General features: G+C 63.9%; 50 protein-coding genes and 1 tRNA gene (2 of these 51 cut by a window edge). 27 read left to right on the forward strand and 24 right to left on the reverse strand.

Annotated elements, in window-relative coordinates; translation table 11 throughout:
- On the forward strand, positions 1-78 hold the final stretch of the coding sequence (uriH, locus tag D2E22_RS04385; RefSeq protein WP_126031908.1) for a uridine-preferring nucleoside hydrolase UriH. The gene continues 864 nt to the left of window position 1, outside the view; 78 of the gene's 942 nt are visible here — the last part of the coding sequence; the start codon falls outside the window, past its left edge; its stop codon occupies positions 76-78.
- A gap of 69 nt (positions 79-147) precedes the next feature.
- A complete protein-coding gene (gene uriT / locus D2E22_RS04390) occupies positions 148-1,575 on the forward strand; it encodes a uridine transporter UriT (RefSeq protein WP_126031909.1) in 1,428 nt (475 codons plus the stop codon).
- 72 nt (positions 1,576-1,647) lie between these two features.
- On the opposite strand, the gene D2E22_RS04395 is transcribed toward uriT, so the two are convergent.
- The 12 genes from D2E22_RS04395 to D2E22_RS04450 all read right to left on the reverse strand — a co-directional run bounded on the left by D2E22_RS04395 (position 1,648) and on the right by D2E22_RS04450 (position 12,789).
- Positions 1,648-2,799, reverse strand: coding sequence for a hypothetical protein (locus tag D2E22_RS04395; protein WP_126031910.1), 1,152 nt, complete (start codon positions 2,797-2,799; stop codon positions 1,648-1,650).
- Entirely contained in the window at positions 2,796-3,443 is a 648-nt protein-coding gene (locus D2E22_RS04400) for an ATP-binding cassette domain-containing protein (protein WP_126031911.1), read from the reverse strand. Before D2E22_RS04400 ends, D2E22_RS04395 begins: the two co-directional genes overlap by 4 nt.
- Entirely contained in the window at positions 3,440-4,594 is a 1,155-nt protein-coding gene (locus D2E22_RS04405) for a hypothetical protein (protein ID WP_126031912.1), read from the reverse strand. Before D2E22_RS04405 ends, D2E22_RS04400 begins: the two co-directional genes overlap by 4 nt.
- A 36-nt stretch (positions 4,595-4,630) precedes the next feature.
- Positions 4,631-5,257, reverse strand: coding sequence for an LPS-assembly lipoprotein LptE (locus tag D2E22_RS04410; RefSeq protein WP_126031913.1), 627 nt, complete (start codon positions 5,255-5,257; stop codon positions 4,631-4,633).
- Positions 5,258-5,349: 92 nt separating this feature from the next.
- Positions 5,350-5,634 (reverse strand): hypothetical protein, encoded by a 285-nt coding sequence (locus D2E22_RS04415; protein ID WP_126031914.1) that lies wholly within the window; start codon positions 5,632-5,634, stop codon positions 5,350-5,352.
- A 172-nt stretch (positions 5,635-5,806) separates the two neighbouring features.
- Positions 5,807-6,133, reverse strand: coding sequence for a helix-turn-helix transcriptional regulator (locus D2E22_RS10975; protein WP_420897239.1), 327 nt, complete (start codon positions 6,131-6,133; stop codon positions 5,807-5,809).
- On the reverse strand, positions 6,030-6,509 hold the full coding sequence (locus tag D2E22_RS10980) for a response regulator (protein ID WP_126031916.1): 480 nt from the start codon (positions 6,507-6,509) through the stop codon (positions 6,030-6,032). Before D2E22_RS10980 ends, D2E22_RS10975 begins: the two co-directional genes overlap by 104 nt.
- 246 nt (positions 6,510-6,755) lie before the next feature.
- Positions 6,756-7,340 (reverse strand): hypothetical protein, encoded by a 585-nt coding sequence (locus tag D2E22_RS04430; RefSeq protein WP_126031917.1) that lies wholly within the window; start codon positions 7,338-7,340, stop codon positions 6,756-6,758.
- 291 nt (positions 7,341-7,631) lie between these two features.
- Positions 7,632-8,897 (reverse strand): phosphoribosylamine--glycine ligase, encoded by a 1,266-nt coding sequence (purD, locus tag D2E22_RS04435; RefSeq protein WP_126031918.1) that lies wholly within the window; start codon positions 8,895-8,897, stop codon positions 7,632-7,634.
- Between the two features lie 112 nt (positions 8,898-9,009).
- The gene (gene purM, locus D2E22_RS04440) at positions 9,010-10,044 is read right to left on the reverse strand and encodes a phosphoribosylformylglycinamidine cyclo-ligase (protein ID WP_126031919.1); all 1,035 of its coding nucleotides are present in this window, start codon (positions 10,042-10,044) and stop codon (positions 9,010-9,012) included.
- 92 nt (positions 10,045-10,136) lie between these two features.
- A complete protein-coding gene (gene purF, locus D2E22_RS04445) occupies positions 10,137-11,693 on the reverse strand; it encodes an amidophosphoribosyltransferase (RefSeq protein WP_126031920.1) in 1,557 nt (518 codons plus the stop codon).
- Between the two features lie 265 nt (positions 11,694-11,958).
- Entirely contained in the window at positions 11,959-12,789 is an 831-nt protein-coding gene (locus D2E22_RS04450) for an alpha/beta fold hydrolase (protein WP_164518416.1), read from the reverse strand.
- Between the two features lie 285 nt (positions 12,790-13,074).
- On the opposite strand from D2E22_RS04450, the gene D2E22_RS04455 reads away from it, so the two are divergent.
- From D2E22_RS04455 to D2E22_RS04475, 5 genes are all read left to right on the forward strand, one after another.
- On the forward strand, positions 13,075-14,649 hold the full coding sequence (locus D2E22_RS04455) for a Y-family DNA polymerase (RefSeq protein WP_126031922.1): 1,575 nt from the start codon (positions 13,075-13,077) through the stop codon (positions 14,647-14,649).
- Entirely contained in the window at positions 14,646-15,080 is a 435-nt protein-coding gene (locus D2E22_RS04460; protein WP_126031923.1) for a YolD-like family protein, read from the forward strand. Before D2E22_RS04455 ends, D2E22_RS04460 begins: the two co-directional genes overlap by 4 nt.
- Before the next feature lie 207 nt (positions 15,081-15,287).
- Entirely contained in the window at positions 15,288-15,896 is a 609-nt protein-coding gene (locus tag D2E22_RS04465) for a DUF6591 domain-containing protein (protein ID WP_126031924.1), read from the forward strand.
- 267 nt (positions 15,897-16,163) lie between these two features.
- A complete protein-coding gene (locus D2E22_RS04470) occupies positions 16,164-17,384 on the forward strand; it encodes a GTPase (protein WP_126031925.1) in 1,221 nt (406 codons plus the stop codon).
- Between the two features lie 357 nt (positions 17,385-17,741).
- A complete protein-coding gene (locus D2E22_RS04475; protein ID WP_126031926.1) occupies positions 17,742-18,419 on the forward strand; it encodes a hypothetical protein in 678 nt (225 codons plus the stop codon).
- Between the two features lie 169 nt (positions 18,420-18,588).
- Here D2E22_RS04475 and D2E22_RS04480 read toward each other — a convergent pair whose 3' ends face one another.
- Together D2E22_RS04480 and D2E22_RS04485 are read right to left on the reverse strand one after the other, a co-directional pair.
- The gene (locus tag D2E22_RS04480; RefSeq protein ID WP_126031927.1) at positions 18,589-19,833 is read right to left on the reverse strand and encodes a hypothetical protein; all 1,245 of its coding nucleotides are present in this window, start codon (positions 19,831-19,833) and stop codon (positions 18,589-18,591) included.
- A gap of 180 nt (positions 19,834-20,013) precedes the next feature.
- A complete protein-coding gene (locus D2E22_RS04485; protein WP_241218183.1) occupies positions 20,014-20,766 on the reverse strand; it encodes a helix-turn-helix domain-containing protein in 753 nt (250 codons plus the stop codon).
- Between the two features lie 483 nt (positions 20,767-21,249).
- Between D2E22_RS04485 and D2E22_RS04490 the strand changes: the two genes are divergently transcribed.
- From D2E22_RS04490 to D2E22_RS04505, 4 genes are all read left to right on the forward strand, one after another.
- A complete protein-coding gene (locus tag D2E22_RS04490) occupies positions 21,250-22,848 on the forward strand; it encodes a hypothetical protein (RefSeq protein ID WP_126031928.1) in 1,599 nt (532 codons plus the stop codon).
- A 91-nt stretch (positions 22,849-22,939) separates the two neighbouring features.
- The gene (locus D2E22_RS04495; protein ID WP_126031929.1) at positions 22,940-23,521 is read left to right on the forward strand and encodes a PH domain-containing protein; all 582 of its coding nucleotides are present in this window, start codon (positions 22,940-22,942) and stop codon (positions 23,519-23,521) included.
- 34 nt (positions 23,522-23,555) lie between these two features.
- Complete coding sequence (locus tag D2E22_RS04500; protein ID WP_126031930.1) at positions 23,556-24,782, forward strand: SPFH domain-containing protein; 1,227 nt, start codon at positions 23,556-23,558, stop codon at positions 24,780-24,782.
- Positions 24,783-24,829: 47 nt separating this feature from the next.
- Positions 24,830-25,351 carry a hypothetical protein gene (locus D2E22_RS04505; RefSeq protein ID WP_126031931.1) on the forward strand — a complete coding sequence of 174 codons (522 nt, stop codon included), beginning with the start codon at positions 24,830-24,832 and terminating at the stop codon, positions 25,349-25,351.
- A gap of 607 nt (positions 25,352-25,958) precedes the next feature.
- Here D2E22_RS04505 and D2E22_RS04510 read toward each other — a convergent pair.
- From D2E22_RS04510 to purT, 5 genes are all read right to left on the reverse strand, one after another.
- Positions 25,959-26,408: a pyridoxamine 5'-phosphate oxidase family protein gene (locus D2E22_RS04510; RefSeq protein WP_338142152.1), complete on the reverse strand. Its 450-nt coding sequence runs from the start codon at positions 26,406-26,408 to the stop codon at positions 25,959-25,961.
- Positions 26,369-26,497, reverse strand: coding sequence for a hypothetical protein (locus D2E22_RS10855; protein ID WP_277600006.1), 129 nt, complete (start codon positions 26,495-26,497; stop codon positions 26,369-26,371). The genes D2E22_RS04510 and D2E22_RS10855 overlap by 40 nt, the downstream gene beginning before the upstream one ends.
- 112 nt (positions 26,498-26,609) lie before the next feature.
- Positions 26,610-30,341 carry a phosphoribosylformylglycinamidine synthase gene (locus D2E22_RS04515; RefSeq protein ID WP_126031932.1) on the reverse strand — a complete coding sequence of 1,244 codons (3,732 nt, stop codon included), beginning with the start codon at positions 30,339-30,341 and terminating at the stop codon, positions 26,610-26,612.
- 143 nt (positions 30,342-30,484) lie between these two features.
- Complete coding sequence (gene purC / locus D2E22_RS04520; RefSeq protein ID WP_126031933.1) at positions 30,485-31,237, reverse strand: phosphoribosylaminoimidazolesuccinocarboxamide synthase; 753 nt, start codon at positions 31,235-31,237, stop codon at positions 30,485-30,487.
- A 137-nt stretch (positions 31,238-31,374) separates the two neighbouring features.
- The gene (purT, locus tag D2E22_RS04525; RefSeq protein ID WP_126031934.1) at positions 31,375-32,622 is read right to left on the reverse strand and encodes a formate-dependent phosphoribosylglycinamide formyltransferase; all 1,248 of its coding nucleotides are present in this window, start codon (positions 32,620-32,622) and stop codon (positions 31,375-31,377) included.
- 96 nt (positions 32,623-32,718) lie between these two features.
- Here purT and D2E22_RS04530 point away from each other — a divergent pair, with 96 nt between their 5' ends.
- Entirely contained in the window at positions 32,719-33,942 is a 1,224-nt protein-coding gene (locus D2E22_RS04530) for a glycosyltransferase (protein ID WP_126031935.1), read from the forward strand.
- A gap of 83 nt (positions 33,943-34,025) precedes the next feature.
- Here the strand turns inward: D2E22_RS04530 and D2E22_RS04535 are convergent, their stop codons facing one another.
- The gene (locus tag D2E22_RS04535; RefSeq protein ID WP_126031936.1) at positions 34,026-35,051 is read right to left on the reverse strand and encodes a threonine aldolase family protein; all 1,026 of its coding nucleotides are present in this window, start codon (positions 35,049-35,051) and stop codon (positions 34,026-34,028) included.
- A gap of 48 nt (positions 35,052-35,099) precedes the next feature.
- Complete coding sequence (locus D2E22_RS04540) at positions 35,100-35,978, reverse strand: hypothetical protein (protein ID WP_206431354.1); 879 nt, start codon at positions 35,976-35,978, stop codon at positions 35,100-35,102.
- Between the two features lie 697 nt (positions 35,979-36,675).
- Here D2E22_RS04540 and D2E22_RS04545 point away from each other — a divergent pair.
- The 5 genes from D2E22_RS04545 to tuf all read left to right on the forward strand — a co-directional run bounded on the left by D2E22_RS04545 (position 36,676) and on the right by tuf (position 41,729).
- Positions 36,676-36,751, forward strand: a tRNA-His gene (locus D2E22_RS04545).
- A gap of 601 nt (positions 36,752-37,352) precedes the next feature.
- A complete protein-coding gene (rpsL, locus tag D2E22_RS04550; protein ID WP_006294990.1) occupies positions 37,353-37,724 on the forward strand; it encodes a 30S ribosomal protein S12 in 372 nt (123 codons plus the stop codon).
- Positions 37,725-37,729: 5 nt separating this feature from the next.
- Positions 37,730-38,200: a 30S ribosomal protein S7 gene (rpsG, locus tag D2E22_RS04555; RefSeq protein ID WP_003813834.1), complete on the forward strand. Its 471-nt coding sequence runs from the start codon at positions 37,730-37,732 to the stop codon at positions 38,198-38,200.
- A gap of 33 nt (positions 38,201-38,233) precedes the next feature.
- The gene (gene fusA / locus D2E22_RS04560) at positions 38,234-40,363 is read left to right on the forward strand and encodes an elongation factor G (RefSeq protein WP_126031937.1); all 2,130 of its coding nucleotides are present in this window, start codon (positions 38,234-38,236) and stop codon (positions 40,361-40,363) included.
- Between the two features lie 166 nt (positions 40,364-40,529).
- Entirely contained in the window at positions 40,530-41,729 is a 1,200-nt protein-coding gene (tuf, locus tag D2E22_RS04565; RefSeq protein WP_126031938.1) for an elongation factor Tu, read from the forward strand.
- Positions 41,730-41,883: 154 nt separating this feature from the next.
- On the opposite strand, the gene D2E22_RS04570 is transcribed toward tuf, so the two are convergent.
- Entirely contained in the window at positions 41,884-42,573 is a 690-nt protein-coding gene (locus D2E22_RS04570) for a Pr6Pr family membrane protein (protein WP_126031939.1), read from the reverse strand.
- 229 nt (positions 42,574-42,802) lie between these two features.
- A complete protein-coding gene (locus D2E22_RS04575) occupies positions 42,803-43,354 on the reverse strand; it encodes a hypothetical protein (RefSeq protein WP_126031940.1) in 552 nt (183 codons plus the stop codon).
- A 174-nt stretch (positions 43,355-43,528) separates the two neighbouring features.
- Between D2E22_RS04575 and efp the strand changes: the two genes are divergently transcribed.
- The 6 genes from efp to gmk all read left to right on the forward strand — a co-directional run bounded on the left by efp (position 43,529) and on the right by gmk (position 50,922).
- Positions 43,529-44,092 (forward strand): elongation factor P, encoded by a 564-nt coding sequence (efp, locus tag D2E22_RS04580; protein WP_126031941.1) that lies wholly within the window; start codon positions 43,529-43,531, stop codon positions 44,090-44,092.
- Positions 44,093-44,125: 33 nt separating this feature from the next.
- The gene (nusB, locus tag D2E22_RS04585) at positions 44,126-44,563 is read left to right on the forward strand and encodes a transcription antitermination factor NusB (RefSeq protein WP_126031942.1); all 438 of its coding nucleotides are present in this window, start codon (positions 44,126-44,128) and stop codon (positions 44,561-44,563) included.
- A 69-nt stretch (positions 44,564-44,632) separates the two neighbouring features.
- Positions 44,633-45,880 (forward strand): glutamine-hydrolyzing carbamoyl-phosphate synthase small subunit, encoded by a 1,248-nt coding sequence (gene carA, locus D2E22_RS04590; RefSeq protein WP_164518417.1) that lies wholly within the window; start codon positions 44,633-44,635, stop codon positions 45,878-45,880.
- A complete protein-coding gene (gene carB / locus D2E22_RS04595; protein WP_126031944.1) occupies positions 45,867-49,259 on the forward strand; it encodes a carbamoyl-phosphate synthase large subunit in 3,393 nt (1,130 codons plus the stop codon). Before carA ends, carB begins: the two co-directional genes overlap by 14 nt.
- A 31-nt stretch (positions 49,260-49,290) precedes the next feature.
- A complete protein-coding gene (gene pyrF, locus D2E22_RS04600; RefSeq protein WP_126031945.1) occupies positions 49,291-50,196 on the forward strand; it encodes an orotidine-5'-phosphate decarboxylase in 906 nt (301 codons plus the stop codon).
- A gap of 162 nt (positions 50,197-50,358) precedes the next feature.
- Positions 50,359-50,922: a guanylate kinase gene (gene gmk / locus D2E22_RS04605; RefSeq protein ID WP_241218207.1), complete on the forward strand. Its 564-nt coding sequence runs from the start codon at positions 50,359-50,361 to the stop codon at positions 50,920-50,922.
- Between the two features lie 84 nt (positions 50,923-51,006).
- Here gmk and ilvD read toward each other — a convergent pair whose 3' ends face one another.
- Positions 51,007-52,866 (reverse strand): dihydroxy-acid dehydratase, encoded by a 1,860-nt coding sequence (ilvD, locus tag D2E22_RS04610; protein WP_126031947.1) that lies wholly within the window; start codon positions 52,864-52,866, stop codon positions 51,007-51,009.
- A 205-nt stretch (positions 52,867-53,071) separates the two neighbouring features.
- Here ilvD and rpoZ point away from each other — a divergent pair, with 205 nt between their 5' ends.
- The 4 genes from rpoZ to D2E22_RS04630 all read left to right on the forward strand — a co-directional run.
- The gene (rpoZ, locus tag D2E22_RS04615; protein WP_095612715.1) at positions 53,072-53,356 is read left to right on the forward strand and encodes a DNA-directed RNA polymerase subunit omega; all 285 of its coding nucleotides are present in this window, start codon (positions 53,072-53,074) and stop codon (positions 53,354-53,356) included.
- Between the two features lie 178 nt (positions 53,357-53,534).
- Positions 53,535-54,767: a methionine adenosyltransferase gene (gene metK / locus D2E22_RS04620; protein WP_126031948.1), complete on the forward strand. Its 1,233-nt coding sequence runs from the start codon at positions 53,535-53,537 to the stop codon at positions 54,765-54,767.
- Between the two features lie 181 nt (positions 54,768-54,948).
- On the forward strand, positions 54,949-56,232 hold the full coding sequence (locus D2E22_RS04625; protein WP_126031949.1) for a class I SAM-dependent methyltransferase: 1,284 nt from the start codon (positions 54,949-54,951) through the stop codon (positions 56,230-56,232).
- 49 nt (positions 56,233-56,281) lie between these two features.
- On the forward strand, positions 56,282-57,671 hold the 5' portion of the coding sequence (locus D2E22_RS04630) for a primosomal protein N' (RefSeq protein ID WP_126031950.1). 815 nt of this gene lie beyond the right edge of the window; 1,390 of the gene's 2,205 nt are visible here — the first part of the coding sequence; the start codon lies at positions 56,282-56,284; its stop codon lies beyond the right edge, outside the window.

The following is a 57,671-nucleotide window of genomic DNA, read 5'->3' on the forward strand; positions in this document are numbered from 1 at the left end:
CATACGCAGGTGGCCGTCCACCTGGACGTCGAGAGATTCTGGGATCTCGTCATCGACGCCATCAGGACGCTCGGCTGAACGGCCGCGCAGGACCAGAGGAATCAACACAGAGGAATCAACGAGGATTCAGCGAAGGAAGCATCCATCATGACTACCGCATCGACGAAGCCCGTCGTACCCGCCAGGAACGGCGGCGACGGCAAATCCATCATCGCGCTCATGGTCGCGCTCATGGCGGCCATCTTCGCGTTCCAGCTCAACGCGTCCATGCTCTCCCCGGCGCTCACCACGATGGCCGACCAGCTGCACAGCGACGACGCCCAGATAGGCCTGACGCAGACCGTGTTCTTCACCGCATGCGCCGTGTTCTCGCTGTTCCTGCCGCGATTGGGTGATCTGGCCGGGCGCAAGAAGGTGCTTATCGGAATGCTCGCGCTCACCGGCGTGGGCTGCTGCATCTCGGCGCTCGCCGTCAACGTGCCGATGCTGATGGTGGGACGCGTCATCCAGGGCGTCGCCGGACCGGTCGTGCCGATGACGCTGCTCATGCTGCATGCGCGCGTCACCGACGACGCGCGCTATGCACGGCTCATGGCCATCCTGACCGCCGTCAACGGCGGCATCGGCGGCGTCGACGCGCTGCTCGGTGGCTGGCTCGCCGGCCACTTCGGCTTCCGTTCGATCTTCTGGGTGATGGCGGGCGTCGCGCTCGTCGCGATCATCCTCGTGTGGCTCTTCGCCAGCGAAAGCCATGCCGAGGAGAGCCAGAAGATGGATTGGCTCGGCGTGGTGCTGCTGTCCGCGGCCTTCCTGTCCATCTACCTCGCCATCGACCAGATCCAGAAGCTCGCCGGGGCCAACTGGTGGCTCGTGGCCGTCGAGCTCATCGTCGGCGCCGCGCTGTTCATCGGCTTCTGGCATGTCGAGAACCACAAGAAGAATCCGATGGTCGCCACCAAGTACCTCAAGCAGCGCCGCACCTGGGGCCTGCTGCTCACCACGCTGCTGACGATGACCGGCGTCTTCGCGATCATGAACGGCATCGTCCCGGCGCTCGCGCAGGACACGCGTTTCGGCGCGGGCATCTCCACCGACACCGTCTCGCTGTTCACGCTCACCCCGTACGCGCTCGTCGGTCTGGCCTTCGGCCCCGTCGCCGGCGTGCTCGCGTCCAAGCGCGGATACCGATTCGTGCTGCGTGCGGGCCTCGTCGTCTCCGCGATCGCGATGGTCTTCGGCGTCTTCGTCTGCCACGGCCCGGCGATCTGGAACCTCATCGTCCTGTCGGTCGTGCTCGGCGTCTCGTATGCGGGCACCGCGAACATCATGCTCAACGGATTGGGCATCGTGCTGTCCCCGGAGGACAATCCGGGCTACCTGCCCGGCCTGAACGCCGGCGCGTTCAATCTGGGATCCGGATTGAGCTACGCGATCCTGTACGGGCTGCAGAAGGCGTTCACGGCATCCGGCGGGGCCACCTTCGGATACATGGCGTCGATGGTCGGCGGCATCGTCCTGCTCGTCCTCGCCCTCGCCTGCTCGTTCCTGATCCCCAAGCCGCAGCAGGAGCGCTGACCCGGCTTCGTCCATGACGCGGTCGCCGGCGGACATCCCGCCGGCGACCGCGTCTGTGCTGTAGGGCCGATGTCATATGAGGCGCTTGAAATAGGCGAAGAGATCGCGCTCGCGCACGCACAGCGACGCGGCCACGGCCCCGGCAAGCGCACCCAAAGCGGCGGCGAGCATCGGGCGCAGCGTCAGCACGACGATCTGCTGCGGCGCGGAACCCGCCCACAGATGCATGACGGCCAACGGCAACGGCAGGCACAGCACGGCGGCCGCGAACGTCCAGCTGACCGTCTCCAGCATCATCTGGAGCACAAGCGCCGGTTTCGGCACACCGCAATGCAACGCGGAAGCCAATTCGAGACGCCGCGTCCACACGGCGACGAAGCCCAGCGCCAATGCGACGCCACCGGCCAGCGCAGGCATCCATGCCGTTGCGCGCGATGAGAACAACGCGGAGGAATCAAGCCGGGATCCGAACCTCGTGTTGAGCTGGCGTACGGTGGGGCGGTTGTCCCCGTCGGCGGACACGGTGCCGACGCTGAGCAGCGCCAACGATTCGATCGAATCGGGCACGGGCCATGTCTTGATCAGGCATTCATCGAATACGCCGTCCCCGGGCACCGGCTGCACGACGGCATAGGTCGCATTGGAGCTGCGTCCGTCCTCGGGGGAGGGGTAGACCCCGGCGATCGTCGCCGGCGTGTCGTCGGCGAGCCTCGCCGTCTGTCCGCTTGTCAGGCCGAGCGTCTCGGCGGCCTGTCCGGACAGCCAGACACCGCTCGATTCGGAGCCGGTAAGCGCGCGTGTGTCGCGGCTGTTCGCCGAGGCCAGCGCCTGCACCGCGCCCGGCGTCGCCTCCAGCAGCGGCAGCGACGTGGAGGGAAGCACGGCGAACGATATGCGCGAATCGGCGGTCCGGATCGCACCGGCGGCATGCACTCCCGGTGCGTCGGCGAGCGATTCGCAGGATCGCGCGTCGATACGGCCGGGGTATTCCACGACGTAGGTCGAGGCCCCTGAGGAGACGTAGTCGTCGATGCGTTCGCCGATCGAGCGCAGCTGGAGCAGCTCGGCGCCCGCGGCGGCGAACATGATGGCCATAAGCGCCGCCGCGTACAGCAGCGCATGCGTCGTGCCGGAGAGGATGTCTCGCATGGCTTCGCCGGTCACGCCGCGCAGTCGCATCTGCGCTCGCTGTGCGCGACCGTGCCCGTTTCGTACGGCGCTCATTGGTAGTCCCTCAGATCGATCACGTCGGTGCATGCGTCGCGGGTATCCGGATCGTGGGTGGCGATGACGACGATGACGCCGGACCGGCTCAACGCATGAAGATGGTCGTTCACTTCCCTCGCGGTGTGCCGGTCGAGCTGCGCTGTCGGCTCGTCCACAAGCAGCAGCTGCGGTGAGGTGGCGACGCCGCGGGCGAGCATCAGACGCTGCGCTTCGCCGCCGGACAGGTCGCAGAACCTGCGCATGGCAAGGGATCCAAGTCCAAAAGCGGCGAGCAGCGCAAGCGCGTGGCGGTTCGCCGCCTCGCGACGCTCACCTCGTGCGATGAACGGCAGCGCCACATGGTCAAGGGCGCTGCGGTGGGCGACGCCATGCGGGTTCTGCTGCACCCAATGCAGCTGTTCGCAATGCACGCGCTCGACGCTTCCCTCCAACGGCGCGATCCATCCGGCGATGATCGAGAGCAACGTGGACTTGCCCGAGCCGGACGGTCCGATCAATGCATAGACGTGGCCTGCGTCCAATCGCCGCGTGAGTCCGTGGAACAGCATGTCCGTACCGTCATGGCCCCCCTGGTTCGCATGGAAGGCGTGGCCCACATCATGCAGCAGGACCATTGCGTCCGTCTTGTCCGCCGCGTTCATCGGCAACTCACCGTCTTGTCGGCGGGTACGTCAACATGCTCCAATGTGCCTGATTGCGGGGAGACCATCGATCTTCCCAACTGCGAGGCCACGATCGTCACCTGCTGCGGTTTGCCGTCGACGGTCACGCAGCCCTTCCCGCTGCTTACACCGGTCAGTGCGGACGGAGGGATGATCGATACTGCGCGCGGTTCCGCCAGCGACCACTGATAGATGACGTCGACGGGCGAGCCGTCTGCGACGGCGGATTGCTGTGATGATGCGCCCGAGGACGACGATGCCGAAACGCCCGATCCGCTGCCGGAGAGCATCGACTGGTATTCGTGGCTGGCCGCGATTGCGTTGAGGAAAGCCGGATCGTTCATCTGTGTGACATCGTCGTCTATTTCGAAGGTCTTGTCGGCTATCGTCACCGTGCGTTTACCCGCGGCCGGCTGGCCGTCCGCATTCTCGGAAGTGCGGATGATGATGGCGTTGGTGATGATCGGCGCAGTCTGCGCGATGCCGTCTCCTGCATGGACCTGCGCGCCGACTCGCACCGGGCATTGACGGATCGTCATCGCCTTGGCGGGTTGCCATAGAACCTGAGCTGGATCGAGGTTCCATCCGTTGTCCGCCGTGATGAGGGGAGCTCCGGTCTTCTCGGCGAGCGCGTTGAACGCGGCGATGGAGTCGGAGGAGAATGTATCCGTATCGGGGGCCGCATATCCAAGGTCACGCAGCGCGTCATGCAACGAGCGCACATCGTTCCCCTGTGTGCCGATGGCGAGCGGCCGATACAACGGGATGCTGGTATGCAGCGACAGCACGGCATGATCGTTGATGGAGAACATCGACGTTCCCGATTGCAATGCGGCGCCGGCGGTGCAGGTGGAGGATGTGAGCGTCCCGTCCTGCGGCATCTGCAATGTCGAGGCGTCGCTTTGGGCGAGACGGAAGGTCACGGCGCGCCGATCGTCGAAGACGCCGTCCTCGACGGTCATCGTGCCGGCTGTCGTCTTCGAATCAAGGTCCGAGGGAGGGACGGGCCGTATCAGGAGCAATGCAAGTCCCATGCCGATGGCGAGCATGACCGCGCAAAGCAACACGATGACTGACATGCTGATGCGCGGCGTGTGGCGCATGATCCTTGGGCGCGTGTGATTGCTCATGGGGGTGGCTTCTCTCGTGACGTTGCGGATTAGGCCTTATGCGTTGGGGTTGGCGTTGCAGGCCCAGTAGGCTGGTGATTTCTCGGCGTCGTAGTCGGAACGTTGTTCATTGAAGTACTTGCCGAAGTACTCGTCGTCGAGGTCGGGGTCGGTGACGATGCGTTTGTAGTCGTCGGCGGTCATTGTCTGGTCGGCGATATCATGACGCTTGAGGCAGGCGACAAGCGCCTCCACGGAATCGGAGTCGGGATCTTGCCCATCGAGCTGATGCAGCTGCTCCACATAAGGCAACGCAGTGTCTGCGACACACTCTTGTATATATTCATCTATTTGATCGACGCTGACTCCGGGAGGAAAACGTTCGCTTCTTCTACCGTCCGTTCCCTCGTATTCCACGGTGGCGCCCTTTTCCCCGAGGCAGTCGGCATACATCTGTCTTACCTGATCGAATTCCGCATCGGTAATATGCTCATCGATGAGTATCCTTCGTACAACGTCGGATTGTGTGAAGTTGTAGGCTTTTTCATAGGTGATTGAGTTCGGGCCGGAGAATGTGACATGGTTCTTATCGAAATCGACTGGTGACGATGTTGACGTCCGGCCGCAACCAGTCAGAGTGAGGACACTGCATAATAGAGGAATAATGATGCTTAATCGTTTCATGCTATGCTCCTTTACTAAAACAAATAAGTAAACATGAAGTTTGGTCTGGTCGGCTGTAGCCGACCAGACCATCGGAAGCGAGGGTTCGCTGTTCAGGAGAAGTTGGCTCCGAAATCGATGACGGGAAGTCCGCGGGAATATGCCGATGACTTATGGTATGTGGCAGCATTCGCGCCCCAGAATGTCTGGGTCGAACCATCCGGGTATTGAGCCTTCTGGTAGTGTTGTGAACTGTACGGTACAGAGGTGGCCATGGAATAATCCAGATAGACCACGCCTTTTCCGTAAACTTCGTACGCTTGTGCGATACCGGTGAATCCGAACAGCGATCCCAGTATCGCAGCGACAGCCAGTAGCTTGCGTGTCTTTGACTTCATCGTCAATCTTCTCCTTTCTTTGATAATCGAGGAACACGTCGTTATATTCCTTGTTTCTTAGTATTACATGATTACGATTTACTTTTTGATGTTTGTAGCAGTTTTACGACATTGTAGGATGGTGTCTGACATGCCGTATCCATAAAGACATAAGTTGAGATATATATCGTCGCTAAATATTGTTATTTCGAGTATCGTTCTTAAAGTAATGTATAGCTTCGGTTAGTGTATTTACTTTCATTTTTTCTATCGCTCGATTTTTAAAGGTGTAAACAGTGCTTAATGAAACACCAAGGTGGCTCGCGTTTTGTCGCGTCGTTTTGTGTTGAGAGTAGAGGTGCAGAACCTGTGCTTCCCGTGCGCTGAGTGGCTTGCGCCGTGTGGGCGCAGTGCTTTCAAGGTCCGCATGTGCGGTCTTTGTGTCCTTGAAATGTTGGGGGTCGATAGGCTTTCCGTTGGCTAAAAAGGATAAGGCTTGCGGAAAGTTGCCTGGCGAGATGTCTCTTTGACACGATGCCTTGCGCGCCGGCCTGTGCCAACGCTTCGATATGGGGCTCACACATCCCGGATGACATACCGAGAATGCTTATGGAGTCCGTCGCCGATCGGATCTGATGGCAGATCTCCGGAGCGTTTGCCGTGTCAAGTGACGTGTCGAGAAGAAGTATCTGAGGCTGCTGTTCCTTTTGCTTATTGAGACAACGCAGCAATGCTTCGTCCGATGATGATGTCTGCCGGAGAAGCGTGCATAGCTGAGGTTGCCCGCGCAGCCAAGCACCAAGCGATTGAAGGCACCAGATATCATCATCCATGATAGCGATGGTCGTTTTCCCCATGCCGTCCCCCTGTTTTTCGTCTTCAAAACCTGAAATCATTGTAGGAGAACGCCAAATATTCTGTCCATCGGTCTACCCATTTCGGGTATGTGATTAGATATGTTGCCATTCTGCGCTCTCTGCCCCTTCATCGAACTGCTCAACACTGTGCGATACGTTTAATGAAGAACACAACCACAACGAAGCGTTGCAACGATTACTGCCACCCTCTAGATTGCGCGCCGAACTCCTGGTGCAGCGCCATGAGTATCTGCCGGTGGCCGCATCCGTTGAGGAGTATGGCAATCAGGAGTTGGGGTTGGCGTTGCAGGCCCAGTAGGCTGGTGATTTCTCGGCGTCGTAGTCGGGACGTTGCTCGTTGAAGTACTTGCCGAAATACTCGTCGTCGAGGTCGGGGTCGGTGACGATGCGCTTGTAGTCTTCCGCCGTCATCGTTTCGTCGGCGATCCCGTGGCGCTTGAGACAGTCGACAAGCGGTGTGACAGTGTCTTCGCCAGAGGCATAGCCCTCGACGCTATGAAGGATTTCGATGTATGGCAAGGCGGTTCGTGTTTCACATTGTTTGGCGTCCTTGAGCGCCTGCTCGCCGCTTACGCCTACGGGGGCATGTTCGCTGCGAGCACCGGCATCCCCCTCAAATTCGACTTCGTATCCTTCTTCAAGACAGTTTGAATACATTTCTCTTATCTGATCGAATTCGGCATCGGTGATATGTTCATCGATGAGTATCTTTCGTACGACATCGGATTGTGTCATATCGTATGCTTTTTGAAAAGTAATCGAATTCGGTCCCGTGAACGTGACATCGTTCTTGTCGAAATCGACCGGTTGTGCGGATTGTGACTGCCCGCACCCTGCCAGCATGGCCACGATGCACAATGCCGATAGTGAGGTGAATGTCTTTCTCGTCGTTATCCCCGTTTCTTCATCGTTGAAGCTTTGGGGTCATCATAAATGAAGTGTTGATGTCCTGTCCCTCACTCTACGCATTTCGGGTATGGGCCTGTATTGTGAAGCCATTGAGATATGCGGTTGAATGACATGGATGCCGAGATCATGTCGGATGACGGGACCGAGCATGACATGCGCATCCGGCTCGAACGAATAGCGGGGCGGCATCATCGATGCCGCCCCGCGCTATGGGGATGGGGTTAGGTGCCGTCAGCCCTTGAGCGCCTTCGCGCCGATGTCGTGACGGTAGAACATGCCGGTCGTGTCGGCGTCGTCGAGAATCGCGTAGACCTTGCGCTGCGCCTCGGCGAGCGTCGGCGCCGAGGACTCGACGAGCAGCACGCGGCCGGAGTTCGCGACGAGGTCGTCTCCGTCGCGCGCGACACCCGCGTAGTAGACGTGCGAGTCGTCGTCGACGTGCAGCTCGGGGATGCGCGCGCCCTTGACGACGTCGTTCGGATAGCCGTCGGAGGCGAGCACGACGCCGAGCGTCGCGTTGTCCTCGTCCCATGTGAACTCGGGCGTCTCGCCGTTGAGGATCGCGTCGATCGCGGCGCCGAGGTCGCTCGTGAGCTTCGGCAACACGACCTCGGTCTCCGGGTCGCCGAAGCGCGCGTTGAACTCGATGACCTTCGGGCCGTCGGCGGTCGCGATGAGGCCGGCGTAGAGGATGCCGGTGAACGGCGTGCCGTCCTGCGCCATCGCCTCGACGGTCGGCTTGACGATCGTAGCGATCGCCTCGTCGACGACGTCCTGGCCGATTTGCGGAACCGGGCTGTAGGCGCCCATGCCGCCGGTGTTCGGACCCCGATCGTCGTCGTAGGCGCGCTTGTGGTCCTGGCTGATCGGCATCGGCCAGAAGTCGGTGCCGTTGACGAAGCTCATCAGCGAGAACTCCTGACCCTCGAGGAAGTCCTCGATGACGACCTTCGCTCCGGCGGAGCCGAAACGATGGTCGACGAAGATGTCGTTGAGCGCGGCGACGGCCGTCTCCTCGTCCATCGCGACGGTCACGCCCTTGCCGGCGGCCAGGCCGTCCGCCTTGATGACGATCGGCGCGCCGTGCCCGTGCACGTACTCGACGGCCGGGGCGAGCTCGTCGAAGGTCCTGTAGGCGGCCGTCGGAATGCCGTAGCGTTCCATGAGCTGCTTGGCGAAGTCCTTCGAGCCCTCGATCTGCGCGGCGGCCTTGCGCGGGCCGAAGGCCTTGATGCCGGCCTCGGCGAAAGCATCGACGATGCCGTCGATGAGCGGGACCTCGGGGCCGACGAAGACCCAGTCGTAGTCGTTGTTGCGCACGAAGTCGATGAGCGCGGCCTGATTTGAAGGCGCGAGCTGCAACGTGCGGATGCCGTCCTCGAGCTCCATGCCCGGGTTGCCCGGAGCGACGGTGACCTCTTCGACGCTGCCGCCGCGCAGCAGCGCGTCGGCGATCGCGTGCTCGCGCGCGCCGGAACCGATGACCAAAACCTTCATGTCTCTTCTTTCTTCGGGGGAGTGGTTGGGAAAATCGTTGGAAACAACGCAAAATCGTCGGGGGAGACAACGTGGAAGGCCGCACGCGTGACGCGCGCGGCCTTCGGAGGGCTCAGACGAGCTCCACGTCCCGGTCGGACCTCTCGACGACGGAGCCGATGCGGTACGCCGCCTCGTTCGCATGATCGAGCAGGTTCATGACCTCGTCGACGCGGTCGGCGGGCACGGCGACGACCATACCGACGCCCATGTTGAAGATGTTGTACATCTCCATATGGTCGACGTCTCCGGCCTTCTCGATGACGTCGAAGATCGGCGGCACCGGCCAGGCGTCCAGATCGATGCGCGCGGCGAGGCCGTCGGGCAGCATGCGCGGCACGTTCTCGATGAAGCCGCCGCCGGTGATGTGGGCGACGCCGTGCACGAGGCCGGCCTCGAACAGCGGCATGAGCGCGTTCACGTAGATCTTCGTCGGCGTGAGCAGCACGTCGCCGAGCTCGCGGTCTCCCAGCTCGGGCAGACGCGTGCGCACCGTGTAGCCGGCCTGCTCGAAGAGCGCCTTGCGCACGAGCGAGAAGCCGTTCGAATGCACGCCGGTGGACGGCAGGCCGATGAGGACGTCGCCGGAGCGGATCGCGGAGCCGTCGACGATCTTCGCGCGTTCGACGCAGCCGACCGTGAATCCGGCCAGATCGTACTCGTCGGCGTCGTACATGCCCGGCATCTCGGCGGTCTCGCCGCCGATGAGCGCGGCGCCGGCCTGCACGCAGCCGTCGGCGACGCCGGAGACGACCTGTTCGAGCATGGCCGGATCGTTCTTGCCACAGGCGATGTAGTCGAGGAAGAACAGCGGCTGCGCGCCCTGGGCGACGACGTCGTTGACGCACATCGCGACGCAGTCGACGCCGATCGTGTCGTGCTTGTCCATGAGCTTGGCGATGACGAGCTTCGTGCCGACGCCGTCGGTGCCGGAGATGAGCACCGGCTCCTTGTAGTTGAGCGAGGCGAGGTCGAAGAGGCCTCCGAAGCCGCCGATGCCGCTGACGACGCCCGGGCGGTCCGTGCGTGCGACGTGCGATTTGATGCGCTTGACCACTTCGTAGCCGGCTTCGACGCTCACACCCGCGTCTTCATATGCTTGTGGCATGGTGACCTTCCTGTCCGCCGCGTAGATCGGCGAGTCGTTTCATTGGTGTTCGGATGGTTGGTGGGGCGGTCCGCGGACGCAAGGGGGACGTCCTAGATGTTCGGGACCATGTATTCGGTGGGCGCGTCGGAGGCGTGCTCGCCGAAGGGCTTCTGGTGCATCGTGTACTCGGTGCCCTCGTACATCGTCTTCTTGCCGTTGTATCCGGGCAGCGTGACGCGGTCCTCCGGCGTGAGCGAGGCGAGGAAGTCGGCCTCGTAGTCGTCGAGCGCGGTCGGATAGTCGCCGTTGAAGTAGGCGACGCACAGGCCGCCGTACGGCGCGTCCGCGTTCAGGCCGATCGATTCGATCAGGCCGTCGAGGGAGAGGAAGGCGAGGGAGTCCGCGCCGATGAACTCGCGGATCTCATCGACCGATTTCTTCGCGGCGATGAGCTCCTGCGTCGTCGAGATGTCGATGCCGTAGAAGCACGGGTACTTGAGCGGCGGCGAGCTGATGCGCATGTGCACCTCGGCGGCGCCGGCCTCCTTGAGCAGCTGCACGATGCGCTTCGACGTCGTGCCGCGCACGATCGAATCGTCGATGACGACGATGCGCTTGCCCTTGACGACCGATTTGACGGCGGAGAGCTTCATGCGCACTCCCTGCTCGCGCAGCGCCTGCGTCGGCTGGATGAAGGTGCGCGCGACGTACTGGTTCTTGATCAGGCCCATCTCGTTAGGCAGTCCGGCCTCTTCTGAATAGCCGGAGGCCGCCGACAGCGACGAGTTCGGCACGCCGATGACCATGTCCGCCTCGACCGGCGACTCCTGCGCGAGGCGCGCGCCCATGCGCTTGCGCGCCGAATGCACGTTGACGCCGTAGATGTCGGAGTCGGGGCGCGCGAAGTAGATGTACTCCATCGAGCAGATCGACAGCTGCGTGCGGCTCGTGTACTTGACGGTGCGGTAGCCGGAATCGTTGATGATGATCATCTCGCCGGGCTGGATGTCGCGGATGCGCTCGGCGCCGACGACGTCGAGCGCGCAGGTCTCGGAGGCGAGCACGTAGGCGCCGTTCGTCATGCGGCCGAGCGAAAGCGGGCGGAAGCCGTTGGGGTCGAGCGCGCCGATCATCTCGTGCTCGGTCATGATCAGGTAGGCGAAGCCGCCGTGCACGGTGTTGAGCGCCTCCTGCAGCTTGTCGACGACGGTGCTGCGCACCGAGCGGCGCACCAGATGCATGAGCACCTCGGTGTCCGAGTTGGAGTGGAAGATCGCGCCCTCGTTCTCGAGCGCGCGGCGCAGCGAGAAGCAGTTCGTCAGGTTGCCGTTGTGGCACAGCGCCATGTCCCCGTCATGGAAGCGGAAGACGAAGGGCTGGATGTTGTCGATGCCGCCGGAGCCGGCGGTCGCGTACCGGACATGGCCGATCGCGGCGTCCCCCTGCAGCCGCTGGATGTCCTTCTCGTCCTGGAACACCTGGGTGAGCAGGCCGAGGCCGCGGTGTCCGATGAGATGGCCGTGGTCGTTGGAGACGATGCCCGCCCCCTCCTGGCCACGATGTTGCAATGCGTGTAATCCGAAGTAGGTGAGGCGCGCGGCATCGGGGTGTCCCCATACGCCGAAAATGCCACATTCCTCATGGATCTCTTCGAGTTCAGCCGACAAGCCAAAACTCCTTCCACAACTGGAGACAAGGGATTCGCTACGGGATAAACCCTAGCAAGTGTCGGCTACATCGGGAAACGCGGATTTTGCGAAAACGGCGAAATCGCAAGGAGGCGGGGCATCGGTGCTTTCGCATTGTGGACGGATGGTCCGCCGGTGTGCGGAGGCGTATGGAATCGCCCCGCGCATCCGGCTGGGCGTCATGTGGTCGCGGCGCTCGATGACTCGATGGGTGACGTGCCGCGACCGCAGATGGGTTACGGGTTCAATGGGCGTAATGCTCGAGGCGATCGAGCCAGTCCGCGGCCAATGCGTCGAAGGGGTCGCTGCGCTCGATCTGGGCATTGTGCCCGGCGGCATCGAGCACCGCGAACGTCGCACGCGGATACGACGGGAGCAGCCGCATGAGGTCGCGATACCCCACGACGTCGTCCTGCCTGCCGGTAACGAACAGCGAGGGTCGGTCGAACCCCAGCTGCGCGATACGCGCGTCCACATCGAATGAATACGCATATGACTGGGAAAGCGCGTGCAGGAACGGCGGGTCGGCGGCGTCCATCCCGTCGCGCAATGCGGTAACGTACCGGTCGTGCGTGCGTTTGTCCGCGATGACGAAGGAGTCCATGAACCTGCTGCGGTCCTTGGCATCAAGGGAACGCAGATAGTCGTCATCCGTGAAATGCGTCACATCATCGGGCAGATCGCGCATGCCGTGCGGAGCGTTGACCACCGGGCAGACGAGCATCAGGCCGGTCACATCCGATGGCCGGCGGGACAGCACGCCCCGGGCGAGATAGCCGCCGTATGATTCACCGACGAGCGCGAACCGGTCTCCCGCGACATCGTCCGCGAATGCGACGATCGCCTCGAGGATGCGGTCGGAGGAGGCGAAGCCGAGCGGCGCCGTCGAGGAGCCCATGCCCGGCAGGTCCAGATACAGACGTCGGTACGCATGGGCCCCATGCTTGCGAAAGACGGGCTCCATGCAATCGGTCATGATTCGCATGTCGCAACCCATGCCATGGATGAGCAGCATCGGGTCGCCGGTGCCGATATCCTCGTAATGCAGTCGCACATCGCCGTAAGTGTAGAACATGATGGGCTGCACACCTCCATTGCTGTCGCGGCACGGGTGTCGCGCCGCTCCCGTCATTATAATCCACTGGGTCATGCGGTCTTTCGGTATCGGGTGCAATCCTTCCCGGTCGACGCATCGTGTGTGCATGACCGGCTGCGCTCGGGGCGGTTATTCAGAGAGGATTGGCACCCCTGTGCCGATCGTGTTGACAGAGGTGAACAACGTACGGCTCTCGCGTACGAGCATCGCCACGTCGGCGCGCCGGAGTCGACAGATTCGAACGTTTGTTCGATAATGGAGGGCATGGACGCACGAAGCTATCTCGCCATAGACCTCAAGTCGTTCTACGCATCCGAGGAATGCGTGGAACGTGGGCTCGATCCGCTCGACGCCAACCTGGTCGTCGCGGACCGTTCTCGCACGTCCAAGACGATCTGTCTCGCCGTCTCGCCGGCGCTCAAGGCGCTCGGCATCGCCGGCCGCCCTCGGCTGTTCGAAGTTGAGGAGCGCATGCGCGAAGTCAACGAGCGGCGGCGGCTGCGGGCGCCCGGCCGTCGGTTCGCCGGCGCCTCGACGAGCGCGGCCGCGCTCGCGGCGGACCCGGCGCTCAAGGCCGAGTTCATCGTCGCGAAGCCCCGCATGGCGCATTATCTCGAGGCGAGCGCGCGCATCTACGCCATCTACCTGCGCTACGCGGACGCGCGCGACATCCACGTCTACTCGGTCGACGAGGTCTTCATCGACGCCACGTCGTATCTGGGGTACTTCGGCTGCGACGCGCATGAGCTCGCGCGGCGCATCGTCGCCGCGATCGCCGCCGAGACCGGCATCACGGCGACGGCGGGCATCGGCACCAATCTGTATCTGGCGAAGGTCGCGATGGACATCGTCGCCAAGCACGTCCCGGCCGACGCGGATGGCGTGCGCATCGCACGGCTCGACGAGATGGAATACCGGCGCTCGCTATGGGCGCATCGGCCGCTCACCGACTTCTGGCGCGTCGGCCCCGGTGTGTCGCGCACGCTCGAACGGCATGGGCTGATGACGATGGGCGACGTCGCGCGCTGCTCGGTCGGCTCTCCGAACGACTACCACAACGAGGTGCTGCTCTACCGGCTGTTCGGCGTCAACGCGGAGCTGCTCATTGACCACGCATGGGGATGGGAGCCGTGCTCGATCGCCGACATCAAACGCTACCGGCCGGCCCGCACGACGCTGAGCTGCGGGCAGGTGCTCCATGAACCCTACGACTGGCGTCGGGCGCGCACGATCGTGCTCGAGATGGCCGATGAGGTCGCCTACGAGCTGCTCGGGCACGGCGACGTGACCGATCACGTCACGCTCACGGTCGGCTACGACGTCGCGAGCCTTGACGGTGAGCGTGCCGCCGGCTATGCGGGGGCGGTCGACGTCGACCGATTCGGCAGGCGGGTGCCGAAGAGCGCGCACGGCTCGCATCGGATGGAGGCGCCGACGGCGAACATGACGCGGCTGCGCGGGGCCTTCGCCGAGATCTTCGACCGCGTCGCCGACCCGTGGCTGCTCGTGCGGCGCGTCACCGTCGGCGCCTCCAGAATCGCCGCGGACGGATCTGGCGGTCGCGAAGGCGGCGGAGAAGGCATGTCCGTCGCCACGCGGTACGAGCAGCCTGATCTGTTCGCCGCGATCGGCATGGACGGCACGGACATGACGGCCGAAGGGCCATGCGGCGAGGAAGGCCGCGACGCCGAGCGCGACGCGCGCGAGCTCGCCGTGCAGCGCGCGTTGCTCGGCGTCAAGGAACGCTTCGGCGGCAACGCCGTGATCACCGGTCTCAATCTCGAGGACGGCGCGACCGGCGTCGAACGCAACCGGCAGATCGGAGGGCACGCCGCATGAGCCTCGAACGGACGCATCGCTACGACGACATCATCGGACTGCCGCACCACCGTTCGCGCACTCGCAGTCCGATGCCGACGGCGCAACGGGCCGCGCAGTTCATGCCCTTCGCGGCGCTGAGCGGATACGAGGCGATCATCGACGACGTCGCACGTCCGCATGCGCGGCGCGTCGAGCTGGGCGAGGACGCGCGCGAGGAGCTCGACCGGCGTCTCGCCGCGCTGCTCGCTCATCTCGACGAGACGTCGTGCGTCGAAGTGACGTACTTCGTGCCGGAGCGCGACGACGCCGGCGTCGGTGAGTATGTGACGGCGCGTGGTCTGGCGAGCGGTTACGACGACGTCACGCGGCGGTTGCGGATCGACGGGCGGGGCGATGGGCGCATCGACGTACCATGCGCGGACATCGTGAGGATCGTCGTCGATGGATGAACGGCGCCGCCCTGCGCGGTGCGCGTGAAGATTGTGTCTAAAAACATCATGAAACAGCGTGCCGGCTGACGTTGTCATCGTTTGATTTGTTAGGATGGAATATGAATTGCGTCCGTCGTTATGCAAACGATGGATATGCCGCGGACCGCGATCGCGCGCATGGACGATGGCGGCGCTGTACGACGTCGATGAGGTCAAGGAGTTCGGATGGAAACCACGGAAGCGAAGCAGTCGAAGAAGAAGGTCTGGATCATCGCCGCCGTCGTCGGCGTCGTCGTCGCCGCGCTCGTCGCCGTCGGCGTCATCGTCGCGCTGCGCCTCAACGCAAAGGCTGACACGGTGGCCGAGGCCAAGCCGTCCGCGTCCGCGTCGCAGGGTGCAGAAACAGAAGATACGGTCACGCCCTCCACGACCGATCCGGAGCAGGTCATGAAGAACTACGAGGAGTTCATGACGAAGTACGCATACTACGCGACGCTGCTCAACAGCCAGGACGGTCTTCCGGCGGACGAGGTGGACGGCTACATCGAATGGAACAGCCAGATGGAGGACGTCCTCGCCCAGCTCGAGGCCGTCCAGGACACGGAGCTCACCCCCGAGCAGCAGAAAAGGTTCGATGCGATGCTCGACCGTGTGGACGACATGATGGTCGAGGCCACCGGCTCGGAGCTCGTGCGCACGCCGCGGTCGGCCGAGGAGGCCGAGCAGCAGGCCAAGGACCGTGAGAAGGCTGCCGAGGAGTCGCGCAACGCGCTGACCGGAGGTTCCGACTCGAGCAGCGACGACCAGTCGGAATCGTCGTCGCAGACGCAGTGACGGTATCGGTCGCGCGCGGATTCGGCGTATGCGAAGTGCGATGGCACGGAGGCGCGCCGAAACCATGCCGACGTCTGATAGAAGCATGGACGTGAAAACGAGGTGATATGCGTCGCCCTCCACATGGATGGCCATGTGGAGGGCGACGCATATTCGCGGAGCGGTACGGATGCCGGGAAAGAGGGGGCTCGGAACGCGGCTGCCGGACGGGCTCGCGCCGACGGGCACGGCGACCGCGGTCGCGCCGGATAAGGCTAAGATGGCGGCATGGCATACGATAACGGCAAGACGGACGGCGCACGGTCCGTGCCGCCGTCGCGGCGGCTCGCGCCCAAAGGCAACGTGCTCGTGCTGGGCAACTCGGGCGTCGGCAAATCCACGCTCATCAACGCCGTCATAGGCGACGACGTCGCGAAGGCGAGCTTCGGCACGCGCGGCACGACCGAGGAGCTCTCGATCCACGAAAGCCCGTCGGTGCCGTTCCGCGTCATCGACTCGATCGGCTTCGAGCCGTCGCCGATCGCGAGCCTGCGCGCCGTGCACGCGGTGCGCAAATGGTCGCGGGCGAGCGCGAAGGAAGGCAACGAGAACACACGCATCAACGTGATCTGGTTCTGTGTGGACGGCACGGCGGCGAAGCTGTTCCATGAGACGATCCGCAACCTGGCGAACGCGGTGCGGATGTGGAAGTCGGTGCCGATCATCGCCGTCGTCACGAAATCGTATTCGCAGCCGGACCGCGAACGCAACGTCGCGATGGTGCGGGAGGCGTTCCACGGGACTCGCATCGAACAGAACCTGCGCGCGATCGTGCCGGTCGTCGCGCAGACCTACGTCATCAACGACACGGCGTTCGCAGCGCCGGAGGGCATCGCCGACCTTATCGACGCGACGATGGAGGCGATGCCCGACGGGCTTCGTGGCGGTGCACACGACCTGCAGCAGTTCAAACTGACGCGCAAGCGCATGCTCGCGCAAGGCTTGATCGGCGCATGCGTCGCGGCCGGCGCCACGGTGGGCGCCGTGCCGATCCCGATCGCCGACACGCTCGTGTTGTCCCCGCTGGAGCTCGCTGAGCTGAACGGCTTGGCTCGGTTGTACGGCATCGACAAGGGCGAGGACTCCAAGCAGTTCCTCGATTCGATCGTGCAGGTGGGCACGGCGAGCGTCGTCGCGCATTCGGCGATCAGCGCGATCAAGGCGATTCCCGGCATCAACATCGCCGCCAGTGTGCTCAATGCGATTGTGGCGGCGAGCATCATCGCGGCGCTCGGTGAAGGGGCCGTGCTGGCGTTTGAACAGGTGTACACCGGCCAGAGAAGCGTGCGCGACACCAGTTGGGTGCGGCATCTCATGGAGGAGCAGTTCGGAGACGGATTCATCGGCAAAGTCAGCGGCATCGCCGAAGCGACGCAAGGTGGCGGCAAGGACATGACGCAGATGATCATCGACCTCGTCAAAGCCGCGTTCCTGAAGCGTGGGAAGTAGGGATTGCGGCGCGAGCGTAGGGCACGACTAGGGCAAGGGAGGGTTTGCCGTAGCGGTGTTCGTATGGGCCTTGTAGGCCTTGAATTTACATGTCAACAAAGGTATACTTGTCTGTTTATTTTGTGGGAACAGATGTTGATTGGCGTAATGATTGTCTCTTTACTGCAACTGTTTCCTGATGTGTGTTGAGATTATGCATGATTGATCTTGTCGTTGTTGCGTTCTCTGATAGAGTAAATCTGTGGTAAGGCGAAGTGTGAACGCAAGGACTGCATGTCGCTTCCGCTGAGCCGTGCCAAATGCATCGTTGCATGAGGAACCGGTGGTTGCTCAAGAGGGCATGAAGGAGGAGAGGCAATGGCAATAAGTGGACATAGCAGCCGTGCTGATAACAACGGAGGAAAAGGGAAGCCGTGGCAGAAATGGCGATTCTGGATCATTGCTTCCGCGCTGTTGGCTGCTTTGGCGGCGGGGTGGATCGCTAGCATCGGGTTCTACTCGCTGTGTCCTTGGGCGATGCCACCAGGATTGAGGGAGAGGGGCACGGAAGACACGCAGGTGATTCGCTCCATGCAGCGCACGAAGGAAGTGTCATTGCTGAGGCTGGGGGTAACCGGCATCATATCAAAGGAGAACAAGGGCCATTTCTTCAATATGGAGATTCCTGGTACGGAACGTGCGCGGTTCATCCAATACACATTCGACGCGAAACTCGGATTTGAGGGCAAGGATGTCACCATCAAGGAGACCGGCGAAAACACCTTTGACGTTGCGATTCCCGAGTTCAAATTCATCGGGTATGACGACCCCGAGTACCGGGTGATCGTCGAGCAGAACGGGGCGTTGAGCTTCGGTACGAAGCAGATCGATTCCCTTGATATGGTCAACAACATCCTCACCGACAAAGCGAAGAAGGAATACGTCGATTCGAACCGGGACATTCTCGAAGAGCAGGCGAAGTCGTTCTACACGTCCATCGTGCACAGCGTCGAACCCAACACGACACTCAATTTCAGTTTCGCAAAGGCGTCATAAGGGCGCAGGCGGGGCTTTCCGGATATCTTTGGGTGTTCGAGGTGCCCAAAGATATCCGGGTAGCCTTGTTTTGAGGCTGATATGCCCGCACATGGCCATTTCAGGCACCCAAAGATGCCGAGAAAGGCCGCATGTGGGGCGGGGTGATGAGGTGGGGTGGTTGTGCGACTCACCGCAGCTTCGGGAAATTGCCGAAGGCCTTCTTGATCTGGTTTCCTGCCTCGTTGGCGACGTTCCCGATCTGCTTGGCGCCTTCTCCCAATGTGCTTCTGGTCTGCTGCATCAACTGTTCCGTACTGTTCGCGATGCTCTGCCCGACTTCGCCCATTGCCTGATTCCACTGCTTCTCGGAGAAATGCGGGGTTTTGTACTCCAGTCCCAACGCTTTGTCGAAGCGTGCGAGCGAGCTCGCGATCTCATTGCCTTCCCGTATGACGACAGGTGCGTCCATCGGCAGCAGGATCACGCGCATCGTGTCGTCCTTGCCCTGTACTGCCTGTTTGATGGCTTGTTGCAGTTTGGCGGTAGCGTCGGTGATTGAATGGTAGCGTGCGCGTCGATTGTCCGCAATGACGAAACGATGTTTGCTGAGCAGATCCGGATTGATGTCGGTATCGATGAACCGTTGCACTTTGAGCATATCGATGCGGTCCCGCATGCGAAGACAATCGGCGGCGACGGCGAGCCAATCGCCGATGCCTGACCGGGCCTTGACCAGTGCGTCCTTTGTGGTTCGGGTATCGTTGACCGACGAAGTGATCTTCTCGGCGATGTCCTTGAGTTGGAGCAGCGAATACTGTTGGACTTCGTTCACTGTCTGGGCGCTGTTGGACAACTGGTCCCATGTGGCGTCCGAAAGGCTGCCGATATGGGACAGTTCGTTCTCGGCTTCCGACACGAGCCCTGCGACGCTGAGGAATTTGGCAAGTTCGGCGTTCTTCTGCTGGCGCAGTACTTGATCGACTTTCGCATCGATCTGCTTGAGGTAATCGGTCATTTCCTTCATCGCCTGCTCAAGCGCCATCGTCAGCATGAGCATCTCGACATTCGCCACTTTCGCAGGGTTGAAGCCTCCTGCTATCTTCTCGAACTGCACATTGCCTTTGATGCCGCCTTTGCCGCCTTTGCCGATCACTCCCATGAAATTGCCGGTGGAGTTATTACGCAACAGACCGTGCTTGCGGGCCTTCTGCGCGGATTCCTTCGTGAGCTTCACCCACCGTCCCGAACGGTCCTGTGCTTTGCTGAACATTTTTGTGGCACGATGCGCGGTTTTCAATATCGCGGCCTTGCTGATGTCCGTAGTGTGCTCTTCGCTGATCTGAAGCTCGGCAAGAGCCTGTCGGATGTCTTCGGAATCCCCCAACAGCATGATTCCGTCATCATCGCCGTACACCTCGATCTCTTCGTTCATGGCGTTCCTTTCTATGTCGTTTAGGTTGAGCTGACTGCTTCGATGTTGCAAACCTTCTACGATTCCGATTATCCCCACACTGCTGTTTTCGGAAGGGGGGATGGTGAAATATGACACGAATCTTCGCAGTTGCGGCGGCTGCATGCAGAACGTGCATGCCACTGCGCCATCCAGTGGGCCTCAGAGCGCGCCGTACCAAAGGTCGTCGGCGTCGGAAACCTCCTGTGCATCGGAGATATCCTGCGCATCCGGGATGTCTTGTGGATCAAGGGTAGCTTCGAATTGACGCTCGCTTGGGGTGGGGTAGGCGTCTTTGAGCAATGCCGAGAATGATTCGTTCGCCATACCGTAGAATGCGCCGATGATCAATTGGAAGGTCAGATCGTCTGGCAGGTCGCTGCTGGAGGCGAGCGATCGCATCAGATTGTGGAAACGCTCGGGATTGGTGCAGTAGATCGTGGACATCTCATAGAGCGTGAGCATTTTGGCCGCCAGCTCGTTGAAGAGATCCGAGAAGAACATGCGGTTGATCGTATCGGCGCGCCAATCGCGCAGCTCGTCGTCGGGAGAGCCGTCGGGAGAGTCTATCCATTGGCGGATGGCCAATATGGCGTTGCTGCTCAGGCCCGTGTAGGAACTCGCCTTTTCCAGATCGAAAGATGTCTCATCCGTCTCGCCGGTCAGATACCCCACGTCGACTCCGAAGAAGTCCGCGATGAGCATCATCGTCTCGTATTTGGGAAAACCGATGACGCCGTTGGCGGTCTGATTGCCGGTGTTGAGCCATCTGCTCACGTCCTTCTGATGGAACCTCGTCAGATAGGCGCGGTTGAGCGCGCTGACGAACTCCACCTGTGTGAGGCCGCGTTCCTTCAGGCATTCGCGCAGTCGTTGCCGCCAGCAGGTGGCGCGAAACTGGTTTATATCATCCATGCTATATTTCCCTTCTCTTAATCCGCGTATTTATAACATGTTATGTCATTGACACTATATGACGAAGCTTCGAGAATGGAACAACAGGGCAGAGGACTCGTCATATCCCCGGAAAACCGCCGATTGTCGCGATAGATAAGGAGTGCGATTCGCGAATAAAACATGCCCCTTAATGACGAGAAGCATGACAGGGCGCAAACCCGACATGACCGAAAGCCGGTCGTGGAACATCTCTCGTCAGAAAGGAGTGCGGATATGTTCGCTCAGTTGGCAAGCATGATTCTGCGCGGCGTTCGAGAGTTGGATGAGGCGGCACGTGAGGCGTCGTCGGGTGAGCATCGTCCGCGTACGGCGGATGACGGGGGCCCGGCGTCGTCCTCTATGGGGAGTTCCGCGCCGGAACAGAACGACCGATAGGTGATCGGGTGTGCGGATGCGATTATGCATCCGCACACCTTGTCGCCAAGAAGGAGGGAAGAAGCCATGACCACGCCAGAAGTGAACCCGGGGGCGGGTCCCCAGAACGATTGCGCTCCGTCAGATTCCATGCAGACGGATGCCGCGCAGCCTACGCAGATGCAGGAGCAGACGATGCCGATGCCGGCAACGTCGGAAACGGATTCGATGCAGACGATGCCGACCCAGACGATGCCGCAGGCTCCTTCACAGCAGTTCCCGCAGTCCGCCGATGTGGTGTATCAGGCGATGAAGAATGCGTTGCTGAAGAGTCAGGGTTTCATGCTCGTCATGGCGGACGATGTCATCAAGACGGCGAATATCACTTCGCGTGACGATGGCGCTGCCTACATGGTGCAGGTCATGGAGAGCCCGTTGGGTGGATCCGTAGTCCAGCTCATTCCGCAGGGGCGAGCGAGTGCCAACATACAGATGGAATCCATGGTCTTCTTCGGGGAGCTGAACCGCGAACTGATGATGCAGCAGATGAATGCCGTGTCTCAGCAGAATCCGGCGCCGCAGCAGAACGCAGGCGAGCAGCAGACTTGGGCTCCTCGGAATATGGACAACGGCGCCGCGGCTCATGCGCCGAGGAAGCCGGCTGCATGGGTGCTGTATGTCGCTATCGGCGCGCTTGCGTTGGCGGTTGCAGCGCTTATCTTGCTTATTGTGCTCACGCCGAAGATTGGCGTGTGGCTCGTATGGGTGGTGGGCCTGGTGTCGCTGGCGTTCTCGGGGTTCTCTCTCTATGCGGCATTTGCGCTCAACAAAAACACGACGTCTCGGATCCTTGCGGCGGTTGCAGCGGTTGTATCCGTGCTGGCGCTTGTTCTAGGTTTCGTCAATGCCCCGAAAGCTGAGACCGGTCAACCGTCTAAGTCTTCGTCGTCAATAGGTAGCACTGGGACGTCATCGGATTCCTCGGATAGCAAGGTAGATGCAAATTCGGAGAATAAGTCGTCAGAGACGCAGACTCCTGATGCGAATGAAACGCAGAGCCAATCTAGTGTGGCGAACGGTCTTGAAGAGATCACGGCAGGGATTGAAAAAGATTTCCAGTCGAGTTCGGAGGCCATTAATGCCAAGATGACGGAAATGCAAGGGAAGCTTGGCGAAACCATCGATTCGTATAAGGCAAACAAGTCGGCGTTGACGGATTGGTATGCCTTTGTGTCTACTGAGACGGACGCGTTGTATGCCAAGGTCAGTGATAGCGCTGTGAAGTATATGCAGACGCTGTCGCAGAAAGCTACTGCGGATAAATATCTTGATGCAGATGCTCTGCTTGATGATTTCTATAAATCCGTGTATGAAGATGCATTCGAGGATTACTATGATGATATTTACGATACTGCTTATGAAGATGTATATGATAAATATTATGATGGTATTCTTGATGATAGGCCAGAAAATATGGAATACTCGGAATGGTCGGATCTTCGTAGCGAAGCGTACAAAGAATGGTCTAATTCCAAGTCTGATTTCTATTCTAATTGGTCGGATATGAAATCGGCCGTTTACACACTGTATTCGGATGTGAACTCGGAGATCTGGGACGATGAGTTTGACTTCACGAAGGCGATTGAACGCTTCCAGAAGAAGACGGCCCAGTTCAAGGCGCAGTGACAATGTGAACATTGACCAGATAGAGGTGGGAGCGCGTCATAAGAGGCCGTTCCCACCTATTCCTTATCTGTTGGATTGAGGCGAGGATGCTATGGAGAAGTTCAAGCTCGAATATGGCGAAACGATCATTAACGATTCCGGACTGAGTTGGTCGGATCGGATTTCGGGACTATCTGAATCAGGGCGAGTTTACATCACGACGAAGCGTCTGGTGTTCACCTATGCGAAGCTTCATGTGTTTCGTGCCAATGAGGAGTATTCGTATTCATATCCGTTGTCCTCGGTGGATCGTGTCGAAGTGACGCAGCTGCCCAAAAACAGTCGAGATGACAGTTGGTATAAGTGCAAGGTGTATTTGAAGAAGGGAGTTATTGAATTCCGGGATCATAATTATGACGATTTCGCTCCGTTCGTCAATGCGCTTAACGCCGAAATCACCGGTAATGATACCCCTTTGGTGGGGCCGAAGCAGACGCTGGTTTCAGATGTGGCAAATGCGTTGAGTAGCGTTACCGGCCAGTTCAGTGCCGCCTTCAGTAAGAAATCCACCATACAGGCAAAGCCGGCTGCGGAGAAGGTCAGCATACCATGTCCGGGATGCGGTGCGACGCTCAATGGTTGGCATGGTAAGACAGTCATCTGTGAATACTGTGGCGGCACGCGTCACCTCTGAACCATCCACGGGAACTTCAGGAAAGTAGGTAGCTATGGCGTTAATCAGGGCATTCACCGGGGCGTTGGGCGGCACCTTCGCCGACCAGTGGCTCGACATCATCACCGTGGAGCGCTTCGACGAGCATGCGGCGTTGATGCCGGGCATCTATCAGGAGACGAATCGGGGACGTGGCTCGAACACGCGGCATTCGGACGCGGTGATCTCCAACGGTTCGCGTATCTACGTGCCGGAGAACACGGCCGCGTTCATCTTCGACCAGTCGGGCATCGAGAACATCATCACCGAAGCCGGCGGCTACGAATACCGCACCGGCGGCACCGACAGCGTGTTCGCCGGCGACGGCATCGGCAAATCGATCTTCGGGCAGATCGGCGAACGCTTCAAATACGGCGGCGAGCCGGTGGCGAACAAACGCGTCGCCTTCGTCAACCTTCGGGAAATCCGCGGCCTCAAATTCGGCACCCCCGCGCCGCTGATGTACCACGACAGGTTCTACGACACCGATCTGGACATCCGCGCGCGTGGCATGATGTCGCTGCGCATCACGAATCCGACCGCGTTCATTCGGCAGTTCGTGCCGCCGAATGTCGACTACATCAGCTTCGACGACCCGAAGACGAAATCGCAGCTGCTCAGTGAGTTCATGCAGTCGTTCTCGGTCGCGTTGAACTCGCTGTCCAACGAACACCGCATCTCCGAACTGCCGAGCCAAGCGAACGCCATCGCGCAGGCGATCTGCGCCGATGCGGGCAACGCCGGTACGTGGGAGTCGCGTTTCGGTATCCATCTGGCGGGCATCGGCATCGAAAGCATCGAATTCACGCCGGAGTCGCGCGAACTCGTCAAGCAATATGCGGCGAACCGCATGAATGTGACGGCGTATGAGAACGTCTCGCAGCAGGCGTCGAACATCGCGGCGCAGCAGAAGATCGCGCAGGGCGTGCAGGAGAACGGGTTCGGCGACATGGGCGGCATGATGCTCGGCGTCGGCTTCGCGCAGGGCGTCAACCCGATGACCGGGGCGATGCCCGGGCAGCAGATGGGACAGCCCGTCAATTCGATGAACGCCGCGGTGACGCCGTCGACCGCGCAGTCCGACGCGGCGGCGCAGAACGGTCCTGCGTCGTCGTCCGCGCAGCATTCGATGTCGCTGTCCGAGCAGATGGAAGCGCTGAAGAACCTCAAGGAGCTGCTGGACGCCGGCATCCTCACGCAGGAGGAGTTCAACCTCAAGAAGAAGCAGATCCTGGGACTGTAAGTCTGTTTCGCCATGGGAATTGGAAATCAAATCAAAGGAAGGGGGACATGATGTCCAATCAGACCACTGCCAGGAATCTGACGATTCCGAAGATCATCGCAATCGTGGGCAACGCGCTCATGCTGCTGTGCATCTTCCTGCCGTACGCCTCGGCAACGAAGGATTCGCCGTACCGGCAATACGCCGATGAGATAATTGACGGCGTGCGCGCCGGCGAATTGGCCGATCCGTCGCTGTTCAAGTTCGTGACGCTCTACAACAAGCTCAAGGATAACGTCGCCGGTGGTTCGGAAGTCGCTACGATCATCATGGTGCTCGTCATTGCCGTCGCCGTCGCGGCGATCCTCGCGCTGATCTTCGCATGCGTCTCGAAGGGCATTCCGTCGTTGGTGTTCAGCGTCATCGGATTCATGCTGTTCCTCGTGCTGAACTGGGACTTCAGCGAACGCGGCGTCATCTCCTCGGACAATTACGGCTGGGGCTTCGGCTACTATCTGTTCTTCCTCGCCGCGATCGTCGCCGTTATCGGCGCGATCTGGATGATTGCCGCCAAGCGGCGAGCCAAGTGATTCGACGGCGGATTCCGAAACGCGGGGATGCGCATCCGGTTGGGTGCGCGTTCCCGCGTTTCGCTGTGAAGGCGAGGGGAGAAGCGGTTCGGCCACAGCACATGGCCGGTGCGGACTGGTGCTTGGTCATGAATTCGGCGGCATCGATTCATATCGCCTGCGGAGCCAGCCAAGGTCGGACGCATATCTCGGTAGTTCATATGGGGAAACGAGATATGCGCCACAGGGCAGGAGGCTGTCTCGGCTTGGATCATCGTATGCGCGCATATTGTCTCAGATCCGCATGTAACCGCTCATTCTGGCCCATGCGCATTCCCCGCTGGATGCTACCGTGGCCGCATAGCTCGGTCGTCCAGGTAAACAATCGAGCTATGCGGTTGGGTGGTTGCGGTTGGGGGTCGACCCATCGTTATGGAGCGATGGCGGATGGGTGTCGTGGCCCTATCTGCGATTTTGGGGTGGGGACTTCTGAAGACCGGGTGCGTAAACGTGCTGTTCTTATCGCATTTGTTCACATATGGTAGCTTTAGAGGCTGCTGGAGCCGGAGTCTTCGAGAATGACCACCCCAAAATCGCAGATAGGGACTTGACGGCGCGGAGAGGACGCTCATTCGCGGTGCATGGCTGGTGCCGGATGGTGTTTGGCCGTGAAATCGGTGGAATCGATCCGCCATACGGCCACCTTGTCCATCTGGCGCGGCAGCAGTCGCGCGTCGGGCATGGCGGCGCATTGCGCAAGCAGCAGCTCCAGTACGTCGATTTTCTCCCTGGTTTCCTCGACCAGGCTAGCCGTGCCGGTGCCGATGATCGATCGGAACGCCGTCGTCGTCGCGCATGGCGTGCGTCCGGTGTAGATCCGCGCGTCGCAATCCATTTCGAATGCGACCGGCAGCGCGTTTCCCGCCGCCCGGATCGCATCGACCTTGCGCCCCTCGAGCGCTGAATGCGCGAACAGCCGCAGCCGATGCGGCCGCTGTGCGAAATCGGCGACGTAGGCGAAGTTGACCGGTACGATCGTCAGGCCCTGCGCATCCTGATAGGCGATGCATCGTCGCAGGCACGCAGGATCTCCTCGATTTCCTCCGGTGACGTCACCTCGCGGTCGGCGCGCCGCATCGGACGGGGTTGCGCGATGGATGGGGCCATGGTGCTCTGCTCCTTAATATATGCGTGCTGGATGGCCGGATATGGGAATCGGCCCCGCAGAACGGATTCTGCGGGGCCGATTCATGCGCCCGAGCGAGCGTCGACCGCCCGGTCAGGCGAAGTACTCGACGCCGGCTTCGAAGATCGGCTGGTAGGTGTTGCCCGGCACGTTGAGATACAGGCCGTTGCCGGAACGTTCCGAGTGCCCCATCTTGCCGAAGACGCGGCCGTCGGGGCTCGTGATGCCCTCCACGGCGAGCATCGAACCGTTCGGATTGACCGACAGGTCCATGCCGGGCACGCCGTCCTCGTCCACGTACTGCGTGGCGATCTGGCCGTTCGTGGCCAGCTGCGCGAGCATGTCGTAGGAGGCGACGAAGCGGCCTTCGCCGTGTGAGATCGCGACGGTGTGCACGTCGCCGACCTCGGTCTTTGCGAGCCACGGCGAGAGGTTCGATGCGACGCGCGTGCGCACGAGGCGGCTCTGGTGGCGTCCGATCTCGTTGAACGTGAGCGTCGGGCATGTGTCGGTCATCGGCACAATGTCGCCGAACGGCACGAGGCCGAGCTTGATGAGCGCCTGGAAGCCGTTGCAGATGCCGAGCATCAGGCCGTCGCGGTTCTTGAGCAGGTCACGCACCGCCTCGGTGACTGCCGGCGCGCGGAAGAAGGCCGTGATGAACTTCGCCGAGCCGTCCGGCTCGTCGCCGCCCGAGAATCCGCCGGGGATCATGACGATCTGGCTGCGGCCGATCTCGTCGACGAGCGCCTGCGCGGAGTCGGAGACCGCCTGCGGCGTGAGGTTGTTGACGATGAGCGTCGTCACCTCGGCGCCCACGCGTTCGAAGGCCGCCGCCGTGTCGTATTCGCAGTTGTTGCCGGGGAACACCGGGATGACGACGCGCGGCTTGGCGATCTTCGGTCCCGCATAGCGCACGCGGCGTTCCGTCTCGAAGGAGATGGTCTCGACCTGCTCGGGTTCGCCGTCGGCCGGCGTGCGGTACGGGAACACCGATTCGAGGCCGCGTTCCCACGTCTCCTGCAGCTGCGCCATCGGCAGATCCTCGCCGGCCGCATGGAAGACGTAGTCGTCGGTGGTCTCGCCGATCAGCCCGACCTCGACGAGGTTCGACGTCGCCGGGAGCTTCGCATCGTCGGCCAGTTCGACGATGAACGATCCGTACGCCGGCGCGAACAGGTCGTCGACGGCGATCGAGTCGTCGAGCCTGACGCCGATCCGGTTGCCGAGCGCCATGCGGAACAGCGACTCCGCGGTGCCGCCGTATCCCGGCGTGGCCACGGCGAGCGCATCGCGGAAGTCGACGAGCTCCTCGACGACGTGGAACGCCTCGAGCAGCGCGTCCTTGTCCGGCGTGAGGCCGTCGGCGAGGTAGCGCGGCGCGATGCGCACGACGCGGTGCCCGGCCTGCTTGAACTCCGGGCTCGTCGCGCGGTTCATGTTGCCGACGGCGACGGCGAAGGAGATCAGCGTCGGCGGCACGTCGAGGTCCTCGAAGGATCCGGACATCGAATCCTTGCCGCCGATCGCGCCGACGCCGAGGTCGACCTGCGCCATCAGCGCGCCGAGCACGGCCGCGAGCGGCTTGCCCCAGCGTTCCGGCTCGTCGCGCAGCTTCTCGAAGTACTCCTGGAAGCTCAGGTACGCCTTCTCGTGCTCGAAGCCGGCGGCCACGAGCTTGGCGAGCGATTCGACGACGGACAGGTAGGCGCCGGTGAACTGGTTCTTCTCCATGATGTACGGGTTGAAGCCCCACGCCATCGCCGACGCGGTCGTCGTCTCGCCGAACACCGGCAGCTTCGCGACCATCGCCATCGGCGCGGTCAGCTGCGTGCGGCCGCCGAAGGGCATCAGCACGGTGCCGGCGCCGATCGTCGAGTCGAAGCGCTCGGACAGGCCCTTGTTCGAGGCGACGTTGACGTCGGAGAGCAGTATGTCCATGCGCTCGGCGAGCGTGCCCTCGTTGAACGGCGTGACGTACGCGTTCTGCGCGGTAACATGAGCGTCCTGATGCTTGTCGGCGCCGTTGGACGCGAGGAACTCGCGCGACAGGTCGACGATCGTGTCGCCGTTCCAACGCATGACCATGCGCGGCTCCTCGGTGACGGTCGCGATGACCGACGCCTCGAGGTTCTCCTCGGCGGCGTACCTGAGGAACTCGTCGACGTCCTCGGCGGCCACGTCGACGGCCATGCGCTCCTGCGATTCGGAGATCGCGAGCTCGGTGCCGTCAAGACCCTCATACTTCTTCGGCACCTGGTTGAGGTCGACGTCGAGGCCGTCGGCGATCTCTCCGACCGCAACCGAGACGCCGCCGGCGCCGAAGTCGTTGCAGCGCTTGATCAGACGGCATGCGTCGCCGCGGCGGAACAGGCGCTGCAGCTTGCGCTCGACCGGCGCGTTGCCCTTCTGCACCTCGGCGCCGTCGAGTTCGAGCGATTCGACGTTGTGCGCCTTCGACGACCCCGTCGCGCCGCCGATGCCGTCGCGGCCGGTGCGGCCGCCGAGCAGGATGATGCGGTCTCCCGGCGCCGGCGTCTCGCGGCGCACATGGTCGGCGGGCGTCGCCGCGACGACGGCGCCGACCTCCATGCGCTTGGCGACGTAGCCCGGATGGTAGATCTCGTCGACCTGACCGGTCGCCAATCCGATCTGGTTGCCGTAGGAGGAGTAGCCGTGCGCGGCCGTCGTGACGAGCTTGCGCTGCGGCAGCTTGCCTTCGAGCGTCTCGTCGATCGGCACGCGCGGATCGGCAGCGCCGGTCACGCGCATCGCCTGGTAGACGTAGGAGCGTCCCGACAGCGGGTCGCGGATGCATCCGCCGATGCAGGTCGCCGCGCCGCCGAAGGGTTCGATCTCGGTCGGATGGTTGTGAGTCTCGTTCTTGAACAGGAACAGCCAGTCCTCGTCCTCGCCGTCGACGTCCACCTTCACCTTGACGGTGCAGGCGTTGATCTCCTCGGATTCGTCGAGGTTCGTCAGGATGCCGTTCGCCTTGAGCCACTTCGCGCCGAGCGTGCCCATGTCCATCAGCGTCACCGGGCGGTCGTCGCGCCCGAGTTTCTCGCGCATCTTCAGGTAGCGTTCGAAGGCGGCCTTGACGGTCGCGTCGTCGATCGTCACATGGTCGAGCTGCGTGCCGAAGGTCGTGTGGCGGCAGTGGTCGGACCAGTACGTGTCGATGACCTTGATCTCGGTGATCGTCGGGTCGCGGTCCTCGGCGGCGAAGTAGTCGCGGCAGAACCGCAGGTCGGCGACGTCCATCGCGAGCCCGCGGTCGTCGATGAAGCGTACGAGCTGCTCGTCGTCCATGTCGCGCAGGCCGTCGATGACCTCGACCTTGCCCGGCGTCGGAATCCGCGTGGCCAGCGTGTCGCGCGTCGCGAGGCTCGCCTCGCGCGCCTCGACCGGGTTGATGACGTACTTCTTGATCGCGTCGACGTACGGCGTGCTCAGGTCTCCCTTGAGCGCGTAGAGCGTGGCCGAACGCACGGTCGGCCGTTCGCCCTGGCTGATGAGCTGGATGCATTCGCTCGCCGAGTCGGCGCGCTGGTCGAACTGGCCGGGCAGGAATTCGACGGCGAAGACGGCGTCGTCGCCGAAGTCGGGAAGGTCGAAGGACACGTCGTCGGACTGCGGTTCGCTGAAGACGGTCGGTACGACCTGTTCGAACAGCTCCTCGCCGATGCCTTCGACGTCGTAGCGGTTGATCAGGCGGATTCGTTCGAGCGGCTTGACGCCCAGAATCGTCCTGAGTTCCTGGGTGAGCTGCTGGGCTTCGACGTCAAAGCCCGGCTTCTTTTCAACATATACGCGGAAAACCACGGTTCTTCCTTGCTCTCTTGACTCTGATGGTTGCAGGTGATGATGGGGTAGGAATGGGGGAATGGGTTCGGGACGGCCGGGGAACGCGATGACCGGCGAAAACGGCCCGCATCCGGAAGCGCACCGGATGCGGGCCGTCGGCGTCATTCGGCGCGTTCGACGCCTTCCTGCTCGGCGAGCGCGGTCAGGCGGTCGTAGATCTCCTCGTAGGCGGGGATGATGTTGCCCAGATCGCGGCGGAACAGATCCTTGTCGAGATGCTCGATCTGTCCGGAGCCGTCCTTCAGATCCCACAGGCGGCAGGTGTCCGGCGTGATCTCGTCGGCGAGCAGGATCGTGCCGTCCGAGGTCCTGCCCTCCTCGATCTTGAAATCGACGAGCTGCACGTCGATCTTCGAGAAGATGTCGAGCAGCGCGTCGTTGACGGCGCGCGCCTGCTTCGAGATCTCGGCGAGCTCCTCGTCGGAGGCCAGGCCGAGCGCCACGATGCCGTCGTCGTTGATGAAGGGGTCGCCGAGTTCGTCGGACTTGTAGCAGAATTCGAGAATCGGGCGGTTGAGCTTCGTGCCCTCCTCGACGCCGTAGCGCTTTGCGAAGGAACCGGCCGCCGTGTTGCGCATGATGATCTCAAGCGGATACATGTCCATCGAGCGCACGAGCTGCTCGGTGTCCGAGATGCGCTTGATGAAGTGGGAGTCCACGCCGCGCGCCTTGAGCAGGTCGAAGAGGACCGAGGTGATGCGGTTGTTGAGGCTGCCCTTGCCTTCAATCTGGGCCTTCTTCGCGCCGTTGCCGGCGGTCGCCTGGTTCATGTATTCGACCCAGAGGACGTCCGGATCGTCGGTTGCGTACAGTTTCTTGGCCTTGCCCTCGTAGAGCTTGTCCATCTTCTGCATGTTAGTGCCTTTGCCTTCCGTGGATAAGAGAAATGGAACGCTGTGAACTGACGCCCTCAGCGTAGCAAGCGGCGGCAACATGGGCGCGCCCCTTCTCACGTTTCAAGCGGCGTGCGGGGCGCACCTGCGAGCGCGGCTCACACGATGGCGATCTGCAGCGCCTGCGCGGTCTCGACGGCGCGCACGCGCGCCTCCTCGACATCCGCTCCGAGCGCGAGCGCGACGCCCATGCGGCGGTGGCCGTCGACCTTCGGCTTGGCGAACACGCGCACGTCGACGCCCGGCTGCGCGAGGGCCTCGTCGAGATCGTGGAACTCGGCCTCGCCGTGCCCCTCGACGACGATTGCGTGGCTCGCCGCGGCCGTGTACTTCGGGATGTCGAGCGCGACATGGCCGTCCTTGACAGGGACGCCGAGCATCGCGCGCGCATGCAGGTCGAATTCGCTCAGCCGCTGGCTGATCATCGTGACCATGCCGGTGTCGTGCGGGCGCGGCGAGACCTCGTTGAACAGCACGGAGCCGTCCTTGAGCACGAACAGCTCGACGCCGAAGACGCCCCACGCAGTGTCGGTGCCGGCGCGCGCGACGAGCCCCTCGACGACGGCGTGCGCGATGCGGCGCGATTCCTCGAGCACGTCGGCGGCCACGTTCGCCGGCTGCCATGAGTCGCGGTAGTCGCCGTCCTGCTGACGCTGGCCGATCGGTTCGCATACGACGACGCCGGCGATCGAGCTGACGGTGAGCATCGTCAGCTCGTAGTCGAGATCGACGAGACGCTCGACGATGACGCGCGAGACGTCGCCCTCGTCATGGGCGCGCCGTCCCTGCTGCGCCGCCGTCCACGCGTCTTCGATCCCGTCGGCCGCGCGCACGACTGACTGGCCGTGGCCGGAGGAGCTCATGACCGGTTTGACGACGCAGGGGAAGCCGATCGCTCCGGCCGCCTCCTTGAGTTCGTCGAGCGATCCGGCGAAGCGGAACGGCGTCGTCGGCAGTCCCAGCTCCTGGGCCGCGAGCGTGCGCAGCGCCTCGCGGTCCATGCACGTCGCCGCGATCCGCGCGCTCGGCACGACGCGCACGCCGTCGTGCTCGGCCGTCTCGAGCACCGACGTCGCGATCGCCTCGACCTCGGGGATGATGATGTCCGGACGCACGTCGGTGATGAGCGCGCGCAGCGCGTCGGCGTTCGCCATGTCGACGACGCGCGCCTCGTGCGCGACCTGCTGCGCCGGCGCGTCCGCGTACGAGTCGGCCGCGATGACGCGCACGCCGAGACGCGTCAGCGAGATCGCGACCTCCTTGCCGAGCTCGCCGGAGCCGAGCAGGAGCGCGCGGGTGGGATGTTTGCCGTTGGGGGTGCCGAGTGCACAATCGATTTTCGTCATGGCACCCATTGTGCCACCGGCGGTGCACGGCCCCGGCGCCGCGCCGCGCGGGCGCGAACCGCCGCTTCGGCGGCGTCGCCGCTAGACTGGGCGACTATGTGCGCACAACAGAACACGGCATCCGCCGACGCGGAGCAGCAGCACGACGAACGGCCGCTCAAGGTCGCGCTCGTCGTCGACACATCCGGCAACGGCGGCAACGGCACGTCCAACTCGGCGACCCAGTGGGCGGCCGAGCTGCGCCGGCAGGGGCACGAGGTGCGGCTCGTCGGCATCGGCGCACCGGAATACCCGGCCCGGGAGAACCACATCCCGCTTGTCAGCTGGATATCGGCGAAGCAGCAGATGCAGTTCGCGCAGCCGAACCGTGCGCTGTTCGACCGCGCCTTCGATGGCGTCGACGTCGTGCACATCTACGAGCCGTTCAAGTTCGGCAGGCATGCGCTCGAGTGCGCGCGCGAGCACGGGCTTCCGGTGACCGCCGGCTTCCACGTGCAGCCGGAGAACGTCATGTATTCGGCCGGCCCGCTGCGCTACGTCCCCGGCATGAACTCGTTCCTGTACTGGCTGTTCCGCCATTGGCTCTACCGCGACGTCGACGCGATCCACGTCCCGACGAAGCTCGGCGCGCACCTGCTCGAGGAGCACCACTACGACGAGCCTATCTACGTCATCTCGAACGGCTACCAGCCCAGGTTCACGGCGAAGCGGCAGCGTCCGGGCGCCGAGCCCGCCGGCGTGCCGTTCCGCATCGTCGCCTCCGGCAGGCTCGCCAACGAGAAGAACCATGTGGAGCTCATCGAGGCGATCTCGATGAGCGCGCACGCCGACGACATCCATCTGACGATCGCCGGCACCGGGCCGATCAGGCGACGCGTCATGCGCAAGGCGCACAAGCTGCTCAAACGCCCGGCGACGGTCGGATTCCACCGCAACGCCGACATGCCGGACCTGCTGCGTTCATGCGACCTGCTATGCCATCCCTCGATCGCCGACCTCGAATCGGTGAGCGTCATCGAGGGCATGGCGTGCGGTCTCGTTCCGGTCATCGCCGACTCGCCGCTGAGCGCGGCCGGCCAGTTCTCGCTCACGCCGGAATCGTCGTATCCGGTCGGGCATCCCGAACAGCTCGCCGAGCGCATCGACTGGTGGATCGACCACCCGCGCGAGCTCAACGAATGGGGGAGCACCTATGCCGACCATACGAAGGGGACGTATTCGGTCGAACAGTCGGTGAAGCGCTTCGTGCGGATGGAACGCGAGGTCATCGCCGCGCACCGGGCCGGCAAGCGCGCCGCCGGCGACATCGACGGGCGCTGACGGAATCGCGTGGCGACGGCGCATACGGCTGCGGCCGCCGGCATCGTGGGATGCGGGCGGCCGCAGCCGTATCGGGACAGCGTTCACAGATAGGAGATGAGCTCGGCCGTCTGCTCGTCGGTCGTCGCCCAGCTCGTGCAGATGCGCAGCATGACGCGGTCAGCGCCGACCGCCTCCATGAAGCCGAGCGTCACATGCTTGGCCAGTTCGGCGGCCTTCTTGTCGGAGACGATGATGAAGATCTGGTTCGTCTGCGAGACGAAGGCCACGTCGTAGCCCTTGTCCGTCAGCGCCTGACGGATCTTGTCGGCCTCTTTGTTCGCATGTTCGGACAGCTTGAAGTACAAGTCGTCGGTGAACAGCGTGTCGAACTGCAGGCCCAGCAGCCAGCCCTTCGCGAGCAGCGCGCCGTGCTGCTTGACGAGCGTCGTGAAGTTCGTCGGCGTGTTGCCGCGCGTGAACACGACGGCCTCGCCGAACATCGCGCCGACCTTCGTGCCGCCGATCGTGAACACGTTGGCGACGCGCGCGATGTCGTCGAGGTCCGCGTCGTTGCCGTCGCTCGTCAGCGCGTAGCCGAGGCGCGCGCCGTCGATGAACAGCGGCAGCTTGCGGTCGTGCGCGACCTGCGAGAGCGCCTCGAGCTCCTCGAGCGTGTAGACGGTGCCGTATTCGGTCGGCTGGGAGACGTAGACGGCGCCGGGGAAGACCATGTGATCGTGGTTGGCGTCGGCGTAGAAGCGCTCGCAGTAGTCGTCGAGCTGGGCGGCGGAGATCTTGCCGTCCTCGTTCGCCAGCGCGAGCACCTTGTGGCCGGTGGCTTCGATCGCGCCGGCCTCGTGCGTGTTGATGTGGCCGCTGTCCGCGCATACGACGCCGCCGTACTGCGGCGTGATCGCCGAGATCACCGTTTGGTTCGTCTGCGTGCCGCCGACGAGGAACCACACCTGGGCCTCGGGGTCGTCGCACAGCTTGGTGATCTTGTCCGCCGCGATCCTGCAGTAGTCGTCAGTGCCGTAGCCGGGATGCTGCTCCTGCTGGATCTGCTGCATGCGCGTCAGGATCTGCGGCGCGGCCGTCGAGGAATAGTCGTTCTGAAAGGACAGCATGATGGGCTCCTTGGGTCTGGGTGCGGGTGGTCCGTGTCGTAGGACAGTCTAGTCCGTCGTGGCCTGCGCGCCGCGGATTGCGGCGACGGTGAACGGACGCCGCGGGGTGCGGTTGGAGCGTTCGAGCGACTGCGCGAGCGACAGCGCGGGCGTACGTGCGGCCAGATTCTCATGGCGGCGCGCCGAGACGGTGAGGAAGATCAGATAGATGTACGGCATGCCGAGGTTCGTCTCGAGCAGCGAGTCGATGACGAGAGGCTTGAGCGACTGCAGCGGGCTCAGTCCGGCGCTGCGGATGCCGCCGAGCAGCAGCGCGAGCTCCCATGCGAACTGGATTCCGATGCCGCACACGAGCAGCCAGCGGATGTCGACGCGCAGCGCGGGCCGCGCGGCGAAGGCCAGATTGTGGACGATGACGGCCGCGTAGCCGACGAACAGGATGATCGCCATCCATCCGTGGTAGGCGCCGGTCGTGCGCTGGATGACGATCGGATGGGCGGCCTGGTTGGGCAGGAAACGGGAGGTGAGCGTCTGTGCGATGAGCGGGGCGCAGAACCACCAGCCGAAGATCAGCGTCGACCATTCGACGAGTCTCGCGTCACGTCGCAGATACAGCCAGATCCAGGTGAAGTTCGTGAATCCGTAGCTCATCGACATCCACAGCAGCACCCAGAACAGCGACGCGTTCGGCGAGATCGAGCGTGTGTGCAGGGCCAGATGGAAGACGCCGAAGTCGACGGCGAAATACAGGAGCCCGGCGGCGAGGCCGACGAGCACGGTCGTGCGCCGCCGGCGCCATAGCAGCAGTCCGGCGTAGAGGACGAGGAACGCGATGTCGAGCCAGATGTAGCACGGGGCGAACTGGCGGCGTGCGACGAAATCGGCCGCGGTGGCCGCGGCCGTTGCAGGGAGGGAAAGGGTCATCATGGTTTCAGCGTAGACGACGGGGGCCGGATCCCCGGCGTCGGCCCCGTGGCGGCCGGTGTGAATGAAGCGGGCTCGGGCGCCGCGCTCGGCGCCATGGCCGGGTCCGGACGTCGCATGCCGTTGCGCATCGACGCCGGATGCGGGACGGCGCCGAAAAAGGGGCGGCCCCCGAAGTGTCTAGGTACCTTCGGGGGCCGCCTCGTCTGTTTTGTTCTGTTTCCATCCTCATCATCATGCGACCTGACCGCCATCCGGATCCGCGGGGGATGGGCACCGCCTTGTGCCTGCTTTTCCGCCGAATCCTCGCGGGCGATTCCTCCGGGGGGGGGGCGCCTCCTCCGCGCAGATCCTCTGCGCAGCAACGCCCTGTGGAATCGGTCGTCGTCAACCGGTGGCGTGGTCGTCGGGCAGGGGCGCCTCCGATGCCCGACGTGCAGGTCGCTTCACCATGAGCACCATATGCTCTCACCCATATCGATCATCCATACCGCATTCGCATCAGGAAACCATCATGCTGGAAAGGAGCCTAGCGCCACATGCGCTTCATTTATGACCCTGTTGAATTATGCTTCCAGTTTACTCCTGATTGGTTCGCGACAGGCCGGGAGGCGGATGCGACACGCCGTGGAGGCGGGTCGGGCAGGGAGGGTGTATAGTGTTCATCTGTTGCCCGGTTCTTCACAGAGCCGTTGCGATGGTGGCTATAGCTCAGTTGGTAGAGCATCTGATTGTGGTTCAGAAGGTCGCGCGTTCGAGCCGCGTTAGCCACCCCACCGAAGACCCTCCCTCGCGGAGGGTCTTTTGTTTTTCCGCTCGCCGCCTCCCATCCCGCTTCGTCGGGGGTGTGGACGCTCCGTCCCGCAGACGGGCGTGTTCGTGTCCCGTTTCGTCGGCGGTTCCGGCGGCCCGTCCCGTAGCGTCCTGCTTCGTCGACGAAGTCGCCGGTCCGTCCTGCGGGGGATGCGTTTGCGGGGATGGTTCGTCGGCCCGGCCGATGAGCCGGACCGCAAACGGCGGCCTGCGGGATGGGCCGACGAGATCGACGGCGGCGGGTCGCGCAACGGGAGGCGGTTGCGACGGGCGATTGTGAAGACACACCGACGGCGTCTTCACAATTGATTCTTATCGGTGTCTCGTGGTATATTCATCGATTGTGTGTGCCAGCCGCGCACCTTATGTGACAGGAGCATGTGCTGGGATATCCCCGAGTTCGTCCGCATCACGCGCAGCAATGCGACCGGTGAGAGAACGAAGGGTCATCGGGCCGGTGAACAGTGGCTGTCTTTTCTTCGTTCAGTGCATCGGGGGAGAGTGAGGCTGCGATCAGTCGGCTTCACTAGGAAGAACAGAAACCACTGAATCGGAGAATTCAAGTTGCCTACTATTGAACAGCTTGTCCGTAAGGGACGTAAGGCAAAGCCGAAGAAGTCCAAGACGCTGGCGCTCAAGGGAAGCCCGCTGCGCCGCGGCGTGTGCACCCGTGTGTACACGACGACGCCGAAGAAGCCGAACTCGGCTCTGCGCAAGGTCGCCCGTGTGCGTCTGAGCTCGGGCGTCGAAGTCACCGCCTACATCCCGGGCGAGGGCCACAACCTGCAGGAGCACTCGATCGTGCTCGTGCGCGGCGGCCGTGTCAAGGATCTGCCGGGCGTGCGCTACCACATCGTGCGCGGCGCGCTCGATACCCAGGGTGTCAAGGATCGTAAGCAGGGCCGTTCCCTGTACGGAGCAAAGAAGGCGAAGTAAGAGATATGTCACGTAAAGGACCCGCCAAGAAACACCAGCTGCTGCCGGACCCGATCTACGGCTCGACCGTCGTGGCGCAGCTCATCAACAAGATTCTGCTCGACGGCAAGAAGTCGATCGCCGAGGACATCGTCTACTCGGCGCTCGACATGGTCAAGGAGAAGACCGATCAGGAGCCGGTCGCGGTGCTCAAGCGCGCGCTGGACAACATCCGCCCGTCGCTCGAGGTCCGTTCCCGCCGCGTCGGCGGCGCGACCTATCAGGTCCCGGTCGAGGTCAAGCCGGCCCGCGCGAACACGCTGTCGCTGCGCTGGCTGACCGACTTCTCCCGCGCCCGCCGCGAGAAGACGATGGCTGAGCGTCTCGCCAACGAGATCCTCGACGCCTCCAACGGTCTGGGCGCTTCCGTGAAGCGCCGCGAGGATACGCACAAGATGGCGGAAGCCAACAAGGCCTTCGCTCATTACCGCTGGTAATTAGCCACAGAAACGAAGAGTTAAGGAACATTCATGGCACTGGACGTGCTTACCAACCTCAACCAGGTTCGTAACATCGGCATCATGGCGCACATCGATGCCGGTAAGACCACCACTACCGAGCGTATTCTGTACTACACCGGTAAGAACTACAAGATCGGCGAAACCCACGACGGCGCTTCGACGATGGACTTCATGGCCCAGGAGCAGGAGCGCGGCATCACCATCCAGTCCGCCGCGACGACCTGCTTCTGGAACCGCCAGACCCATGACACGGGCGAGAAGTTCCAGATCAACATCATCGATACGCCGGGCCACGTCGACTTCACCGCCGAGGTGGAGCGTTCGCTGCGCGTCCTCGACGGCGCCGTCGCCGTCTTCGACGGCAAGGAGGGCGTCGAGCCGCAGTCCGAGACCGTGTGGCGTCAGGCCGACAAGTACGGCGTCCCGCGCATCTGCTTCATCAACAAGATGGACAAGCTCGGTGCCGACTTCTACTACTCGGTGGACACCATCAAGGAGAAGCTCGGCGCAACCCCGCTCGTCGTCCAGCTGCCGATCGGCGCCGAGAACGACTTCGTCGGCGTCGTCGACCTGATCCGCATGAAGGCCTACGTCTGGAACGACGTCAAGGACGACATGGGCGCGCACTACGACACCGTGGACATCCCGGACGACCTCAAGGACCGCGCCGAGCAGTACCGCGCCGAACTCCTCGACCAGGTCGCGGAGTCCGACGAGGAGCTCATCGAGAAGTACCTCGAGACCGGCGAGCTGAGCGAGGAGGAGATCCGCAAGGGCATCCGCACGCTCACGATCTCGCGTCAGGCCTACCCGGTCCTGTGCGGTTCCGCGTTCAAGGACAAGGGCGTGCAGCCGATGCTGGACGCCGTCGTCGACTACCTGCCGAGCCCGGAGGACGTCCCGTCCATCGTCGGCTTCGACCCGTCCGACGAGTCCATCGAGATCGACCGCAAGCCGACGCTCGACGATCCGTTCTCGGCGCTCGTCTTCAAGATCTCGACGCACCCGTTCTACGGCAAGCTCGTCTTCGTGCGCGTCTACTCCGGCGCCGTCAAGCCGGGCGACAACGTGCTCGATTCGACGAAGGGCAAGAAGGAGCGCGTCGGCAAGATCTTCCAGATGCACGCCGACAAGGAGAACCCGGTCGACGCGGCCGAGGCGGGCAACATCTACACCTTCGTCGGTCTGAAGAACGTCACGACCGGCGACACGCTGTGCGATGAGAAGCACCCGATCTCGCTCGAGTCCATGACCTTCCCGGATCCGGTCATCGAGGTGGCCGTCGAGCCGAAGACGAAGGCCGATCAGGAGAAGATGAGCCTCGCCCTCGCGAAGCTCTCCGACGAGGATCCGACCTTCCAGGTCAAGACCGACGAAGAGTCCGGCCAGACCCTCATCTCCGGCATGGGCGAGCTCCAGCTCGACATCATCGTCGACCGCATGCGCCGCGAGTTCAAGGTCGAGTGCAACGTCGGCAAGCCGCAGGTCGCCTACCGCGAGACGATCCGCAAGGCCGTCATGGGCCAGGAGTACACGCACAAGAAGCAGACCGGTGGTTCCGGCCAGTTCGCGAAGGTGCTCATGAACTTCGAGCCGCTCGACACCGAGAACGGCGAGGTCTACGAGTTCGCGAACGAGGTCACCGGCGGCCACATCACGAAGGAGTTCATCCCCTCGATCGATGCCGGCGTGCAGGAGGCCATGGAATCCGGCATCCTCGCGGGCTTCCCGGTCGTCGGCGTCAAGGCGACGATCGTCGACGGCCAGGTCCACGACGTCGATTCCTCGGAAATGGCGTTCAAGATCGCGGGCTCGATGTGCTTCAAGGAAGCCGCCCCGAAGGCCAAGCCGGTCATCCTCGAGCCGATCATGGCCGTCGAGGTCCGCACCCCGGAGGAGTACATGGGCGACGTCATGGGCGACCTTAACTCCCGTCGTGGCGCCATCCAGTCGATGAACGACGCCACCGGCGTCAAGGTCATCGACGCGAAGGTCCCGCTGTCCGAGATGTTCGGCTACATCGGCGACCTGCGTTCCAAGACCCAGGGCCGTGCGATGTTCACGATGCAGATGGATTCCTACGCGGAGGTCCCGAAGGCCGTCGCGGACGAGATCATCAAGGCCCAGCGCGGCGAGTGACACGCGCTGCCATTTGGCTTGAACCTGTCTCCAGTCAGCGCTAATATTCTGTAGCGCTGACTGGGTTCGGGCTCTACAAGTGGCGACAACCCAGAAACCCAGTAAACTGTAGCAAGTGCCTTGAGCGATCAAGGCTTACTACGAGAACGTCCAGGAGGACAAACACATGGCAAAGGAAAAGTACGAGCGTACTAAGCCGCACGTTAACATCGGTACGATCGGCCACGTCGATCACGGCAAGACGACCCTCACCGCAGCGATCTCCAAGGTCCTGCACGATGAGTTCCCGGATCTGAACCCGGAGTACGACTTCAACCAGATCGACGCCGCTCCGGAAGAGCAGCAGCGTGGTATCACCATCAACATCGCCCACATCGAGTACCAGACCGAGAAGCGTCACTACGCTCACGTCGACTGCCCGGGCCACGCCGACTTCGTCAAGAACATGATCACCGGCGCCGCCCAGATGGATGGCGCGATTCTCGTTGTGGCCGCCACCGACGGCCCGATGGCCCAGACCCGCGAGCACGTCCTGCTCGCCCGTCAGGTCGGCGTTCCGAAGATCCTCGTCGCGCTGAACAAGTGCGATATGGTCGATGACGAAGAGCTCATCGAGCTCGTCGAGGAAGAGGTCCGTGACCTCCTCGACGAGAACGGCTTCGATCGCGACTGCCCGGTCGTCCACACCTCCGCTTACGGCGCGCTGCACGACGACGCTCCGGATCACGAGAAGTGGGTCGAGACCGTCAAGGAACTGATGAACGACGTCGACGACTACATCCCGACGCCGGTCCATGACCTCGACAAGCCGTTCCTGATGCCGATCGAGGATGTCTTCACGATCTCCGGTCGTGGCACCGTCGTCACCGGTCGTGTCGAGCGTGGCCGCCTGCCGATCAACACCAACGTCGAGATCGTCGGCATCCGCCCGACCCAGACCACCACCGTCACCTCCATCGAGACCTTCCACAAGCAGATGGATGAGTGCGAGGCAGGCGACAACACCGGTCTGCTGCTGCGCGGCATCAACCGCACCGATGTCGAGCGTGGCCAGGTCGTGGCCGCCCCGGGTTCGGTCACCCCGCACACCAAGTTCGAAGGCGAAGTCTACGTCCTCACCAAGGACGAGGGCGGCCGCCACTCGCCGTTCTTCTCGAACTACCGTCCGCAGTTCTACTTCCGCACGACGGACGTCACCGGCGTCATCACGCTGCCGGAAGGCGTCGAGATGGTTCAGCCTGGCGATCACGCGACCTTCACGGTCGAGCTCATCCAGCCGATCGCCATGGAAGAGGGCCTCACCTTCGCAGTGCGCGAAGGCGGCCACACCGTCGGCTCGGGCCGTGTCACCAAGATCCTCGCCTGATTCGATGCGATGATCTGACGCGGTAGTACGCGACTGATCGCAAGCCCCCACCTGGTTTCAGGTGGGGGCTTGCTTCATATCGGCGGATTTATGCGCGGATTGGTGGATACGAAAAACAGCCGCCCGTCGGGGCGGCTGCGTTCTCGCGTGCGGATCAGTCGGCCTCGGACGTGGCGGCGCGCGCCGATGCGGGGGAGCCGTCGGAGGCAGGCAGCACGTGGTCGAGCGCGGCCATCAGCGCGCCGAAGACGACGAAGGCGACGAGCAGCACGCCGATCCAGCGCAGGACGCCGCCGACGCCGAGCTGCGCGGCATCAAGGAAGAAATAGGGGTAGAGCAGCGGCGTGTCGGGATCGAAATGGCACAGCCATGCGCGGATATAGACGAAGCCGACGTAACACAGCGGGAAGATCGTCGCGGTGAGCGGATAGGTCCAGCGCGCGCGGCGGTGCTCGTAGCACAGCAGCCAGTCGAAAGTGAACAGCAGCGGCAGCGCGACGTGGAAGAGCAGGCTCGTCACCTGGAAGTTCTGCGCCGGATCGCGGTCGGGCCGTCCGGCGAGCAGCAGGTTGAAGACGAAGAACGTGAGCAGGATCGCGATGACGCTGACGAACTTGAGCTGCGGGGCGAAGGTTACCGGGCCGTCATCGCGGCGGCGCGCGGTCTGGACGAGTTCGCACAGCATGACGCCGATGCACAGGTAGTTCGACAGGTTCGTGAAGTAGACGAAGAAGTCGGGGTCGAACTCGGCGTCGTACAGCCCGAGGCTGCCGAGGACGCCGACGAGGCCGAAGGCGACGTAGAAGGTCTGGATGATGAGCTGCGCGGTTCTGCTGCGTACCATGGGATGGGATGCTCCTTGGATGGGCGCCGGATGGGCGCTGAGGGGATGATGGGCCGCCCGTGCACGGAAGATGCGCGGTCACGACCGGTCCAATCTACGGCAGTCGGCGTGCACGCGCGTTGTGCGACTCGCGCCAAGCGCGCGGCGCGAATTTGTGGGGAAGCACAAAAAACAGCCGTCCGCGATCCCCCGGGGGAAGCGCGGACGGCCGTTGTGGCCGCCATGCGGATCAACGGAACGTGACCGTGTGCAGGCCATCCTTGTGCAGGTCGACCACCTTGAGCGACTCGACGTTGCCGTTGGCGTCGAGGGAGACGACGACCGGGTTCATCGCCTTGATCGCCGCGTCGGAGAACTCGGTGTGGCCCGACGGCGACGACTTGAGCAGGATCATCGGCAGGTCGTCGCGCAGCGTGTCCTCGGCGTCCGAGCGCGCGTCGTTGATGAGGAGGACCTGGCCGTCCTCCTGACCGGCGAAGTCCATCAGCAGACGGACGATGTCGCCGCGGCGCATGTCCGGCACCGCGACGACCGTGTCGCCGTGCTCGCGGATCTCGCGGTGGATCGCATCGACGCCCCTGAAATCGGCGTCGATGACGTCCGCGGACGGCGGCACGGTCGGCAGGACGTGTTTTTCGTCGATGACGGCGAGCTTGCGCATGTCGGCGACGGCGTCGACGAGGGACTGGAACGTCGTCACCTTGTCGGCGAGCGGCGCGTCTCCGACGATGATGACGGAGCGGCCGTCGAGCAGCGCGTCGTTGACGAGTGGATCGATCATGGATGCCTCCTTGACGTAGTGTCTGCTCACAGGTATAGTCCGTCCCGGACGCGCCCCGCCGCCGTTGCGGTCGATGGCGTAACCGCTGGCGCGGCGGCGTGTATAGAGGTACTGGCATAATATGCAAGGCTCTTTGTATAGCTGTACGACACGTCGAATGAATAGGTGAGTAATTTGGCACAGACTACCAACGACATCAAGAACGGATCCATCCTCAACCTGGACGGCCAGCTGTGGCAGGTCATCAAGTTCCAGCACGTCAAGCCGGGCAAGGGCCCCGCCTTCGTGCGCACGACGATCAAGAACGTCCTGTCGGGCAAGATCGTCGACAAGACCTTCAACGCGGGCATGAAGATGGAGTTCGAGACCGTCGACAACCGCACGCTGCAGTACTCCTACGACGACGGCGACAACTTCGTCTTCATGGACATGACCTCCTACGACCAGATCATGATCCCGAAGGCACTCGTCGGCGACAAGGCGAAGTACCTGCTCGAGGGCACCGACTGCATCGTCTCCTTCCATGACGGCCAGCCGCTGTCCGTGGAGCTGCCGGCCTCCGTCGTCCTGACCATCACCCACACCGAGCCGGGCCTGCAGGGCAACCGTTCGAACGCCGGCACGAAGCCGGCCACGGTCGAGACCGGCGCCGAGATCCAGGTGCCGCTGTTCATCGGCGAGGGCGAGAAGGTCAAGGTCAGCACCGAGGACGGCTCCTATCTGGGCCGCGAGAACTGATCCAGACCGGGCAAGTAAAGGACCATCAGCTCCATGGCACGTTCCACCGCTCGCAAGAGGGCTCTGAACACGTTGTATGAAGCGGACGAGAAGGGACAGGACATCCTGTCCCTTCTTGATGAGCGCATCGCCGAACCGGGCGCGCAGACACCGCTTCCCGACTACGCCGTCGAAATCGTGCGCGGCGTCGCCGACCACCGCCGTGACATCGACCGCATGCTCAACGACCATTCCACCAGCTGGAAGGTGCGCCGCATGCACGTCATCGACCGTAATATCCTTCGTATTGCGACATGGGAGATCGTCTACAACGACGAGGTACCCGACAAAGTGGCCATCGACGAAGCGATCAACCTCGCCAAGACCTTGTGCGACGACGACGCGCCGTCCTTCATCCACGGCCTGCTCAGCGCGATAAGCGCCTCCGGGCATCCCGACGGCGAGGACGGGCGATCGGACCAGGCCGAATAAGCCGACGCGTTTGGCCGGGTCGCGAGTCTCAACCGGCCGCTATCCATCGTTTTTCGACAACCTTGATGAATGGGGGTTTTGGTGAACCAGATCGACTCGGCATCCACTTTCACCGCCGACGACGCCGTCCTCGTGCTCGAGGACGGGCAGGTCTATGTAGGCGAACCTTACGGCGCGCGCGGCGAGACACGCGGCGAGATCGTCTTCTCCACCGCGATGACCGGCTATCAGGAGACGCTCACCGATCCAAGCTACGACCGTCAGATCGTCGTGCAGACGTTCCCGCATATCGGGGACACCGGCGTCAACGCCGAGGACCCGGAGTCCCCGCGCATCTGGGTCGCCGGCTACGTCGTGCGCGATCCCAGTCCGACAGTGAGCAACTGGCGCGCCGACGGCACACTCGACGATGCGCTCGACGCCGACGGCATCGTCGGCATCAGCCACATCGACACCCGCAGGCTCGTGCGTCATCTGCGCGACGCGGGCGTCATGCGCGCCGGCATCTTCTCCGGCGACGCGCTCGTCGGCGCCGACGGAGAAGCGCGCACGATCGAGTCGCTGCTCGCCGACGTGCGCGCCACGCCGCAGATGAAGGGCATGAGCCTGTACGACGAGGTGAGCACCGACGAGGCCTACGTCATCGAACCGGCCGGCGCGTTCGAAGGGCATGAGCCCGTCGCGACCGTCGCCGCGATCGACCTGGGCATCAAGGCGATGACGCCGCGCCGCATGGCCGAACGCGGCTGCCGCGTGCATGTGCTGCCCTCGACGACGACCTTCGAGCAGATCGAGGCGCTCGGCCCCGACGGCGTCTTCTTCTCCAACGGCCCGGGCGACCCGGAGCAGGCCGGCGACATGGTCGCGCTACTGCGCCGCGTGCTCGACGCCGGCTACCCGTTCTTCGGCATCTGCTTCGGCAACCAGCTGCTCGGCCGCGCGCTCGGCTTCGGCACCTACAAGCTCAAGTTCGGCCACCGCGGCGTCAACCAGCCGGTCAAGGACCTGACGACCGGCAAGGTCGAGGTGACCGCGCACAACCACGGCTTCGCCGTCGACGCCCCGATCGGCGAGACCGTCGACGCCCCGTACGGCGACGGCCGCTACGGCAAGGTCTTCGTCAGCCACGTCGACCTCAACGACGACGTCGTCGAAGGCCTGCAGTGCGTCGACATCCCCGCCTTCTCCGTCCAGTACCATCCCGAGGCCGCCGCCGGCCCGCACGACGCCGCCTATCTGTTCGACCGCTTCGTCGCGATGATGAACGACGCCAACGCCAAGAATGTCAAGGAGGAATCCACGAATGCCCAAGCGTAACGACATCAAGTCGGTGATGGTCATCGGCTCCGGCCCGATCGTCATCGGTCAGGCCGCCGAGTTCGACTATTCGGGAACCCAGGCCTGCCGCATCCTGCGTGAGGAAGGCATCCGCGTCATCCTCGTCAACTCCAATCCGGCCACGATCATGACCGACCCGGAGATGGCCGACGCCACCTACATCGAGCCGATCGCCACGCCGATCCTCGAACGCATCATCGCCAAGGAGCGCCCCGACGCGCTGCTGCCGACGCTCGGCGGCCAGACCGCGCTCAACGCGGCCGTCGCGCTCGGCGAGGCCGGCGTGCTCGAGAAGTACGGCGTCGAGCTCATCGGCGCCTCGCTCGAGGCGATCGACCGCGGCGAGGACCGCGAATCGTTCAAGAAAGTCGTCGAGGAGGCCGGCGCCGAGTCGGCGCGCTCCGACATCGCGCACACGATCGAGGAGGTCGACGCAATCGCCGAACGCTTCGGATTCCCGCTCGTCGTGCGCCCGTCGTTCACGATGGGCGGCCTCGGCTCGGGCATCGCGCACGACACCGAGGAGCTGCACCGCATCGCCGGCGCCGGCATCCACTATTCGCCGACCGACGAGGTGCTCATCGAGGAGGGCATCGAGGGCTGGAAGGAATACGAGCTCGAGCTCATGCGCGACCGCAACGACAACGTCGTGGTCGTCTGCCCGATCGAGAACGTCGACCCGGTCGGCGTGCACACCGGCGACTCGATCACCGTCGCCCCGGTGTTCACGCTCACCGACCGCGAGTACCAGAAGCTGCGCGACATCGGCATCGCGATCATCCGCGGCGTCGGCGTCGACACCGGCGGCTGCAACATCCAGTTCGCGATCCACCCCGAGACCGGCCGCATCATCGTCATCGAGATGAACCCCCGCGTCTCGCGTTCGTCGGCGCTCGCGTCGAAGGCCACCGGCTTCCCGATCGCGAAGATCGCGACGAAACTCGCGCTCGGCTACACGCTCGACGAGATCCAGAACGACATCACGAAGTCCACGCCGGCGAGCTTCGAGCCGACGATCGACTACGTCGTCACGAAGGTGCCGCGCTTCGCGTTCGAGAAGTTCCCGGGCGCCGACCCGACGCTGACGACGTCGATGAAGTCGGTCGGCGAGGCGATGGCGCTCGCCGGCAACTTCGCCGAGTCGCTCGGTAAGGCGATGCGCTCGATCGACAAGCGCGACATGGGCTTCTCATGGGACGGCGAGAGGCCGTCCGCCGACGAGGTCGCCGAACTGCTGCGGGCGATGAGGACGCCGACCGAGCACCGCTACCTGCAGCTCATGCGCGCAATCTGGGGCGGCGCCACCGAGGCGCAGATCTTCAAGGCCACGAAGATCGACCCGTGGTTCATCCGCCAGCTCACCCGCATCAACGACATGGCGATGCAGGTGCGCGACGCCGAGACGCTTTCGCCGCGCCTGCTGAGGAAGGCGAAGCTCGCAGGCCTGTCCGACCTGCAGATCGCGCATCTGCGCGGCCTGGGCGACGCCGGCGAGAACACGATCCGCGAACTGCGCTGGAACTACGGGCTGCACCCGGTCTACAAGACCGTCGACACCTGTGCCGCTGAGTTCGACGCGGCCACGCCGTACTACTACTCGTGCTACGCCGACGAGACCGAGCTGCGTAAGCGCGACCGCGAAGCCGTCATCATCCTCGGCTCCGGCCCCAACCGCATCGGCCAGGGCATCGAGTTCGACTACACCTGCGTGCACGCGGTGCAGGAGCTCGGCAAGGACTACGACACGATCATGGTCAACTGCAACCCGGAGACCGTCTCGACCGACTATGACATGTCCGACCGTCTCTACTTCGAGCCGCTGACCTTCGAGGACGTCCTCGAGATCTACGAGGCCGAGAAGAAGATGGGGCCGATCAAGGGCGTCATCGTGCAGCTCGGCGGCCAGACGCCGCTGTCGCTCGCCGCGCGCCTCAAGGCCGCCGGCGTGCCGATTCTCGGCACGAGCCCCGAATCGATCGACCTGGCCGAGAACCGCGAGCTCTTCGGCGACGTGCTGCGCGCCGAGAAGCTCAACGCGCCGCGCTTCGGCACCGCGCTCAGCCTCGACGAGGCGCTTGAGGCCGCGCATTCGATCGGCTATCCCGTGCTCGTGCGCCCGAGCTACGTGCTCGGCGGACGCGGCATGGAAATCGTCTACGACGACGCGCAGCTCGAGAAGTACGTCAACCGCGCGCTCGACCAGGCGAAGGCCGACACCGTCGTCTCCGGACGCCTGCCCTCGCCGCTGCTCATCGACAAGTTCCTGCAGGACGCGATCGAGATCGACGTCGACGCGCTGTTCGACGGCCACGAGCTCTACATCGGCGGCATCATGGAGCACATCGAGGAGGCGGGCGTCCACTCCGGCGACGCGGCGTGCACATTGCCGCCGAGCACGTTGAGCGACGACCAGATCCGCCGTCTGCGCGAGGCGACGCTCGCGATCGCCAAGGGCTGCGGCGTGCAGGGCCTGATCAACGTGCAGTACGCGTTCATGGCGAACACGCTCTACGTCATCGAGGCGAACCCGCGCGCCTCGCGCACCGTGCCCTTCGCGTCGAAGGCGACCGGCGTCGCGCTCGCGAAGGCCGCGGCGCGCATCATGGTCGGCGAGACGATCCAGCAGCAGCGCGACAGCGGCCTGCTGCTGCCGCACGGCGACGGCGGCGACGTGCGCATCGGCCAGCAGGTGGCGGTCAAGGAGTCGGTGCTGCCGTTCAAGCGCTTCCGCACGCCGGTCGGCAAGACCGTCGACATCCTGCTCGGACCCGAGATGCGTTCGACCGGCGAGGTCATGGGCTTCGACCGCGACTTCCCGCACGCCTTCGCGAAGAGCCAGCTGTCGGCCTACGAGGGTGGCCTGCCGACGTCCGGCACTGTCTTCATCTCGGTCAACGACACCGACAAGCGCCAGCTGCCGCTGTTCGCGGTGCGCCTCGTCGAACTCGGATTCACGATCTGCGCGACCGAAGGCACCGCATCGGTGCTGCGCCGCTACGGCATCGACTCGAAGATCGTCGACAAGATCACGGCGCGCGTCGACTCCGATCCCGAGGCTCCGGTCGAGGTGAGGAAGGCGGCCGGCAGCATCGGCAAGAACGTCGTCGAGCTCATCGAGGAAGGCAGGATCGACCTCATCCTCAACACGCCGAACTCGCGTGGCTCGCGTTCGGACGGGTATTCGATCCGCGCCGCGGCGATCGCCGCGGATGTGCCGCAGTTCACAACGATGACCGAGTTCTCTGCGGTACTATTGGCGATAGAGGCGGTCAAGGCGAACGACTATCAGGTCATGAGCATCCAGGATCATGCCCGCGAACTGTTCGCCCTCGAACGCCAGTCAAAAGACAACGGATAACCGACCTTCACACAAGGGGAGGAGCAGCATCATGACCGACCCCGGCACGCAGGAGCAGCTCGCGTTGCGATCCGATTTCGGGTTGCGGCTGAGCAATTCGATGAAGCAGTACGGCCCGCTGTGCGTGGGCATCGACCCGCATCGCAGGCTCCTCGCGGACTGGGGGTACGACATCGACGCGCAGGGCGCCGAGCTCTACGCGATGCGCATGCTGCAGGCGGCCAACGGACGCGCGGCCGCCGTCAAATTCCAGACCTCGATGTTCGAGCGCTACGGCTCACGCGGCTACGCGGCGCTCGAACGCGTCCTCTTCGCCGCGCGGCAGATGGACATCATCACGATCGTCGACTGCCTGCACGGCGGCCTGTCGACGACGATCTCGGCGATCGCCGACGCCTACTTCAAGCCGAACGCGCCGATGCTCGCCGACGCGATCACGCTGCTGCCGTACTACGGCGCACGCTCGCTCGGCGGCGTCATCGAGGACGCGCTCAACAACGGACGAGGCGTGTTCATCGCGTCGCTCACGTCGAACCCGGAAGGCGCAAGCCTGCAGACGGCGATCCGCCAGACCGGCGAGTACAAGGGCAAGACGGTCGCCTACGGCATCGCCAACACCGCGCAGAAATACAATGTGGAGGTGCCCGGCCTCGGCTCGGTCGGGCTGATCATCGGCGCGACTATCGGCCAGTGGCTGCAGGAGAGCGGCGTGGCGCCGTCGAGCTTCACCGGTCCGATCCTCTCGCCCGGCTACGGCTGGCAGGGCGCCGAGGCGCACGACCTCAAGACCGTGTTCCGCGGCACCCACGGCAACGTCCTCGTCACCGTCTCCCGTGCGATCGCCGAGCACGGACCGAACATCCAGTCGCTCATTCAGGCCACCGAAAGCATCGCGCTCGACGTGCGCCTCGCGCTGATGGAGGAGACGCTCGACTGAGCGCGCCGGGCGATCGGCGCGGCATGCATACCAGACCAACGGACGCGGCGGCGTCACCGCCGCATGACATACGGGAGGCGGAACGTGGCACATTCTCAACAGCAGCCGGCGCAGGCCGTCGTCGACGCGGCGGCACCGGATGGCAAGGGCGGCAGGCTTGTCGTGCTCACCGGGCCGACGGCGGTCGGCAAGGGCACCGTCGAGGCGGCGATGCTCGACAAGCACCCCGAGGTGTGGGTGTCGGTGTCGGCGACGACGCGCGCGCCGCGCCCGGGAGAACGCGACGGCGTCGACTACTGGTTCATGGACGACGGCGAGTTCGTCGCCAAGGAGGCCGCCGGCGAGTTCCTCGAGACGGCCGTCGTGCACGGCATGGCGCACTACGGTACACCGCTCGAGCCGGTGCGCGAGCATCTCGCCGCGAACACGCCGACGCTGCTCGAGATCGATCTGCAGGGCGCGCGCCGCGTCAAGGAACGAGCCAAGGAGCTCGGCCTTGAGATCGTCACCGTGTTCATCGCCCCGCCGAACTTCGACGAACTCAAGCGGCGGCTCGCCGGACGCGGCACCGAAACGCCCGAGCAGCAGGCGAAGCGGCTCGAGACGGCGAAGGTCGAACTGGCGGCCGAACCGGAGTTCGACGTGACGATCGTCAATCGTGAGGTCGAGCGCACCGCCGACGACCTGTGGAGGATCATCGCCGACGAATACGGCATCGCCGAATAGGCGGCCTGTCAGACACGAAAGCCCCCCACCGACAGCAATGCCGGTGGGGGCTTTCGTGTGCGCCGTCGCCGGGTGCCGGCCCGGTCAGGCCAGACCGGAGAGACGGTCGATGAGCTCCGGGTCGCGCGTCGCGCCCTTGTCCGCGGAGCGCGCGAACGCGGCGAAGGCCTTGAGCGCCTGACTGACCTGACGGTCGCGGTGCGCGACGTAGCCGTCGCCGGCCTCAAGCTTCGCGCGGCGTTCGGCGAGCTCCTCATCGGACAGCTCGACGTCGATCCTGCGGTTCGGGATGTCGATGGAGATGATGTCGCCGTCCTCGACGAGCGCGATCGTGCCGCCGCTGGCGGCCTCCGGGGCGACATGGCCGATCGACAGGCCCGAGGAACCACCCGAATAGCGGCCGTCGGTGATGAGCGCGACCTCCTTGCCGATGCCCTTGCCCTTGACGAAGGAGGTCGGGTAGAGCATCTCCTGCATTCCCGGGCCGCCCTTGGGGCCCTCATAGCGGATGATGAGCGCCTGGCCGGGTTTGAGCGTGTCGTTGAGGATGACCTCGACGGCCTGCTCCTGCGATTCGACGACGAGCGCCGGGCCACGGAAGGTCCAGATCTCCTTGGGCACGCCGGCGGTCTTGACGACGCAGCCGTCGGGGGCGAGGTTGCCGCGCAGCACGGCGAGACCGCCTTCGGTGACGGCCGGATGCTCGACGTCGTGGATCGCGCCGTCGACGCGGTCGGTGTCGAGCGAATCGAATTTCGTCTCATGCGTCCACGGCTCGGGGGAGACGATGTGGCCCGGCGCCGCCCTGAAGAAGTCCCTCGCATGGTCGGTGCAGGTCTCTCGCATGACGTCCCAGTCGTCGAGCTTCGCCTCGAGCGACGGATAGTCGATCGAATGCACGTCGCGGTGCAGCTTGCCGGCGCGGTCGAGCTCGCCGAGGATGCCGGTGATGCCGCCGGCGCGGTGCACGTCGGAGATCTCCCATTCGCCGGAAGGGGAGGCCTTGCAGATGCACTGGACGGTGTGCGAGATGCGCTCGATATCGTTGAGCGTGAAGTCGACGTCGGCCGACTGCGCCATCGCGAGGATATGCAGCACGGTGTTCGTCGAGCCGCCCATCGCCACGTCCATCGTCATCGCGTTCTCGAAGGCGTGCTTCGTCGCGATCGAACGGGGCAGCACGGATTCGTCGTCCTCGTGGTAGTAGCGGTTCGCGATGTCGACGACCGTCTGCGCGGCGCGCTCGAAGAGCTGCTTGCGGTAGCCGTGGGAGGCGAGGACGGTGCCGTTGCCGGGCAGCGCGAGGCCGATCGCCTCGGTCAGGCAGTTCATCGAGTTCGCCGTGAACATGCCGGCGCACGATCCGCAGGTCGGGCAGACGGTGCGCTCGTACGCGAGCAGGTCCTCGTCGGTCATGGCGTCGTCGGCCGACGCGTACATGACGTCGATGAGGTCGGTGTTCTCCTTGACGGTGCCGTCGGGCAGCACGGTGGTGCCCGACTCCATCGGGCCGCCGGAGACGAAGACGGTCGGGATGTTCAGGCGCAGCGCGGCCATCAGCATGCCCGGCGTGATCTTGTCGCAGTTCGAGATGCAGATGAGCGCGTCGGCGCAATGGGCGTTGACCTGGTATTCGACGGTGTCGGCGATGATCTCGCGGCTCGGCAGCGAGTAGAGCATGCCGGTGTGGCCCATCGCGATGCCGTCGTCGACGGCCATCGTGTTGAATTCACGCGGGATGCCGCCGGCCCTCTTGACGGCTTCGGAGACGAGGCGACCCACCTTGTTGAGATGGACATGCCCTGGGACGAACTCGTCGAAGGAATTCGCGATGGCGACGATCGGCTTGCCGAAGTCCTTGCCATCCACACCGGCGGCGCGGTAGAGCGCACGGGCGCCGGCGAACATTCTTCCGTTCATGATTTTCGCAGATCGCATTTCCATAACAGACCATTCAACAGCACCGGCCGTGCGCCATGCCGCCGAATGGTCATATCGTGGGCAATCTTCGCCGAACCTTGACAACTCGGCGGTCGCGGAGCCCGTATGGCATGCACGGCGACGCTCGAACGGGTCTGCGCCCTGAGATAGAATGACTGTTTTGAACAAGCTGAACAAGCATCGTGCGAGTGATTTGGAGACCTCAACTATGGCATTCGGTACCGAGCCTACCCCGACCGGACTTGCGAATCCGCCGATCGACGACCTGATGGAGCACGCGGACTCCAAGTACGCGCTGGCGATCTTCGCCGCGAAGCGCGCCCGTCAGATCAATTCCTACTTCACGCAGCTCAACGAGGGACTGCTGCAGAACGTCGGCCCGCTCGTCGAGTACCAGAGCCAGGAGAAGCCGCTGTCGATCGCCTTCCGCGAGATCAACGAGGGACTGCTCGAGGAGACCCTCGGCGAGGACGACCTCAGCGAGGGCAACTGACCGACCGGCGGCCCCGGGCCGCCCTCGGTCCCCGACCTCCGGTTTCCCACGCCGCGTAATGCGCGGCATGGGAAACCGGAGGTCGCCTAATATGCGACACGACGACTATGATGTGTTGCGGACGTTTTCCAACCCATGCGCCCGCAGCATCGCACACCACCAGCACCAGGGGAGTTTTATGGCCGAACTCAAGTTGATTTCCGCGGAATCGGTGACCGAAGGGCATCCGGACAAGATCTGCGACCAGATTTCCGACGCGATCCTCGACGACATGCTGCGTCAGGACCCCCATTCGCACGTCGCCGTCGAGACGTCGGCGACGACCGGGCAGTTCTTCGTCTTCGGCGAGGTCTCGAGCGAAGGATACAGCGACATCCAGAACATCGTGCGCTCCGTCGTGCGCGACATCGGCTACACGAGCTCCGAGGTGGGACTCGACGCCGACTCGTGCGGCGTCCTCGTCTCGATCACCGAGCAGAGCCCCGAGATCAATCAGGGCGTCTCGCGGCTGGGCCGCGGGGCCGAAGGCGCCGCGTCGCGCGAGGAACGCTACGAGGCGCAGGGCGCCGGCGACCAGGGCGTCATGTTCGGCTATGCGAGCGACGAGACCGACGCGCTCATGCCGCTGCCGATCCATCTGGCGCACCGCCTCGCCAAGCGCCTGACCGACGTGCGCAAGTCCGGCGAGGTGCCGTTCCTGCGCCCCGACGGTAAGACGCAGGTGACGATCGAATACGACGAGCACGACGTGCCGGTGCGCCTCGACACCGTCCTCGTCTCGACGCAGCACGATCCCTCCGTGCGGCAGGACTGGCTCAGGGAGCAGCTCGACGAGCACGTCATCAGACCGGTGCTCGACGAGGTCCTCGGCGAGCGCGTACGCCATGACGACTACCGCGTGCTCGTCAACCCGACCGGCTCGTTCATCATGGGCGGCCCGGCCGCCGACGCCGGACTGACCGGCCGCAAGATCATCGTCGACACCTACGGCGGCGCCGCGCACCACGGCGGCGGCGCGTTCTCCGGCAAGGACCCGAGCAAGGTCGACCGCTCCGCCGCCTACGCGGCGCGCTGGGTCGCGAAGAACATCGTGGCCGCGGGCCTGGCGCACAAGGTCGAGGTGCAGGTCGCGTACGCGATCGGCGTCGCCGATCCGGTGAGCATCAACGTCGAGACCTACGGCACGGAGGCCGACGGCGTGACGCGCGAGCAGATCCAGCGCGCCGTGCGCCGCGTCTTCGACCTGCGGCCCGCCGCGATCGTCGACGAGCTCGACCTGCTGCGCCCGATCTACGCGAAGACCGCCGCCTACGGCCATTTCGGACGCGAGGACGCCGACTTCCCCTGGGAGGCGACGAACCGCGTCGACGCGCTCAGGGACGCGATCGCCGCCGAACACGACGCGGACTGAGCCCGACACGGCCTGCGCATGACCGGGCGCCGTCCGACGGACGGCGCCCGGTCATGCATGTCGCGCCGTCGCCGGTTTTACCGGCAGCTGAACACCCGCGCAACATCGCATGGGTAGACTGTGCTTCCAAACCGGCACCGCGACAGGACGCGGCCGGACGCGCAAGAAGGAGGAACGAACAATGGCATCGATGACCGTCGCGCAGATGGTGGAACTTTTCATAAAACCGGACGCCCCGATCCATGTGACCGCCTTCGACGGCTCGAGCTTCGGCGACCCGGACGCGCCGGTCACGCTCACCGTGAACAACTCGCGGGCCGTCTACCACCTCGTCAACGCCCCCGGCGAACTCGGCCTGGCGCGCGCCTATCTGCAGGGCGACATCGGCTCGCCGCAGCTCGTGCCCGGCGACCCGTACACGCTGTTCGGCGACCTCGTGGCCGTCAAGCCGTATCTGCGCGCGCCGAACCCGGCGCAGCTCGCACGCGCGCTCGCCGCGATCGCCTCCCACGGCATCCGGCGTCCCGCCGCGCCTCAAATCGAGGGGCCCGGCAGGCTGCGCCGCCTGACCGAAGGGCTGCTGCCGCATTCGAAGGCCGGCGACGCGGCTACCGTCAGCTACCACTACGACCAGTCGAACGACTTCTACGCTCTGTTCCTCGGTCCGTCGATGACCTACACCTGCGCCGTCTTCGATTCGCCGGACACGTCGCTCGAGGCCGCGCAGCAGGCCAAGCTCGATCTCATCCTCGACAAGCTCGCGCTCAAGCCCGGCGACCGCCTGCTCGACATCGGCTGCGGCTGGGGCTCGATGGAGATCGAGGCGGCCAAGCGCGGCATCCACGTGCTCGGCGTCACGCTCTCCGAAGAGCAGGTCGAATGGGCGCAGCGCTGGATCCACGAGGAAGGTCTCGACGACCTCGCCGAGGTGCGTCTCATGGACTACCGCGACGTGCCCGAAGGCGACTTCGACGCGATCTGCTCGATCGGCATGATGGAGCACGTCGGCCACAAGCACTATCCGGCGTATTTCCAGGAGATCTACGACAAGCTCAAGCCGGGCGCGATGCTGCTCAACCACCAGATCACCCGCTGCAACTCGCATCAGGGCAAGAAGGCGGGCGAGTTCATCGACCGCTACATCTTCCCCGACGGCGAACTGTCGAGCCCGGCCGAGATCGAGATGGTCATCCAGGACACCGGATTCGAGGTCGTCAACCAGGAGAACCTGCGCCAGCACTATGCGCTCACGCTGCACCGCTGGAACGAGAACCTCGTCGCGCACTGGGACGAGGCGGTCCAGCTCGTCGGCGCGCCGAAGGCCCGTCTGTGGGGCCTGTACATGGCCGGCTGCGCCTACAACTTCGAGATGAACAACATCCAGGTGCACCAGTTCCTTGCCATCAAGCCTCAGGACGACGGCACCGACGTCTACCCGCTGCGCCCGTGGTGGCCGCGCCACTGAACGGGACGCCGTCGCCGCGCGCCGGCGGTAGGCCGTTACAGTGGGAACCATGAACACGAGCGAAGCGACGCAACCGACCTTCGACGGCATGCAGCCGCGTGCGCGGCGCCCCCGCGGCAAGGCGCCGCGCACGCCGGCCGCGCGGATGCCGGTCGCGCGCGTCGTCCTCGACATCCAGGCCACCCATCTGGGACGCTGCTTCGACTATCTGATCGACGAACGCCTCGATGCCGCGGCGCGTCCCGGTTGCCTCGTTCGCGTGCGCTTCGGCGGACAGCGCGTATCCGGCATCATCTGGCAGCGCGTCGAGCGCAGCGACACCGACCCGTCGGCGCTGCGCTACATCGAGCGTGTGCTCAGCGGCGTCGTCATGGACGGGCAGATGCGCCGCGACGTCGCCGCGATCGCCGAGGCCTACGGAGGCACCTGCGCGAACATCGTGCGCGTCGCGCTGCCGCAGCGCATCGCCGCGGTCGACAAGCAGATGGCGCAGGCCGACGCCGCGCTCGACGGTGCGCCGGAATCCGATGCAGGCGGGCGCGCCGTCGCGGCGCAGGCGATGTACGCCGACTTCGCGCGCCGCTACGAGCAGGCGCAGCTCCTCGCAGACGCGCTCGGCGCCGGCCGTTTCCGCTCCTTCGTCGTCGACGCCGTCGCCGGCGCGGCCGCCGACGATCTCGCGTGGATGGCAGCGTCGGCGCTTACGCACGGCGGATCGGCGGTGCTCGTCATGCCGACGATGCGCGAGGTGTGGGAGGTCATGCGCGCGCTCGAAGGCGCCGGTCTGCGAGCCTTCGCGCCCGACGGCGAGTCCTGGGACGGCGAAGTGGCCGTGTTCAGCGGATCGCTCGGACCGGCGCAACGCTACCGCTCCTACCTGGCCGTGGCCTCGGGACGTGTGCGCTGCGTCGTCGGCACGCGCGCGGCGATGTACGCGCCGGTGTCGGGCCACGCGCTGTTCGCCGTGCTCGACGACGGCGCCTACCAGTATGCGGACGGTCTGATGCCGTACGCGAACGCGCGCGGCGTGTGCCGGCTTCGCGCGCGGCTGCATGACGGCGTCTTCGTCGCGATGGCCTACGCGCGCAGCGTGCTCAGCCAATGGGAGTGCGAGGACACGACGGCGATGCCTGTCGCCGTGAGCGGACCTAGCACGGCGATCGTGCCCCGCCGGGACATCGCGCGGGCCGCCGCGCCCCCGGTGCGTTGGCTCAACCGCGACGAGCTCGCGCGCCTGGCCGATCCGAGCATCGGCGCGCGCGTGCCGCACACCGCCGTGCGCGCGTTGTCGGCCGCGCTCGAACACGGCCCGGTCCTGTTCTCGATCCCCTCCGACGGCATCAGCGAATCGCCGGTGTGCGCGCGCTGCCTGCGGCAGGCGCGCTGCCTGCGCTGCACGGGGCCGCTCGAGCGCGGCGGGCCGAACGCCGCGCCGCGCT

Source organism: Bifidobacterium castoris (assembly GCF_003952025.1).
GTDB lineage: Bacteria > Actinomycetota > Actinomycetes > Actinomycetales > Bifidobacteriaceae > Bifidobacterium > Bifidobacterium castoris.

Coding starts and splice junctions, on each gene's coding strand:
- uriT (WP_126031909.1), top strand. CDS start 148: ATGACTACCGCATCGACGAAGCCCGTCGTACCCGCCAGGAACGGCGGC.
- D2E22_RS04395 (WP_126031910.1), bottom strand. CDS start 2,799: ATGAGCGCCGTACGAAACGGGCACGGTCGCGCACAGCGAGCGCAGATG.
- D2E22_RS04400 (WP_126031911.1), bottom strand. CDS start 3,443: ATGAACGCGGCGGACAAGACGGACGCAATGGTCCTGCTGCATGATGTG.
- D2E22_RS04405 (WP_126031912.1), bottom strand. CDS start 4,594: ATGAGCAATCACACGCGCCCAAGGATCATGCGCCACACGCCGCGCATC.
- D2E22_RS04410 (WP_126031913.1), bottom strand. CDS start 5,257: ATGAAACGATTAAGCATCATTATTCCTCTATTATGCAGTGTCCTCACT.
- D2E22_RS04415 (WP_126031914.1), bottom strand. CDS start 5,634: ATGAAGTCAAAGACACGCAAGCTACTGGCTGTCGCTGCGATACTGGGA.
- D2E22_RS10980 (WP_126031916.1), bottom strand. CDS start 6,509: ATGATTTCAGGTTTTGAAGACGAAAAACAGGGGGACGGCATGGGGAAA.
- purD (WP_126031918.1), bottom strand. CDS start 8,897: ATGAAGGTTTTGGTCATCGGTTCCGGCGCGCGCGAGCACGCGATCGCC.
- purM (WP_126031919.1), bottom strand. CDS start 10,044: ATGCCACAAGCATATGAAGACGCGGGTGTGAGCGTCGAAGCCGGCTAC.
- D2E22_RS04450 (WP_164518416.1), bottom strand. CDS start 12,789: ATGTTCTACACTTACGGCGATGTGCGACTGCATTACGAGGATATCGGC.
- D2E22_RS04455 (WP_126031922.1), top strand. CDS start 13,075: ATGGACGCACGAAGCTATCTCGCCATAGACCTCAAGTCGTTCTACGCA.
- D2E22_RS04460 (WP_126031923.1), top strand. CDS start 14,646: ATGAGCCTCGAACGGACGCATCGCTACGACGACATCATCGGACTGCCG.
- D2E22_RS04465 (WP_126031924.1), top strand. CDS start 15,288: ATGGAAACCACGGAAGCGAAGCAGTCGAAGAAGAAGGTCTGGATCATC.
- D2E22_RS04470 (WP_126031925.1), top strand. CDS start 16,164: ATGGCATACGATAACGGCAAGACGGACGGCGCACGGTCCGTGCCGCCG.
- D2E22_RS04475 (WP_126031926.1), top strand. CDS start 17,742: ATGGCAATAAGTGGACATAGCAGCCGTGCTGATAACAACGGAGGAAAA.
- D2E22_RS04480 (WP_126031927.1), bottom strand. CDS start 19,833: ATGAACGAAGAGATCGAGGTGTACGGCGATGATGACGGAATCATGCTG.
- D2E22_RS04485 (WP_241218183.1), bottom strand. CDS start 20,766: ATGGATGATATAAACCAGTTTCGCGCCACCTGCTGGCGGCAACGACTG.
- D2E22_RS04490 (WP_126031928.1), top strand. CDS start 21,250: ATGACCACGCCAGAAGTGAACCCGGGGGCGGGTCCCCAGAACGATTGC.
- D2E22_RS04495 (WP_126031929.1), top strand. CDS start 22,940: ATGGAGAAGTTCAAGCTCGAATATGGCGAAACGATCATTAACGATTCC.
- D2E22_RS04500 (WP_126031930.1), top strand. CDS start 23,556: ATGGCGTTAATCAGGGCATTCACCGGGGCGTTGGGCGGCACCTTCGCC.
- D2E22_RS04505 (WP_126031931.1), top strand. CDS start 24,830: ATGATGTCCAATCAGACCACTGCCAGGAATCTGACGATTCCGAAGATC.
- D2E22_RS10855 (WP_277600006.1), bottom strand. CDS start 26,497: ATGGCCCCATCCATCGCGCAACCCCGTCCGATGCGGCGCGCCGACCGC.
- purC (WP_126031933.1), bottom strand. CDS start 31,237: ATGCAGAAGATGGACAAGCTCTACGAGGGCAAGGCCAAGAAACTGTAC.
- purT (WP_126031934.1), bottom strand. CDS start 32,622: ATGACGAAAATCGATTGTGCACTCGGCACCCCCAACGGCAAACATCCC.
- D2E22_RS04530 (WP_126031935.1), top strand. CDS start 32,719: ATGTGCGCACAACAGAACACGGCATCCGCCGACGCGGAGCAGCAGCAC.
- D2E22_RS04535 (WP_126031936.1), bottom strand. CDS start 35,051: ATGCTGTCCTTTCAGAACGACTATTCCTCGACGGCCGCGCCGCAGATC.
- D2E22_RS04540 (WP_206431354.1), bottom strand. CDS start 35,978: ATGATGACCCTTTCCCTCCCTGCAACGGCCGCGGCCACCGCGGCCGAT.
- rpsG (WP_003813834.1), top strand. CDS start 37,730: ATGTCACGTAAAGGACCCGCCAAGAAACACCAGCTGCTGCCGGACCCG.
- fusA (WP_126031937.1), top strand. CDS start 38,234: ATGGCACTGGACGTGCTTACCAACCTCAACCAGGTTCGTAACATCGGC.
- tuf (WP_126031938.1), top strand. CDS start 40,530: ATGGCAAAGGAAAAGTACGAGCGTACTAAGCCGCACGTTAACATCGGT.
- D2E22_RS04570 (WP_126031939.1), bottom strand. CDS start 42,573: ATGGTACGCAGCAGAACCGCGCAGCTCATCATCCAGACCTTCTACGTC.
- D2E22_RS04575 (WP_126031940.1), bottom strand. CDS start 43,354: ATGATCGATCCACTCGTCAACGACGCGCTGCTCGACGGCCGCTCCGTC.
- nusB (WP_126031942.1), top strand. CDS start 44,126: ATGGCACGTTCCACCGCTCGCAAGAGGGCTCTGAACACGTTGTATGAA.
- carA (WP_164518417.1), top strand. CDS start 44,633: ATGGGGGTTTTGGTGAACCAGATCGACTCGGCATCCACTTTCACCGCC.
- carB (WP_126031944.1), top strand. CDS start 45,867: ATGCCCAAGCGTAACGACATCAAGTCGGTGATGGTCATCGGCTCCGGC.
- pyrF (WP_126031945.1), top strand. CDS start 49,291: ATGACCGACCCCGGCACGCAGGAGCAGCTCGCGTTGCGATCCGATTTC.
- ilvD (WP_126031947.1), bottom strand. CDS start 52,866: ATGGAAATGCGATCTGCGAAAATCATGAACGGAAGAATGTTCGCCGGC.
- rpoZ (WP_095612715.1), top strand. CDS start 53,072: ATGGCATTCGGTACCGAGCCTACCCCGACCGGACTTGCGAATCCGCCG.
- metK (WP_126031948.1), top strand. CDS start 53,535: ATGGCCGAACTCAAGTTGATTTCCGCGGAATCGGTGACCGAAGGGCAT.
- D2E22_RS04625 (WP_126031949.1), top strand. CDS start 54,949: ATGGCATCGATGACCGTCGCGCAGATGGTGGAACTTTTCATAAAACCG.